Raw genomic sequence first — 55,749 nt, forward strand, 5'->3', positions numbered from 1 at the left:
GGAGTTCCGCGACACGGGTCCCGGCATCCCGCCGGACGTCCGGGGCCGCATCTTCGACCCCTTCTTCACCACCAAGCCAGTGGGCGAGGGCACCGGGCTCGGCCTGGACATCTCCTGGCGGATCGTCGTCAACAAGCACCACGGCAACCTCCATGTGGAGTCCGTGCCGGGCGACACCCGCTTCCAGGTGCTGCTGCCGCTGACCGCCCCCGACCCCGAGAGCGCGCCGGACCCCGAGGGCGCGCCGGACCCCGAGACCGCCGAGGAGCCCGCATGACCGACGTGGACGCGATCGACCCGACTGTTCCGCCCAGCGGCCCCGGCTGCGTGGACTGCGACGCGGCGGGCGGCTGGTGGTTCCACCTGCGGCGCTGCGCGACCTGCGGCCATGTCGGCTGCTGCGACTCCTCCCCCGCCCAGCACGCCACCGCGCACTACAAGGCGACCGGGCATCCCCTGGTGCGCAGTTTCGAGCCGGGCGAGGAGTGGTTCTGGGACTACTCCACCGACGAGCTGTACGAGTCCGGGCCCGAACTCGCCCCTCCGGCCGGTCATCCCGCGGACCAGCCCGTGCCGGGCCCGGCCGGGCGGGTGCCGCAGGACTGGGCGCGGTCACTGCACCGTTGAGAGCGGGCCGTCGGGAGCGGCCGTCGCAATCGTCCCGGCCGGGCTCCCGAGAGCGGCCCGGCAGGGCTCCGTTCCTGGTCGCGGGCCGCGTTGTCGGTGGCGCGTGCCAGGATGGGGCCGTGTCGCAGACCGTGTTCGCCACCCCGTTCATCGGCCGGGAAGAGGAGCTCGCCCGGCTCTCCGGCGTGCTCGAACGCGCCCGGGGCGGTGAGTCGCGAGCGGTACTGATCGCCGGGGACGCCGGCGTGGGCAAGACCCGGGTCCTGGACGAGGCCGCCGTCCGGGCGGCCCGCTCGGGCATGACCGTGCTCACCGGACACTGTGTCGACCTCGGTGACGTGGGGCTGCCGTATCTGCCGTTCACCGAGATCCTCGGCCTGCTCGCCGCCGACGAACGGTTCGCCGCCGTCCTCGCCGCGCACCCCCTGGTCGACCGGCTGCTCGGCGCCGGCACCGACGTCGACGCAACGGGTTCCGAGCCGCGGTCCGGCGGTGGAGAGGGGCGGCTGAGGCTGTTCGAGGGGATGGCGGCGCTGCTCGCCGACCTGTCGGACGTCACCCCGCTGCTCCTCGTCCTGGAGGATCTGCACTGGGCCGACCAGTCCTCGCGCGACCTGTTGCGCTTCCTGCTCAGCCGGGGCTTCCTCCAGCGCTCCGCCGGCAACGGCTCCGGTCACCGGCTGGCGGTCCTGGCCTCCTACCGTGCGGACGATCTGCATCGCCGGCACCCGCTGCGCCCCCTGCTGGCGGAGCTGGTGCGGCTGCCCGCCGTGGACCGGCTGGAGCTGCGGCCGCTGGCGGACGCCGAGGTGACCCGGCTGCTGCGTGCCCTGGAGGGCCGGCCGCTGCCGGACGCCACGGTGCGCCGGATCGTGGAGCGCGCGGAGGGAAACGCCTTCTACGCCGAGGAGTTGCTCGCGGCCACCGACACGGAGGCGGGCGGCATGCCCAGCGGGCTGGCCGATCTCCTGCTCATCCGCGTCGAGCAGCTCCCCGACACCGCCCAGCAGGTACTGCGGACCGCCGCCGTCGCCGGCCGGCGGGTGGAACACGACCTGCTGCGGGACGCGGTCGGCCTGCCCGAGGACGAACTGGAGTCGGCGCTGCGGGAGGCCGTCGGCAACCAGCTCCTGGTCGCGGGCGACGACGGCGCCTACGCCTTCCGGCACGCCCTCGCCCGCGAGGCGGTGTACGCCGATCTGCTGCCGGGTGAACGCTCTCGGCTGCACGGCGCGTTCGCCGCGCTGCTGGCCGGCCGGGGCCACCGGCCCGAGACCGCGGCGGAGCGCGCCCACCACTATCGCGAGAGCCATGACCTGGGCGAGGCACTCGCCGCCTCGCTGGAGGCCGCCGACCACGCCCGGCGGGTCGGCGCGCCCGCCGAGGAGCTGCGTCATCTGGAAGCCCTGCTCGACCTCTGGGAGTCGGTACCCGCGACGGCCCTTCCGTCGGGCGAGGCGGCCGACCGGGTCACGCTGACACTGCGCGCCTCGGCCGCGGCCGCGCACGCCGGGGAGGCGCACCGCGCGGTCTCCCTGACCCGGGCCGCGCTCGCGGGCGTCGGCCAGGACGCCGACTCCGAACTCGCCGCACGGGTGCGGTACGCGCTGGCCGGCACGCTCATGAACGTCGACAGTCTGACGGCCGCGTTCTCCTACAGCAGCGAGGCGTTGGCGATGATCCCCGCCGAGCCGCCGACGCCGACCTGGGTGTGGGCCGCCGCCACCCATGTCCTGGCGGCCCGTCAGGTGGGTGACTCCGAGACCGCCCTGCGGGTCGCGCGCCAGGCGCTGCGCGCGGCCGAGCACCTCGATCTCACGGATGCGCGTGCGGACCTGCTGGTCTCGCTGGCCAACCTCGAGGGCGACGGCCGCCGCTCCGCCGAGGGCCGCGCCCGGCTGGCGGAGGCGCGTGAACTGGCCCGGCGCGGCGGCAACGCGCCGGTGGAGATGCGGGCCCTGTTCACCCTGGCCATCGGTGCCTTCGAGGCCGGGGAGCTGGCGGAGTGCCTGCCCTGGCTGGCCGAGGGCCTGGACCGCGCCCGCCGGGCGGGTCTGCTGTCCTCGCCGTACCCGCTGGAGATGCGGTACCTCCAGCTGCTGGTGCTCTACACGCTGGGCCGCTGGGACGAGTGTCTGCGCACGGCGAAGACCGACCTGGCGGTGCTGCCGGCATCGGGTGGCTACGCGGTGGGGCCCGCCCTGTACGTGGGTCTGGCACGCGGCGACAAGGGCGTCGCCGACCGGGCCCGGGCCTTGATCGAGGGGCGCTTCGACTGGATGGCGGCGCTCGTCGCGGGCATCGTGCTGACCGACGCGGCGGCGCAGAGCGGTGACGCCGAGGCGGCGGTGGCCCGGCTGCAGTCCTCGCTCGAAGCCCTCACGGACGACGCGGGCACGCTCCCGGACGTCACGGTCCGGCTCACCGCGCTCGCCCTCACGGCCGTCGCCGATGCGGCGGCCACGGCGCGACGCGACGGGGACGGGGCGGCGGCCGACCGCTGGTCGGCGATCGCGACGGAACTCCTGGAACCGGCCAGGTCGGTGGCCCTGCGGGGCGCGACCGGCGTGCCGCAGGGCCCGGAGGGGCGCGCCTGGCTGGCCCGTGCGGAGGCCGAGTGGGCATGGGCCGCCACCGGGCCCGATCCGGCGGCCTGGGAGAGGACGGTGGCGGCGTTCGGCTACGGCGACGCCTACGAATTGGCCCGCTGCCGACTGCGGCACGCGCAGGCCCTGCTGGCCGCCGGCCGGCGCGAGGACGCGGCCACCGAGGCCCGCGCCGTCCGGGCGACGGCCGGACGGCTGGGCGCCACACCCCTGTCGGAGCGGGCGGACGACCTGATCCGGCGTGGGCGCCTCACCGACGGCCGGTCCGCCGCCCCCGGCGGCCCGGTCGCTCTGACGGCCCGGGAGCGGGACGTGCTGCGGCTGCTCGCGCTCGGCCGGAGCAACCGGCAGATCGGCGAGGAGCTGTTCATCAGCGGCAAGACGGCGAGCGTGCATGTCTCCAACATCCTCGCCAAGCTGAGCGCGGCGAGCCGCACGGAGGCCGTGGCGATCGCCTACCGCGAGCGGCTGCTCGAAGCGGAGCCCGGCACCTCGGGCTGATCCCGGCGCCCTCGGCCCGGCCACGACCGGCGGGCGGGCGTCCGGACGCGGGCGAGGACCCCGGGAGCCTGCGGCCCGTCGTCCGGACAGACCTGCGGCGGGGGCCGTACGACGACACCGTGGCGGCAGGACGCACGTGCCGGTTCCGGGAGGCACCCTGCGGACCGTCGGGGAGGACACCGCCTGTGGTCGGCGCGTGCCCGCCGAAGTGACGGACGCCTGGCTGAACAGTCCTGGTCATCGGGCCGACATCGCCAACCCGCAGTCGCCCACAACGGCGTCGGCTTCCCGGGCGGCGCGCCCTCGGGCACGTACCGGCCACAGCTCATCGGCACCTGACACCCCACCAGCCCCCGAGAGTGATCTACGCCTCACAGGCAACCCCCCTCACCGTGCCCGCGTCTTGACCGGCAGTACACGCACTATACCCACCGTGTATACACAGAGTGCATATGTGCACACCCGGTGGTCTGCCGAAGGGAACCGATGTACGGCAAGGCATTCGCCCCGGAGTACCAGGGCGCTCTCACCACCCTGTCCGTGAACTCCTCGCTGGACGACGTACTGGCCGTCGGCACCGAGCGGTTGCGGGCGGCGGAGGAGGCCGGGGAACACGGCGAGGCGGCCCGCTCGGGGCTCGCGGTCGCCGAGGCGCACCGGCGTCTGGGACAGGTGCGGGAGGCCGACCGGGCGTGGAAGGCGAGTTACCGGGCGGCCCGGGACGCCGGTGACATCGCCGCGATGGCGTGGGCCCTGTGGAGCGGCGGCACCCTGGCCCGGCAGCGGGGCGCGTTCCCGCTGGCCCGGCGGCTGCTGGGGCTCGCCGCCGATCTGGGCGAGCGGGGCGGCGACATCGTGGTCCGCGGCTACTCGCTGGCCGGGCTGGCGGAGACCGGGCGCATCCAGGGCGACTACGAGGCCGTGGGCAGGCTGCACGAGCAGCTGCTGGCCGAGGCGCGCAGGCGCGGCGAGGCGCGGCACACGGTGTGGGCCCTGGAGGGCATCGCGCAGATGCACCGCAACTCCGGCGACCACGACACCGCGTACGCCCTCTTCGAGGAGGCGGCGCGGATCGCCGAGGGCGCCGAGGACCGCCGCGGTCACGCCTGGGCGCTGCGCGGGCTGGCCGACATCGTCTCCGCGCGGGACGGGGACACCGAACGCGCGCTCGGCCTGCTGGCGGAGGCCGAGGAGTCCTGCCGCGCGATGAACCTGACCGGCGCGCTGGCCTACAACCACAAGATGCGCGGCAACGTCCTGTACCGGGCGGGGCGTTACCCCGAGGCCCGGCGGCTGTACACGCAGGCGCTCGACGAGTTCCGCGCCATGGGCGAGCCGCGCGGCGAGGCCCTCTCCCGGCTCGGCCTGACGAAGGCGCTGGCCCGGCTGGGCCGCGACCGCGGGGAGACGGCGGCCGAACTGGCCGAGCTGGCACGGGAGCTGGAGCGCATCGGGCTGCGGCACGCACGGGAGATGGTCGCCCGGGCGCAGACCGAGCTGGGGGTCGAGACGTCCGTACCGGCGACAGCGGCACAGGCACCTGCTCCGACTCCCGCACCGGCACCGGCACCGGCACCCGAGCCGACTCCGACTCCCGCATGCACCCCCGCACCCGCAGCCACGCACACGGCCATACCCACACCCACACCCACACCCTCGACCAGCACCGGGGTTTCCGACGAGCACGCGGCGGTCGGCCGGTGACCGCGCTGGACACGACGGTGCGGGAAGCCACCGCGACCCGGTCCCGCGCTCCGCGGATCCTCGCCCGCTGCCGGGCGTTGGTGCGACCCGCGCTCGTGGAGGCCGTGGGGCGGTCGCACCCGTGGGTGGGCGAGATGGCCGGCTACTCCTTCGGCTGGTGCGGGGTCGGCGGCGTGCCCGCGACCGGCTCCGGAGGCAAGGGGATACGGCAGGCCCTCGCGGTGCTCGGCGCCGAGGCGGCCGGTGCGCCCGCCCGGACCGGGGTGCCCGCAGCGGTGGCGGTGGAGCTGGTGCACGCCTTCTCCCTGCTGCACGACGACATCATGGACGGCGATCCGACCCGGCGTGGACGTGCCACGGTGTGGAAGGCGTACGGCACGGGACCGGCGGTCCTGGCGGGTGACGCCCTGTTCGCCCTGGCGGTGGAGACCCTCGCGCTCCAGCCGCCCCCGGCCGGCGCCGACGCCGTACGGCTGCTGTCCGGCGCCCTCGGGGACCTCGTCCGCGGACAGGCCGACGACCTGCTGTTCGCCGCGCGGCCCTGGTCGGGGCCGGAGCGGGTGCGCCCTGACGCCTACCGGAAGATGGCCGAGGGCAAGACCGGTGCGCTGCTCGGCTGTGCGGCCGCGTTGGGGGCGGTGCTGGGTAACGCGTCCCCGGCCGTGGCGGACGCGCTGGACCGGGCGGGAAGGCATCTGGGGATCGCGTTCCAGGTGGTCGACGATCTGCTGGGCATCTGGGGCGACCCGTCGGTGACCGGCAAGCCCGTCCACGGCGATCTGCGTGAGCGGAAGAAGACGTTCCCGGTGCTGGCCGCGCTGGACTCACCCGCTCCCGCCGCGCGTCGGCTGGCCGCGCTTCTGGAGCGGGGCGGCGACCCGGGTGAGGCGGCAGCGCTGGCCGAGGCGGCGGGTGGCCGTGCCGCGGCCCTGGCCGAGGCGGCCCGGCAGGTCGCCGCCGCCGAGTCGGCACTTGCGGCCGTCCCGCTGGCCGCCGACGCCGTGGGCGATCTGCGCTGCCTCATCGGCTTCGCGGTGCGCCGGGACCTCTGACGGGCCCGGCCGTGCTCGCGGAACACGCTTCCGCGGTCCCCGACCGGACCGCTGTACCGAGGCGACTCCGCCCGATTGGGAAAAACGCCGGGAGGGCCGCCGAGCAGGAATGCATCACGGTCCAGAAGGTCGTTCCCGGGAACCTCATCCACCCCCGCCCGGCTTGTTTACCGCTGGTTACACCGCAGGACGGACGTAGGACGACCCTCGGCAATTCCCTTTTCTCGTACATGCACTCGACCCAAAGCGGCGCCCTTTTTGAATAAAAGACAGGAATCACACCGGAGTTGCGGTCAATTTGAACGGACCCCCTCGCGCCGGTCGTACCACTGGGAAAGGTGAGTACCGGCGGTTCAGCGAGGGATGGCCATGGTCAAGACGCACGTCTCCACGCACGAGTGGGTCGCCGGGAGGTACCGGCTGCTCGACGTCGTCCACCGGGAGACGAACCGCGTCGGCTGGTACGGCGAGTACGTCGAGGACACCGGGACGGCCCGGCCCTGCCTGGTCACCAGGATCGGGCTGCCCGCCGGCCAGGGCGAGGAGAAGGCCCGCCAGGCCGCCGACCGGGTGATGCGCATGTCGGAGACGATGGCGCGGCTGTGTCCCGGCCGGATCGCCGCGGTCGTCGACGCCGTGGAGGAGGCGGGGTCCCTGTGGACCGTCACCGAGTGGATCGACGGCCTGCCACTGAGTCAACTCCTGCATCAGAAGGGGGCGTTCAGTCCGGCGAAGGCGGCGGCGATCGGGCTGCAGCTGCTGGACGTGCTCGAGGTCGCGCACGGTGAGGGCATCACCCACGGCGAGCTGAGCCCCGGGCAGATCTTCGTGCGGGCCCGGGGCCCCCTCGTGCTCACCGGGTTCGGGCTGGCGGGCGCGACCCTCGCCCCCCGGGTGGCGGCCCCGGCGTACGCCTCGCCCGAGCAGGCCCGGGACGACCGGATCGGTCCGGCTGCCGACCTGTGGGCGCTGGGCGCGATCCTGTACACGATGGTCGAGGGGCGGCCACCGTACCGGGACCGGGACCGGCCCGAGAGCACGCTGAAGGGGGTGGACCGGCTGCCGCTGCGCACCCCGCTGCGGGCCGGCTCGCTCACCCCGACCGTGCAGGGGCTGCTTCGCAAGGACTCCCGGGAGCGGCTGACCAGAACGGTCGTGCGCCAGTCCCTCACCCGGGTGCTGGACGAGGACCCGCACGCCGTCATGCAGGCCCCCCGGCTGAAGCGGGCCTGCGCCGCCGCCCGGTACGTCGGTCCGCGGTGGGGCGGCCGGGCCATGGCGGCCGGGACGGCGCTGGCCGTCGTCACCGTGGCGGCCGCCGCCCTCGCCGTGACCCACCAGCTGCCCGACAGCGACGACACCGCGGGCGGCGGCGCGCCGGCCCGGCCGTCCGCCTCCGCCGCGGCGCCCGGCGAGGACGCCGGGGAAAGAGACTCCGCGACGCCGACGCCGACCGCGTCGGGCACCCCGTCGCCCAGCGAGTCCCCGGAATCCTCCCCCTCGGCGCCGGCCACCGCCGACGCCCTCCCCCAGGGCTACCGCGTGTACCGCGCCCCCGAGGGCTTCTCGGTGGCGCTCCCCGAGGGCTGGAAGCCGCTGGAGACGACGCGCGGCACCGATGAGGCGTACCGGGTCACCTTCGGGGCGAGCGGCGATCCGCGCACCCTCGCGGTGACCTACAGCGAGAGCGCCGGACCGGACCCGGTGGCCGTCTGGCGCGAGGACGTCGAGCCCAATCTCGAGAAGGACGACGGTTTCCGTCGGCTCGGCGACATCGAGGCGACGACGTACCAGGGGTACAAGGCCGCCGACATGGAATGGCTCATGGACGCCGACGGCGCCCAGGTGCGCACGTTCGGCCGGGGCTTCCTCCTCGGCGGGAACCGCAGTTTCTCGCTGCGCTGGACGACACCCGCGGCGGACTGGCGCAAGAGCGCCAACCGCGAGGCGCTGAACACGTTCCTGCGGACCTTCCGGCCGGGTTCGGCCGCCTGACCGGGGACCGGCGCGATGCGTGCGGCGAACGCAGCCGACGCGGTGCACGCGTGCCGTCGGGTGGCGGGCCGGGAACGTGGTGCTCGGCCTCTGGACCGCAAGGTGGCCTACCGGGACCGCCCCCGCGCGCTCCTGCTGGCGGTCGCCGGTATCGCCGCGGCCCCGTGATTGACGCACGCCGCCCCGAAGACAGTGCCGTTGAAACGTGACGGACGCCGGCAACGGTTACTACGCCGTCACGAACGTCGGCGACCCGGGTCTCGCACTCACGACGACGTCCGACGCCTGTCCGTCGGGAAGCGGCAACTACAAGACACGGAACAGTGCGGCAGACCTACGCCACTCGGCGTTCCTCGGCCGCACTGCCGGTCCGGACCGCCCCTCGGGGTGTGACGGGCTAGCGGACGGTGATGGTCCCGGCGTACTCGGCCTCGGTGACCGAACGGCCCACGTAGACGGGAACCCGGCCGGCCGGGGTCACCCACCGGCTCTCGGACTCGTCCCAGTAGGACAACGCGCGCCGGGTGACCGTGACGGCCACCGTGCGGCGCTGCCCCGGATCGAGGGCCGGTCGGGAACTGCTGCCGGAGGGCGGCGCGGGGACGGGGTCAGGCACGTCCCCGCGCCGCCCTCTCTTCCCTCCTCCGCCGACGGGTGCCATCAGGCATGCGTGACGGAGGAAAGCTCGAGGGGCGTGAAGACCGGCCGGGCTCGCCTGCCCGGCCTCGGGGCGCGGCTACGCGGCGGTGCGGTCGAGATCGCCCGTGTCGAGGTGATGCGCACCGGGTCCGACGGTGAGGGGGGCGCGGCCGGGCAGTTCGAGGACGCCCTGGCAGCCGCTGGGGACGGTGACGTGCACGCTCAGGCCGGTCGCCGTCTGTTCCCAGGACACTGCGGCGGTGCCGTAGGGGGTCTCGTGGGTGGCCTTGGCCCAGGTGATGCCGCCGCCGGGGCGCGGGCTGAAGCGGATGGTGCGGTATCCGGGCTCGGCCGGTTCCAGGCCGGCGACGACCCGGTGCATCCAGTCGGCGACGGCGCCCAGGGCGTAGTGGTTGAAGGAGGTCATGCCGCCGGGATTGAGGGTGCCGTCGGGGCGCAGGCTGTCCCAGCGTTCCCAGATGGTGGTCGCGCCCATGGTGACCGGGTAGAGCCAGGACGGGCATTCCGTCTGGGTCAGCAGCCGGTAGGCGACGTCGACGTGGCCGGTGGCGGTGAGCGCGTCGCAGATCAGCGGGGTGCCGACGAAGCCCGTGGCGATCCGCGCGTCGTCCGCCAGGACCAGCTCGGCGAGCCGGTCGCCGGCGATCTGGCGCTGCCGGTCGTCGGCGAGGAGGCCGAAGGCCAGGGCGAGGGAGTACGCGGTCGGCGCGTCGCTGGTCATACGGCCGTCGGCCCGTACGTAGCGGGCCCGGAAGGCCTCGGCGACCTCGTCCGCCAGGCGTCCGTACTCGGCGGCGGTCTCCGCGTCGCCCAGTTCGCGGGCGGCCCACTGCACATGGCGGGCGGACCAGGCGAAGTAGGCGGTGGCGACGAGATACCGGTCGGTGCGGGCGGCGGCGGGGTCCTCGGGGGGCGCGATGGGGTCGAGCCAGTCCCCGAGTTGGTCACCGCTGTCCCACAGGCGGCTCTCTCCGGCCAGCCTGGCCATCAGGTCCACCCAGGCGCGGCCCATGGGGAAGTGACGACGCAGCAGTCCGAGGTCGCCGAAGCGCTGGTAGAGCACCCACGGGGTGAGGGTGGCTACGTCGCCCCAGGCGGCGCCGGGCTTGATCGGCGTCCAGGCCGGTCCTCCGGGGATGACGGGCACGTACCAGGGGATGGTGCCGTCGGGGAGTTGTTCGACGGCGACATCGCCGAGCCAGGAGTCGAGCATGCCCGCGCAGTCGTAGAGGAAGCTCGCGGTGGGGGCGAAGACCTGGATGTCGCCGGTCCAGCCGAGGCGTTCGTCGCGCTGCGGGCAGTCGGTGGGGATGTCGACGAAGTTGCCGCGCATGCTCCACACGACGTTGTCGTGCAGCCGGTTGATCATCGGGTCGCTGCACTCGAACCAGCCGGTGCGGCGCATGTCGGTGTGGTGGACGCGGGCCACGACCGCGCCTTCGGCGAGTTCGCCGGGCCAGCCGGTGATCTCGGCGTGCCGGAAGCCGTGCAGGGTGAAGCGGGGTTCCCAGATCTGCCGTCCGCTGCCGTCGAGGACGTAGGTGTCGACGGAGACGGCCTCGCGCAGGGGCCGGGTGGCGAGTTCGCCGTCCTGGAGGATCTCGGCGTGGCGCAGGGTGACGGTGGTGCCGGCGGGTCCGTCGACGGTGATGCGCAGCCGCCCGACGAGGTTCTGGCCGAAGTCGAGGAGATGGCGGCCGTCGGCCGTGGTGGAGTGCGAGACCGGGAGGATCTCCTCGGTGCAGCGGACGGGCGCGCTGCCGGGTGCGAACAGGGTCCGCGGGTCTCTGACGGCGGTGGCCACCGGTCCCCAGGCAGCGTCCGGTCCGGTGGGCTGCGGGGTGGACCAGGAGGAGTGGTGGAGCCGGGCGTCGAAGGTCTCTCCCTCGTACAGTCCGACGAACAGGATCGGGCTCTGGGCGGCCTGCCAGGTGGGGTCGGTGGCGATGACCGTCGTGGTGCCGTCGGTGTGGTGGACCTCGAGTTGGGCGATGAGCGACTGATCGGAGCCGTAGAGGTTCCGGTAGCCGCCGTCGAAGCCGATGCGGCCGCGGTACCAACCGTCGGCGAGCCAGGCGCCGATGGCGTTGGGACCTTCGGCGAGGTGGCCGGTGACGTCGTAGGTGTGGTAGCGCAGGCGCTCGCCGTACACCGTCCAGCCGGGAGAGAGGGTGTCGTCGCCGACGCGGCGGCCGTTGATCTCGGCCTCGTACAGGCCGTGCGCCGTGACGTAGAGCCGGGCATGGGACACGGGAGCGGCGAGGGTGAACTCCCTGCGGACCCGGGCGGGCCGACGATCGGATTCCGGGTCCTGTTCCCAGGCGGGGCCTACGGGGACGGCCGTCCAGTCCTCCGCGTGCAACAGCCCGGCTTCGACGGTGCTCGGCTCGCTCCACGAGGACGGTTCCGTGGCGCCGTCGGTCCACACCCGCACGCGCACCGACACCCGTTCGCGGGAGTTCAACGGCCGGTCGGGCCACGGAAGGAGGACCTGGCCGCCACCCGGTGTCCGTCCGGTGCGGTGCAGGACACCGGCGCGGTCGAGCTCCAGTTCGTAGGCCTTCTGGGAGGCGGGGGAAGCGGGGACGCGCCAGGACAGGCGGGGCTCGGCGACGCCGATACCGAGCCCGTCGCGCAGGTGCTCGAACGTGACCGGGGCAGGCTGAAGGGGCACGGCTGGGGGAACCTTCCTTGTGGTGCGGGGCGGACTGCGGCCGGCCGGATCGCGGCCTGGCAGGGGGTGTCAGCCCTTGACGGCGCCGGAGGTCAGACCCTTCATCACCTTCTGGTTGAGGAAGAGGTAGATCACGAGGGTGCCGAAGACGTTGATGCAGATGGCGGCGAACAGCGGTCCGTACTGGGTGGCCCCGAAGTCGCCGGTGAAGTTGAGCAGGCCGACCTGGATGGTGCGCAGGTCCTGGTTGTTGGTGAAGGTCAGCGCGATGAGCAGGTCGTTCCAGATGAAGAAGAACTGCACCAGGCCGACGGTGAGCAGGGCGTTGCGGACCATGGGGACGCTGATGGTCCAGAAGGCGCGCAGGATGCCGGCGCCGTCGATGGTGGCCGCCTCGAACAGCTCGCGGGGCACGGTCTTGTAGTAGGTGGCCATCATGAACACCGTCAGCGGCAGGCCGGTGCCGGTGTAGGTGAGGATGAGCGGCCACAGGGTGCCGGACAGGCCGGTCTGGAAGTACACCGTGAACAGTGGCAGGAGAATCATCTGCGGCGGGACCATCATGCCCGCGAGGAAGATCAGCAGGGTGAGGCTGCGTCCCTTCCACACCATGACCTGGAGGGCGAAGCCGGCGGCGGTGCCCAGCAGCAGGATCAGCGCGAGCGCGGGCAGCACGGCGAGGACGCTGTTCTGGATGTACAGACCGATGTTGCCGGTGGTCCAGGCCTCGGTGTAGTTGCCCCATTCCCACGTGGTGGGCAGGCTCCAGGTGGAGTTGTTCAGGTAGTCGCTGTTGGACTTCAGCGAGGTCAGGAACATCCACACCAGCGGATAGACCTCGACGACGAGCAGCAGGGCGACGACGATCTTCACCCAGGCGCGGCCGGGACGGCGGCGTCGCGGCCGTCGGCCGGTGCCCGCGGAGGACGCCTGTCCGCCGCCGCTGGGTGAACCGGAGGTCTTCATGGTTGTGTCGATGGCCATGGGTTCAGCCCTCCGTGAGGTCGCGCCGCGAGACGCGGAAGACGACCAGGGTCACCATCAGGCACACGACGGTCAGAAGCAGCGCGATCGTGCTTCCGTAGCCGTAGTCGCTGTAGGTGAACGACGTCTGGAACATGTACAGGGTCAGCGGGGTGGTGGCGTTGCCGGGCCCGCCGTTGGTGAGGGCGACGATGGAGTCGAAGACCTTGAGCGTGCCGTTGATGCTGAAGATGAGGGACGACATCAGCACCGGGAACGACATCGGCAGGACGATGTGGCGGATGAGCCGCAGGCCGGAGGCGCCGTCGAGCCGTGCGGACTCCAGCACTTCCTCGGGGATGTCGACCAGACCGGCGAAGAGCAGGACGGCGTAGAAGCCCATGGAGCGCCAGATGTCCATGATGATCAGGACCCAGAAGGCGTGACCGGCGCTGCCGAACCAGTCGACCGAGTCCAGGCCGACGGCGTTCAGCAGGGAGTTGACCGGTCCGGTCTGCGGGGCGACCTGGAAGAACTTCTGGAAGAGCAGGCCGACCGCCACGGTCGGCAGGACGACCGGGAAGAACACCAGCGTCCGCACGAGCGCCGAGGCCTTCTTGAGGAAGAAGACGTAGAGCAGGGCCAGCAGGTAGCCAGCGACGACCTGGCCGATCGTCACGACGACCGCGTACTTGGCGGTGAACCACAGGGCGTCCCGGACCGCCGGATCGGTGAACAGGTGCTGGAAGTTCTCCAGTCCGTTGCCGGTGAAGCCCTCGATGGTGTTGCCCTTGGTGAACGAGTACCCCAGCGACCACAGCATCGGGACGAGCATGATCAGGGAGTAGACCAGCAGGGCGGGGCCCAGCAGGATCAGGACCGCTTTGCGGTCACCAAGTACGCGATGCATGGATGAAGTCCGGTTTCTCGAAGATGCCGACTGGGATGCGGTGGCTGCTCAGGCGTCCGCCTGAGCAGCGGGCCGCGTCAGTTGCCGGACAGTGCGTCCTGGACGGTCTGCATGAACTTTTCCGGGCTGATGCTGCCGCTGACGAGGCCGGCCGCGTTGGTCTGGCTCACCGTGGTGGCCTTCGTGCTGAAGAGGGCTTCGAACCAGAGCACGTTCTGCTTCGAGGAGCTGATGGTGTCGCGCACCTGGGTGGTGACCTCGTTGGCGTCCTCGACCTCGGTGTTGACCTTGAATCCGGAGATGGAGCCCTGGTCCTTCAGCGCGGTGCTGCCGTAGTTCTTCGCGATGCAGGAGACCCAGTCGCCGGTCTTCTTGTCGAAGGTGCCGGCGCCGAGGGTGATGCCGAGGCCGACGTTCGAGGGGTACTGGTCGATCGAACCCTTGCCGCCGGAGACCGCGGGGAAGGGCATGAAGCCGACGTCGCCGGCACCGATCGTGTTCTGCTTCTCGTCGGCGATGTTCGCCAGCGCCCAGCTGCCCATGTACAGCATGGCGGCCTTGCCGGACAGGAACCGGTTCATCGAGGTGTCGTAGTCGATGGAGCCGACGCCCTTGCCGAAGTAGCCCTTCTTCCCGAGATCCGCGACCGCCTGGGCGGCCTTCACGTACGCGGGATCGGTGAGCTTCGCCGTGCCGTCGGCGACGGCCTGCAGCGCGTCCGGGCCGAGGCTGCGGTAGAGGTACCCGCTGATCAGCCGGGTCAGCGGCCAGCCCTGCTGGCCGGAGGCGGAGAACGGCTGGACGCCCCTGGCCTCCAGCTTGGCCGCGGCGGCCACGAGTTCGGTCCAGGTACCGGGGACGGCGATGCCGTTGTCGGCGAAGACCTTCTTGTTGTAGAAGATGCCCTCGATGTTGTACTCGTAGGGCAGCACCTCGACCTTGCCGCCGTACAGCGCCTTGATCGTGGACACGGCGGCGGGCTCCAGCTGGTCGAAGACGCCGAGATCGGTCAGCTTCTTCTCCAGGTCGGCGACCTTGCCCGACTTGTAGAGCTGCTGCGTGAGCGCCGGGGCGTTGCCCGCGGCGAACTGCACGGGCAGGGCGTCCTGGCCGGCCAGCAGTTGCAGCTTCTGGTCCAGGCTCGCCTGCGGAACGGTCTCCACCTTGAGCGGCTGGGCGTCGTTCGCGGTCTTGCACGCGCCCTTGGACAGGGTGGTCAGGGCGGCCTTGACGGTGGTGTTCTCGGTGACACTGAGGTAGCCGAAGTCCTTGCCCGAGGCGGTCGAGCCGCCTCCCGTCCCTCCGCAGGCGGAGACGAGGACGACCATCGCGGCGGCGCTCGCGGTCAGGCCGGCGAGGCGGGCCCTTCTGGCGGTGGACGAGTCGGTGATCACAGCATGGCTCCCTGTCATCGTTGAACAAAGGCGCACGGCGAAGGCCTGCGGAGAGGATCGGATGCGGCGAGAGGTTCGTATAACGTTCTCTAAGCCGAAGTGCGCACCACAGTGCATGCAGCTTCGACCGGCGTCAAGACATGAGGCCGTAACGCTGCAGAAAAGGCGACAACACCTAGCGAGGCGGGGCACTCATCGTGTAGACCGTTGTATTCAACAGAGAGGTTCAGGGGGCACGACGCATGCAGCAGGGCTCACAGCGCAGGAAACGTGTGACGATCACGGACGTCGCGCGGCACGCGGGAGTGTCGACGGCCGCGGTCTCCAAGGTGATGCGCAACGCCTACGGCGTCAGCACCGCCATGCAGGAGAAGGTCCGCGACGCCATGGCCGAACTCGGCTACCGGCCGCATGCGGCCGCGCGTGGCATGCGCGGCCGGACGTACACGATAGGCGTCCTGCTCGACAACATCCGCAACACGTTCTTCGCCGACATCCTCGACGGTGTCCGTGACGAGCTGCACGACAGCGAGTACACCGTGCTGGTCGGCGCCGCCGGCTTCGGGGCGGACGCCCAGAGCAAGACCGTCCAGGCCATGGTCGACCGCCAGATGGACGGGTTGATCCTCATCGCCCCCGGTACGTCACGCGCCGAGATCCTCGCCATGGCCGAGACCACGCCCACCGTCGTGATCGGCCACCACGACCGCTCCGACCTGCACGACTCGGTCGTCGACGCGGACGGCACGGGAGCCGGGCTGGTCGTGGACCACCTGGTCTCCCTGGGCCACCGCGACATCACCCTCGTCTCGGCTCCCGGCACCCGCTCCAGCAAATGGACGCGCACTCCGGAGATCGTCCTGACCAACGGCTACACGGAGGCCATGGGCCGCCACGGCCTCGGCGACGAGACCCAGGTCTGCCGTGCCGCCTACTCGGACGAGGGCGGCTACAAGGCCGGCATCAGCCTGCTGACCAGGGAGGACCGGCCCACCGCGGTCATGGCGGGTGCGGACGTCGCCGCACTCGGCGTCTGGCGGGCTGCTCACGAACTGGGTCTGCGGGTTCCCGAGGACGTCTCCATCGTCGGCTACAACAACACCGCTCTCGCCGACCTCGCCACCGTGCAGCTCACGAGCGTCGACCAGGCCGGGCACGACATGGGCAGCACCGCCGCCCGCCTGCTGATCGAGCGCGTCGAGGGCCGCCGGGAACACGCGGTGCAGACCACGATGACCCCGCGTCTGGTCGTACGCCGAAGCACGTCGGCTCCCGGGGCCTAGCTCCCTCCGTCCCGCCCGCCACCGGCCCGCGGTGCGCAGGAGCGGGCCCGCGGCGCGGGCCTGGGCGTCCTCGTGTGCAACAGTGCACGCGATGCCCTGGGAGAGGCGCGTCCGGACGGAGTCGGGAGCCGGTCCGGCAGCCTCTCACCGTGCGCGCCGTGCGCGCCGTGCGCGCCGTGCCCGCGGAGCCCTGGTCGAGCGCGTGAGCGCGACGGCGCCGCCTCTCGTCGTTCCGCACGCGTCATCGACGGAACCGGGCCGGGCCGCCGTCCCGCCCGACGATCGATGATCGACCGTTCGCTTCCCGTCACGGGGCCCGTTTCCTCTCCAGGCGGCCGGGGACTCGGGCCCCATGGTGCAAATCGGATACACGATGATGACCGAACAGGCCGGCCCGCGTGACCTGGTCGACCACGTGGTGCGTGCCGAGGAGGCGGGCTTCGACTTCTCGGTGACGTCCGACCACTACTTTCCGTGGCTGCGCTCGCAGGGCCACGCGCCGTACGCGTGGAGCGTGCTCGGCGCCGCCGCTCAGGCCACGTCACGCATTCCGCTGATGACGTACGTGACGTGTCCGACCTTCCGTTACCACCCGGCTGTGGTGGCACAGAAGGCCGCCACGATGCAGCTGCTGTCCGAGGGGCGCTTCCGGCTGGGCCTGGGCTCCGGGGAGAACCTCAACGAACATGTGGTGGGCGGCGGCTGGCCCTCCGTGGACGTGCGGCACGAGATGCTCGAGGAGGCCGTGGAGATCATCCGCGCGCTGTTCGAGGGTGGGCATGTGACCCGGCACGGCACCCACTACGACGTGGACTCGGCCCGGCTGTGGGACCTGCCCGACGAGCCGCCGCCGATCGGCATCGCCGTCTCCGGCGAGCGCTCGTGCGCACTCGCGGGCCGGCTGGCCGACCTCGTGATCGCCACCGAGCCCGAGGCGGACCTGCTGTCCTCGTTCGACCGCCACGGCGGCGCGGGCAAGCCACGGGTGGGCCAGCTTCCGGTCTGCCACGACGCCGACCGGGACGCGGCCGTGCGGCGCGCGCACGAGCAGTTCCGCTGGTTCGGCAGCGGCTGGAAGGTGAACTCCGAACTGCCGCATCCGGACTCCTTCGACGCGGCGACCCGGTTCGTGACGCCCGACGACGTGGCCGCCTCGATCCCCTGCGGCGACGACCCGGACGACTTCGTCGAGGCCGTACGTCCGTATGCCGAGGCCGGGTTCACGGAGATCGCGCTGGTGCAGATCGGCGGGGACACCCAGCCCGCGTACCTGGACTGGTCGGAGAAGACCCTGTTGCCCGCGCTGCGCGGCGCCTTCGGCTGAAGGGCCGCCCGGCCCGCACGCGGGTCCGGCAAAGCATCGCCAAGAGGTGCATATAGGCTGCCGGTCTGCACTTTCGCAGTGCCGATCCTACGTCCAGCAGCCCGCAGAGGAGAGTCATCCGTGACCCTGGCGATCGACCTGCCCGAGACGGCCCCCGAGACGGCCCCCGCGCCCCTGTCCGACCTCGTGGCGCGGGACGCCCGTGAGTTCGGCGTCTACGCGCGGACCGGCGGGTGGGCCTTCGGCCTGATGGTGGCGCGCAGCGTCCGGCCGGGCGGACAGAGCGCGGACGAGACGCCGAAGGTGTCGGCGAAGGAGTTCGCCGGACTGGCCGGCTGCTCCCCCGACCGCGTCATGCGGTACTACAAGGCCTGGGACCGGGCGGCGGACGACGGTCTCGTCCCGCACTTCGAGGAGCTGGCGCCGGGCCAGGAGGTCGAGCTGCCGGACGCCGAGGTGTGGCTGACCTACTACGTCTCCCGCTCCAGCGCCGGCTCGGAGCGCGGCACCGCCATCGCGGAGGCCGCCGAGGCCGAGGGCATCCGCCCGACGAAGGCGCTGGAGGTCGCGGAGAACCCCACCGCGCTGCGCGCCGCGATCCTCGCCGACCCGTCGACCGCCCGAGCGGCCCGCGCCGCCCTCCTGGACCGCATCAAGGAGGACCCCGATCTCCAGATCGAGCTGGCCCGGGACGTCGTACGCACCGACGACCTCAAGAAGGCCGTCGCCACCGAGAGCCGCTCGGCCGACCGCATCGGGTACGTGCGTCAGATCGCCGAGTCCGGCCGGATCAAGACGCCCGCCGGGCAGACGCTGGACGCGCCGGCCGAGCTGCGCCAGGAGGCCGAGCGGCACCTCTCGCTGCTCGACGAGCTGAACGACGACGAGGACGCGGGCGAGTGGGCGAGCGATGCCTACGACACCATGAAGAGCCTGGTCGTGGAGACCGTCGAGGCCGACCCCGGACTGCGCGTCCAGGAGCGGCGCACGAAGTTCTACAGCAGCCTCCAGCGGGCGACGAAGGTGTTCGAGGAACTGACCTTCGACGACGTCGACGCGCAGGAGTTCTACGAGGACGACATGGTCCAGCAGCTGGAGGAGCTTCAGCAGGCGATCGGCAGCTGTATCACCGCGCTGCGCGGCGCCCGGGGCACCGCGCCCGAAACCGGTGGTCCGGCTCAGTCCGTCGGATAGCCGCTGGAACCGTCGGGTGGCTGCGCAGTCCGTCGAGTGGCTGCGCAGTCCGTCGGATGGCTGCTCAGTCCGTCGTGTAGCGGTGGCGGGTCCACAGCGGCAGCACGAACCAGCACAGCGTGTACCACGTGAACACACCCGCGACGAGATAGGGCACGAACTCGTCGTGGGTGGCCACGCGCAGGATCAGCAGCAGCGAGGCGGTCATGGTGGCGAGCAGCAGGAGCAGGCCGACGAAGGTGAGCCGGGACGCCCACCGCACCGCCTGCGGCTTCACCCGCCGCCCGGAGACCAGGCGGTGCAGGGAGACGGGACCTATGAGGGCGCCCGTCGCGCAGGCGCCCAGGACCACGGTCACGATGTAGATGACCTGGTCGACGTGTTGGAGGTCCGCGTAGCGCGGGGTGAACACGACGGTCAGCAGGAAACCGAAGAGGATCTGCACGCCCGTCTGGGCGACCCTGATCTCCTGGATCAGCTCCCCCCACATGCGGTCGGCTCTCTCCTCCTCGGTCTCGTCCCGCCCCCTGCGCTGCTCGGTCTTGGCCGCCGTATCCGTCACGTGTGCTGTCCTCCCGGTTCGAGTGGTCGGTCCCCTCTCTCCCGGCGGGTACCCCGTGATCGGCGGTTCTCTCGGTCCGCCGCCTCGCTTCCGGCTACCAGCGTCCCTCGACCTGCTCCTTCACGCGCCGCTCGTAGAGGTCGCGGACCGCCGCGAGGGTCTCCCCGGTCAGCTCCGGGAGCTTGGCGGCGGCGGCGTTGGCGCGGGCCTGCTCGGGTGAGCGGGCGCCCGGGATCACGGTCGTCACGCCGGGCTGCTGGATGATCCAGCGCAGCGCCAGCTGGGCCGGCGTGTACCCCTCGGGCGCGAGGGCCGCGAACTCGACGGCGGCCTCGACGCCGGTGGTGTAGTCGACGCCGGAGAACGTCTCGCCCTGGTCGAAGGCCTCGCCGTGCCGGTTGTAGGCGCGGTGGTCGTTCTCCGGGAAGACGGTGTCCTTGGTGTACTTGCCGGAGAGCAGGCCGGAGGCGAGCGGGACGCGGGCGATGATGCCGACGCCGGCTTCGCGGGCCGCCGGGAGCACCTCGTACAGGGGCTTCAGCCGGAAGGGGTTGAGGATGATCTGGACGCTCGCCACCCCCGGCCGGGCGATCGCGGTGAGGGCCTCGGCGCAGGTCTCCACGCTGACGCCGTAGTGCGCGATGCGCTCCTCCTCGACGAGGGTGTCGAGGGCGTCGAAGACCTCGTCGCTGGAGTAGACGGGGGTGGGCGGGCAGTGCAGTTGCACCAGGTCGATACGGTCGACGCCGAGGTTGCGGCGGGAGCGGTCGTTCCAGGCGCGGAAGTTGTCCAGGACGTAGTTCTCGGGGATCTGGTCGACGCGGCGGCCCATCTTGGTGGCGACCAGCACGTGCAGGTCGGGCCGGCCGCTCAGGAACGCGGCGATGGTCTGCTCGCTGCGTCCGTCGCCGTAGACGTCCGCGGTGTCGAAGAAGGTCACCCCCGACTCGGCCGCCGCCTCCAGAACGGTCAGCGCCTCCTTGTCGTCGACGTCTCCCCAGTCGGCGCCCAGTTGCCAGGTGCCGAGACCGACGACGGATGCGTGCTGACCAGACCTACCGAATTCGCGCTCGTCCATGACGTCAGTCTGTCATCCGCCGTGATCTGGTGCGGAACAGGCCGCTCCGGGTCCCCGTGCGCACCGGCGGGGCCTCTCCCGTGGGCGCGGGACCGATCGGCCGGGGCGGAGGAGGCACTCGCCGGGTCCCCCGCGTACGCCCGCCGCCCGCCCGTCATCACCCGGATGTGCTGGGTTCGGTCCGCGACGGTCGTGAGGCGTCGGTGAGGTCGGCGCCGGTGTCGGCGTCACGCCGGGAGTGACCGGTGCCGTGCCAGTCCAGGCACATGACGGTCGCGTCGTCCTGCAGGTGGCCCTGGTTGGCGTCGACGATCGCCGCGATGAGGGTGCGGGCGGCCTCGCGGGGATGCAGATCGCGGGTGCGCACGATCAGGTCGGACAGATCGAGGCGGTTGGCGTTGCGCTCCAGCATGCCGTCGGTCAGCATCACCAGCCGGTCGCCCGGCCGCAGGTCCAGCGACTGGACCCGGTAGGTGTGAGGGGCGTGGAAGCCGAACGGCATGTCGATCTTCGGGGTGATCTCGCTCACCCGTCCGTTCCGCATCCGCAGGGGCCAGGGGTGCCCGGCGTTGATGAACTCCGTCGTGCCGTCGATCAGGCTGATGCGCAGGAGCTGACCGGTGACATAGCCCTGGCGGCCGTGCTCGCGCATCGCCCGGTCGGCCTGGCGGGCCTGTTCGGCGAGGTCGCCACCGGCCCGCCGGGCGCGGCGCAGGGCGCCCACCAGGAGGGTGGCCAGCAGCGCGGCGTCGACATCGTGACCCATGGCGTCGGTGACGGAGAGCTGGACGGTGTCCCGGTCGATCACGTAGTCGAAGGTGTCGCCCCCGACGTGGTCGGCCGGTTCCAGCGCCCCGGCCACCGCGAACTGGGCCGCCTCGCACGCCAGTGAGGCCGGGAGCAACCGGTGCTGGATCTCCGCGGCCAGGCTCAGCGGGACGGTACGGCGGCCCCACTGGTAGACGTCGGTGTAGGACCGGTTCGCGATGACGATGTACGCCAGGGCGTGCGCGGTCTCGCCGATCTCCCGCATCACCTCCGCGTCCGGCACCGCGGGCAGGAACAGTTCGAGGAGCCCGATGGCGTCCCCGCGGTTGGTCACCGGGGCGACGATCCGCACCAGCGCGCCCTCCCCCTTGTCCTCCACGCTCGGCCGCTGGCTGCGGATCACATCGTCGTACAGCGTGCCCCGCAGCGGGATGCGCCGGGCGGGTTCCTCGGTGTCGACGCTGCCCGCCGCCCCCAGCCGTACGACCGAGCCGCCGGTGAAGTCGGTGATCAGGAACGACACCGCCGCGGCCCCGAGATGCTCCTTGAGCATGCGCGCGACCACGTCGAGCGACTCCACGGGCGCCGCGGACTCCGCCGCGGCCAGTGTCCCCGCCAGAGTCATCGCCCGGCCCCGGCCACCCGTGCCGCCGGGAGGGCGGGCGGCCTGCCCGGCGTCCGGCCCTCTTGCGGTCACAGCGGCTCCTTCACGGCTCGATGACACCCTGTCTTCAGCGATCATGCGCTCTTGTTGCGGGATCGGCGGACGAGTGCGGCTCGGCGCGTCGCCGAGGTCCGCGGGTCGGCTCCCGGCCGTCTGCCGGGACGCGGCAGGGCGATGTCCGCACCCGGGGCACGGCGGGGTGGTGAGGCGGGGAGGTCTCGTCTTCGGGACGGCCGCGGGAGTCGCCCGCGGTCACGTGCGGCTGCCCGCGGAACACATGGAACGTAGAGGGGCCCTGGCGCCGTACCGCGCCAGGGCCCGGAGGAACTGCCACACCATCCGCCGGCCCTGCTACCGTGCCGGCCTTCTGCTCCCGCATGCCCGACCGGGACGCGGTCGGGTGTGCCGGGATCGCGGTTGCGCGACCGGAGACCACCTCGCTGCCGATGCCGCGGATCCGGGCTCGTGATCTCCGCCCGGCTGATCCTGATGGCGTTCGGCTCCTCCGTCCTCCCGTCGGCGATCGACTGACCGCACAGTGCAACTGCCGTACTGCGCAAGGCGGTTCGGGTCGGCCGGACCCTGCGTTCTGCCTGATCTACGAGAGAAACCATAACCACGCCATCGACCAATGTCTACTCTCGCCGAGGTAGATTTTCATGCTCCGGATCGTGAGGTATGGTCTCCGGCGACAGAGTGGGGGCAGCACAGGAGAGCGCCCTCGGGAGAACGAGGAAAGCTGAGGGCCGATGGAGACCGGTTGGCGCACACGTGACGCGGACGCCGGTGCCTTGTCGAACCAGAGCCGGCCCCGAGGGACCACGCCTGCCGGGGCCTTGGCGCCCGCGGCGTCCTCGGCCGGACGGCGGGAAGAGGCGGCGGGGCCGACGGCATCCTGTTCGGCCCGGCCGCCCGGGTGTCCGCGGTCCGAACGGTGGAGCGGGATCATCCACGCGCACCCCGCCCCCGGGCGGGCCCGAGACCGGTCGGGCATACGGTGAGCGACATCGGGCAGACGGTCCGGCCGGACCGGTTCTCCGTCGTACACCGCATGGTCGGCGACGTGCGCGTGATCGTCGTGCGGGGCGAGATCGACCACGACGTCAGAGACGCCCTCGGCAACGCCCTGCTCCCACAGGACGGTGGGGCGTCGCCGTCACGGACCGTGGTGGATCTCGGCGGCGTGAGCTTCATGGACTCCAGCGGCATCAACGTCTTCGTCGCCGCACACCAGGCCGTCAGCGGCACCGAGGGCTGGCTGCGTATCGCCGCCGCGCGGAAACCCGTGCTGCACGTACTGCGACTGGTCGGCGTCGACGACCTCATCCCCTGCCATCCCACCCTCGATCAGGCCCTCGAACCCTGACGCCCCGCTGCGGTCAGGGACCGTCCAGATGGGCCTGCACCGTCGGCCCGTACCGCTCGACGATGTCCTCGATCGGCGTCGCCCTGAGCTCGCTCCCGCGGGCGATGCCGAACATCACGCCCAGGCCGAGCACGGTGGCGACGGCGAGTTCGGCGCGGATCGCCGCGTCGGGTCCGGCGAGGCGGGCGGCCAGGCGATCGGTCACCTGGGTGCGGAAGTTGGCGCGCAGGACGTCGCCGTGGTCGCCGTGCAGGGGCGCGAACGCGATGCGCAGCAAGGGGTCGGCGCCGCGCTCGCGCTGGCTCGCCACCACATGCCGGACCATGTGCGGGCCCAGCCGCCCCGGCGGGGCGTCGAGCAGGGCGTCGGCGTCCTCCTCGAAGGACATCACCCGGGCGAACAGGGCGTCCTTGTTGCCGAAGTACTTCAGGACCAGCGGCGCGCTCACCCCGGCGCGTTCCGCGACGGCCTTGAGGGTGATGTCGGCGTGCGACTGGCGGGCGAGGAGGTACCGGGCGGCGCGCAGGATCGCGGCCTTGGTCGCCTCGGCATCGCGCCGGGCGGGGGCCGGCGGCGGGGGCGCGGCGGAGGCGTCGGATGGAGTGCTCACGGCACTCATGCTCCCTCCAGCGCCCCGTCGCCGACGGAGCGGGTACGGCCACGGACCCGCCGGGTGTCCTCCGGTCCGGCGTCGCCGGGGATGGTGAGCGCCACCGCGCACGCGGCCAGGGCCACCGCGCCCGCGACACCGAACGCCAGCAGATAGCCGTGCAGGGTCGGCACCGGTACTCCGCCGACGAGACCGGTGTGGTGCACGAGGACGGCGGCGACGGCGGCGCTGGAGGTGGCCTGGCCGATGGTGCGCATCAGCACGTTGAAGCCGTTCGCCGAGGCGGTCTGTCCGGGCGGGACGGCCCGCAGGATCAGTGACGGCAGCGCCGAGTACGCGAGGGTGGTGCCGGTCGCCACGACCGTCGCCCCCACCATGATCATCCACAGGTCGCGGCTGTCGGCGATGCGCAGGGCGTACCCGGAGGCGATGACGGCGGCACCGAGGGCGAGCGTGATCCGCGGCCCGCGCCTTTCGGAGATACGGGCGGAGAGCGGCGAGAACAGCAGCATGGTGATGCCACCGGGCAGCAGGCACAGGCCCGTCTGGACGATGGACAGCCCGAGCCCGTACCCGCTGGCCTCGGGCGCCTGCACCAACTGGGCGGTCACCAGGGAGTTGGCATAGAAGGCGAAGCCGGTCAGGAGCGCCGCCACATGGGACAGGCCCACCCTCGGCCGGGACACCAACCGCAGGTCCACCAAAGGCTGTTCGGCACGCAGCTGGTGCCACCACCACAGGCCGAGGACGATCGCCGCGGCCAGGAACAGACCCACGACCCGGGCGCTCCCCCAGCCCCACTGGCCGCCCTGGGACACGGCGAGCAGCAGGCTGATCAGCCCGGCGGCCAGCCCGAGCGCCCCCGTCACGTCGAACCGGCCGGGCTCGCGCACGGGCGACTCCGGCACCGCCCACCGGATCAGCGCGACACCGGTCGCGCCCAGGGCGGCGGTCACCCAGAACATCACGTGCCAGTTGGCGTACTGCACGACCACGGCCGCCGCCGGCAGCCCGAGCGCGGCACCGATACCCACGGTGGAGCTCATCAGCGCCACGGCGGATCCCCGGCGTTCCGGCGGCAGTTCGTCGCGCAGGATGCTGATGGACAGCGGGACGACGGAGGACGCGGCACCCTGCAGGGTCCGGGCCGCGATCAGCACCCCGATGTCGGAGGTCAGGGCGCAGATCACCGAGCCGGCGGCCATCAGGGCGAACGAGACGAGCAGCACCCGCCGCTTGCCGTACATGTCCCCGGCGCGGCCGAGGACGGGGGTGAGGACCGCGCCGGACAGCAGCGAGGCGGTCACCATCCAGGAGACCGCGCCCGGCGAGGCGCCGGTCAGCCGGGGCAGGTCGGGCAGCAGCGGGACGACGACGGTCTGCATGACCGCCATGAGGATGCCGCAGTACGCCAGGACCGGGATGGTGAGCCGGGCCCGCAGACCGGCCGCTCCCTCGGTCCGGGCGGGTATCGGAGCGGGCGACGCCATGGACACTCCAGCAGCCTGACGGAATCGAACAAGGGTGAATGGCAATTCACCGTATCAGTGAATTGCCATTCACCCCCGGCCGGTCCATGTGGCCGCGACCGCCTCCTGGCTACTTTCGCGAGGTCAGCGTCCTGGCATGGGCACCGCGCGCCAGCTTCGGCCCCAGCCAGCGCTTGAACCGGCGCAGGGCACCCAGCTGTCCGGCGGCCCGGTCGAGCCGGTAGTACAGCTGGGGCGGGACATAGGGCAGCAGGGGCGAGTGGCGCTGGCCGAGCAGGGCGAACATCTGCTCCGGCGGGAGGTGGATGTAGCGGGTGAGGTTCTCGTACCACTGGGCGCTGTAGCGGGCGGCGCTCTGCAGCGACAGCAGGGCGGACTTGCGTTCCCGCTCGTAGCGGGCGAGGGCCGCCGGAAGGTCGGTGCTCTCCCGCAGGGCCTCGGCGAGGGCGATGGCGTCCTCCAGGGCGAGGGTGGTGCCGGCGCCGATCGAGTAGTGGGTGGTGTGGGCGGCGTCGCCGAGCAGGACGAGGTTGCCGCGGTACCAGCTGCGGTTGGTGAGGGTGCGGAAGGTCAGCCACTGGGTGCTGCCGTCGGCGGCGGCGCGCCCGATCAGGGGCCGGCCGTCGAGGATGTGCGCGAAGAGCTTCCCGAGCCGGGCCAGTCCGTCGCTCTCACTCGCCCGGTCGAGGCCGAGTCCGGCCAGGGTCTCGGGGGCGCACTCGATGACACAGGTGCTCTGTTCGGAGCTGAAGGGGTAGCCGTAGCACCAGATCCAGCCGTGCTCGGTCTCCACGAACGCGAAGGTGAAGGAGTCGAACACCTTGGTGGTGCCGAGCCAGATGTAGGAGTTGCGCCCCGGCGTGAGTTCGGCGCCGAAGTCGTCGGCGTGGTGCGTGCGCAGGACGCTGTGGACGCCGTCGCCGGCCACGACGAGATCGGCGTCCGGCAGGTTCTCGGCGGTGATCCCGCTCTCGTACTCCAGCCGCACGCCGAGCGCCCGGGCGCGGGCGGCGAGGATCTCCAGCAGCTTGTGGCGGCCGATGCCGTGCCCCTCGTCGCCCGGCTGACGGGTCGCCAGGTCCCGTACATGGGCGACGCCCTCGTTCCAGCGGACGGACTCCGCCTCGATCGCGCTCGCCGACTCGGGGTCGCAGACGCGGAGTCGGTCGAGGAGTCCCTGCCAGTACGTGACACCCCAGCCGTAGGTCGAGCCCTCCGGGTTGCGCTCGTGGACGGTGATGTCGTGGGACGGATCCTGCCGCTTGAGCAGGATCGAGAGATACAGGCCGGCGGGCCCGCCGCCGACACAGGCGACCTTCACGCACACTCCCGGGAGTCACCAGACGTGGTTGATTGACGACGCAGGGTAGCAGGGCTTGATGCGGGCGCCGGGACACCCCACCTGCCCGATCGCGCCACTTTCCCCACGTGGGCCACACCACCACCGCGGAGCCGGCGCGCGAAAGATCACCGGAACCGGTGCGTTCACGGAAAGGAATTGCCCCTTCCGCCCGGCCCGGTCCCCTGCGCGCAACAAGATCATCTTCGTTCAAGATTGCACGACATGTAATTGATTGTCCTGATCACAGCCAACCCCTCTCGGGCGATTTCTCCCTTTCTCCCCCAGGTCGATAGGCATACGGGGTCGTCAACCGAACGCATCCCAGGAGGTCCCGCATGCCGGAACTCAGCCGTCGTCGCGCACTCACCGCGGCGGCCGCCGTCACCGGTGCCGCGCTGGTCGCCGTCCCCGCCGCCCGGGCGGACGACCATCACCACGACGCACACGGCTCCCCCGATTCCTTCGACGAGGTCTACAAGGGCCGCCGAATACAGGGCCGGCCCACCGAAGGCGGCGGCCATCACCACGGCGGCGGCTACGGCGTGTACGTCGACGGGGTCGAGCTGCACGTGATGCGCAACGCCGACGGGACCTGGATCAGCGTGGTCAGCCACTACGACCCGGTCCCCACCCCGCGGGCCGCCGCCCGCGCCGCGGTCGACGAGCTCCAGGGCGCGCGACTCGTACCGTTCCCCGCCGGCTGACCGGCCGACCGCCCCCCTTCCGCGCACACTTGGAGCACCGCACATGACCGTCCGCAAGAACCAGGCGTCCCTGACCGCCGACGAGAAGCGGCGCTTCGTCGCCGCCGTCCTCCAGCTCAAGCGCAGCGGCCGCTACGACGCCTTCGTCACCACCCACAACGGGTTCATCCTCGGTGACACCGACAACGGCGAGCGCACCGGCCACCGTTCCCCCTCCTTCCTGCCGTGGCACCGCAGATTCCTGCTGGAGTTCGAGCGGGCGCTCCAGTCGGTGGACGCCTCGGTGGCGCTGCCGTACTGGGACTGGTCCACCGACCGTTCGCCGCGTTCCTCGCTGTGGGCACCGGACTTCCTCGGCGGCAGCGGGCGCAGCCGCGACGGCCAGGTGATGGACGGTCCGTTCGCCGCCTCGGCCGGCAACTGGGCCGTCAACGTCCGGGTGGACGGCCGCACCTACCTCCGGCGCGCGCTCGGAACGGGCGTACGTGAGCTGCCGACCCGCGCCGAGGTCGAGTCGGTGCTGTCGATGGCGACGTACGACATGGCCCCCTGGAACAGCGGCTCCGACGGATTCCGCAACCACCTGGAGGGCTGGCGCGGGGTCAATCTGCACAACCGGGTCCATGTCTGGGTCGGCGGGCAGATGGCGACCGGCGTCTCCCCCAACGACCCGGTGTTCTGGCTGCACCACGCGTACATAGACAAGCTGTGGGCCCAGTGGCAGCGCCGGCACCCCGGCTCCGGGTACCTTCCGGGCGGCGGGACGCCCAACGTCGTCGACCTGAACGAGACGATGAAGCCGTGGAACGACACCACCCCGGCGGACCTTCTCGACCACACCGCCCACTACACCTTCGACACCGACTGATCGGCACCCGCCGGTTTGCCCGGCGGGCCTCGGGTACCCGCGACGGACACGCAGCGACGAGACGAACCACCAGGAACCAAGGAGGAGACGATCGTGTCGCAGGTCGAGGAATCCATCGAGGTCGGCGTGCCCGTGCACACGGCGTACGACCAGTGGACGCAGTTCGAGACGTTCCCGGCGTTCATGAGCGGGGTCGACCGCATCGAGCAGCGCACGGACACGCTCACCCACTGGGTGACCAGCGTCAACGGCGTGCGCCGGGAGTTCGACGCGGAGATCACCGAGCAGATCCCGGACGAGCGGGTCGCCTGGACCACGGTCTCCGGCGAGGCCCGGCAGGCCGGAGTGGTGACCTTCCACCGGCTCGACGACAGTCACACCAAGGTCATGCTCCAGATGGAGTTCCAGCCGGAGGGCGTCACCGAGACCGTCGGCGACAAGCTGGGCTTCGTGAAGCGCCAGACCAAGGGTGACCTGGAGCGCTTCAAGGAGTTCATCGAGGAGCGCGGTCTGGAGACCGGAGGCTGGCGCGGCGTCGTGGTGTGACCCGCGCGCCGCTCAGCCCGCGTCGGTGTCCGCCGTACGGCACTCCGGGTGCCCCCAGCCCTGCGCGTTCTTGGCGATCTGCTCGCCGGCCGCGTACGGGCGGCCGCACACACAGCGGCCGGGGAACTTGGCCTTGAGCGTGCGGGACGCCGAACCACCGCTCCGCCGGGGGGACTTGCCCCCGGCGGAGCGGCCCGTTTTCGCGGACTTGCCCTTCGGGGTGTCCGGCGAGGCCGGCGGTTCCGGGGAGCCCTGCTCGCTGCCGGCCGGCTGCTGGACGATCGCCGCCTGGCTGGCGGCGCGGTCGGCGAAGTCGTTGAGCGGGTCGCCGTCGATCTGGTGGGCGGGCACATAGCGGAAGTCGACCGAGCGGCCGTCGAGCAGTTCGTCGATGCGGACGACGAGCTCCTGGTTGGCCACCGGCTTCCCGGCGGACGTCTTCCAGCCGTTGCGCTTCCAGCCCGGCAGCCAGGTGGTGACGGCCTTCATGGCGTACTGCGAGTCCATCCGGACCTCGAGCGGCACCGTCGGGTCGGTCGAGGCCAGCAGGCGTTCCAGCGCGGTGAGTTCGGCGATGTTGTTGGTCGCCCTGCCGAGCGGTCCCGCCTCCCAGCGGGCCGGGGTCTCCGCTTCGTCCGCGACGACCCACGCCCAGCCCGCCGGTCCCGGATTCCCCTTCGAAGCCCCGTCGCACGCGGCCACCACTCGTTCACGCATGTGCCCGATCATGCCACGGTCGGGCGGGCGCCCCGCCGGGCGGCTAGGACACCTCCACGGTCTGCGGCATGTCGCCCGCGGTGGTGGTGACGTCGATCACGGAGAAGCTCGCGCCCTGCGGGTCGCTGATCGCCGCGAACCGTCCGAACGGGGTGTCCATCGGGCCGAAGCGCAGGACGCCACCGAGCTTGGTGGCCCTGGCCACGGCGTCGTCGCAGTTGTCGACCGTGAAGTACACGTTGATGTACGACGGCACCTCGGGCGGGAACTCGTCGGTCATCTTCATGCGGCCGAGAACCATGTCGCCGTCGACCTCGAACATCCGGAAGTCCACCGCGTCGTCCTGGAGCTGCTTCGCCGTGTACGGGAACACGGCCGGGAGGAAGGCGTCCGTCTTCCCGGGTTCGCGGGTGAAGACCTCGGCCCAGCAGTACGCGCCGGGCTGCTCGGGCGGCGCCTCGAAGCCCTCGTGGACGCCCGCCTGCCAGACGCCGAACACGGCGCCGCCGGGCTCGCGGCCCAGGCACATCGTGCCGAATTCACCGACCTGCATCGGCTCCATCAGCACCTCGCCGCCGTGCTCACGGATCCTGCCCGCGGTCACCGCGGCATCCGGGGAGGCGAGGTAGAGGCACCACTGCGCCGGGCCCTCCTGGCCGGGCATCGGCGGGACGACGGCGGCGACCGCCTTGCCGTTCGCATAGGCCTGCGTGTAGTTGCCGTACTCCGACGACGCATCGCCGAAGGTCCAGCCGAGGACCTCGCCGTAGAAGGTCTTGGCGCCCTCCACGTCGCTGAACATCGCGTCGGCCCAACAAGGGATTCCCTCTGGACGTACGACCATGACCGCAGCCTTCCGGTGAGACGGGTTGTCCGGTTCCTCACGCTAGCCATCCGGCCGTCCGCTCGCCTGCCGAACACACGGGTAACCCAAAGTGACCCCTGAGCGCTCCGGCGTGCGGGGGCACACGCGGGAAGCCTTTGCACACGCGGGGCGCCTTCCGCCCCATCAGGCAGGTTTGCACCCTCCGGACCATGCAACCGCCCCCTTCACGCCGTACCCGTCCGTCACTCAGGGTGTTTGGCTGGTGCACGCGGATCTTCCGAACCGGGCCTCCCGAACGGGTCCGCCCGTCTCCGCGCACCTTCCTGGAGGGAATGTGTCCACACCGGACAGCGCCACCGGTCCAGCCCTGGACGAACCCGCCCCCGAACCCACCACCGACGCGCAGCTCACCAGTCTCAGCACCCAGGCGGCCCGCCAGCTCGCCACCACGCACAAGTCCGAACCGCAGATGCAGGCCATCAGCTCGCGCTGGCTGCTGCGGATGCTGCCCTGGGTGGACGTCAAGGGCGGCACCTACCGAGTCAACCGGCGTCTCCAGCTGCGGGTCGGCCGGGGCCGGGTGCAGTTCGAACAGAACGGCGGGAACGACGTACGGGTCATCCCGCAGACCCTCACCGAGCTGCCCGTGCTGCGCGGCTACTCCGACAACGGAACCCTCGCGGAGCTCTCCTCCCACTTCCAGACGCGGGAGGTCCGGGCCGGTCAGGTCGTCTTCGAGGCCGGCCAGCCGGTCACCGAGACCTACCTCGTGGTGCACGGCAGGTTCACCCGCTTCACCGCAGGCAAGTACGGCGAGGAGGAGATCGTCGGGGTCGTCTCCGGCGGCGACCAGCTCGGCGACGAGGCCCTCGGGCAGGACGACCCGCTGTGGCTGAGCTCGGTGCGCGCCGAGACCTCGGGCGTGCTGCTGGCCCTGCCCTGGGGTGTCCTGCGCGAGTTCGTCGGGCGGGTGCCGTCCCTCGCCGCCCATCTGGAGGCCTACGCCGCCCGGCAGCAGCTGCCCATGAACCGCAAGGGCGAGGCCGAGGTGCCGGTGCAGGCCGGCCACACCGGGGAGCCGACGTTGTCGGCGGGCTTCGTCGACTACGAACTCTCGCCCCGCGAGTACGAGTTGTCGCTGACCCAGACGGTGCTCAAGGTCCACACCCGGGTCGCCGACCTCTACAACAACCCGATGAACCAGACCGAGCAGCAACTGCGCCTGACCGTGGAGGAGATCCGCGAGCGGCAGGAGTGGGAGATGGTCAACAACCGGGAGTTCGGGCTCCTGCACAACATCGACCACGGCCAGCGCGTCAGCACGTTCACCGGGCCGCCGACCCCGGACGACATGGACGACCTGCTGTCGATGCGGCGCAAGACCAAGCTCTTCCTCGCCCATCCCAAGGCGATCGCGGCCTTCTTCCGGCAGTGCAACCGGCGCGGTCTGGTGCCCGGCACGGCCACCGTCGAGGGGCACGAGATCCCGGCCTGGCGCGGGGTGCCGATCTTCCCCTGCAACAAGATCCCGATCAGCCCGCAGCACACCAGCAGCATCATCGCGCTGCGCACCGGCGAGGCGGACCAGGGAGTCGTCGGCCTCTACCAGACGGGTATCCCGGAGGAGTTCCAACCCGGCCTGAACGTACGGTTCATGGGGATCGACGCCAACTCGATCATCCGCTACCTGGTGACCGCCTACTACTCGATGGCCGTCCTGGTGCCGGACGCCGCCGGAGTCCTGGAGAACGTCCAGGTCGGCCGGACGGCCGAGTGACGGCGGGGAGTTCGCGATGAGCACGCCCACGAGCACCGGGAGTGCGCTGCCCGGACCGCCGAACCTCGCCCGCAGCCTGCGGGCCCGGCGCGGCGGCGCCGTCCCCGGTCTGCGGCACCGGGAGGTGGAGCCCGCCGACCCGGAGAAGGCCGCGGAGATCGACCGCAGGCTGGAGGAGTGGGCCCGCGGCCTGGACCTGTTCCCGACCGCCTGGAACGGGGACTTCGCGGGCTTCCAGTTCGGCCGCGCCGTGGTGCTCCAGCATCCGCGCGCGCTCGACCTGGAGCGCCTGACGGTGGCCGGCAAACTGCTGCTGGCCGAGAACATCGTCGACAACTGCTACTGCGAGGAGGACGAGGACAAGGGCGGCTCGCGCAGCGGACTGGGCGGCCGGCTGATCATCGCCCAGTCGGCGCTCGACCCCTACCACGGCCCGCCCGACCTCCAGCGGGAGTGGGCGCGCGGGGTGCAGGCCGACGGTCCGCTGCGCTCGTACCACGGGGCGCTGAAGGACTACGCGGCCCTGGCCACCCCCAGCCAGACGAACCGGTTCGTGCACGACATCGCGCGGCTGCACCTGGGCTACCTCGGCGAGGCGGCCTGGGGCGAGACGCGGTACGTGCCGCGGATCTGGGAGTACCTGGTGATGCGGCAGTTCAACAACTTCCGGCCCTGTCTGTCGATCGTCGACGCGGTGGACGGCTACGAACTGCCCGAGCAGCTCTACGCCCGTCCGGAGATCCAGCGGGTCACCGCGCTGGCCTGCAACGCCACCACGATCGTCAATGACCTGTACTCCTTCACCAAGGAACTGGCGGCCGACCCCACCCATCTCAATCTGCCGCAGGTGGTGGCCGCCAACGACCGGCGCGGGCTGAAGGCCGCCTATCTGCGGTCGGTCGAGATCCACAACCAGATCATGGACGCGTTCGAGGAGGAGTCGGCCGTGCTCGCCGCCACCTCGCCGCTCGTCGAGCGCTATCTCCGGGGGCTGTCGGACTGGGTGGCCGGCAACCACGAGTGGCACGCCACCAACACCCATCGCTACCACCTGCCCGACTACTGGTGACCGCAGCCTTTTCGACCCACCGTCACGCACAGCACCATGAGGAGCCACCGTTGACCACAGCCCACGACGCCGGCACCAAGACCGTCCCGGTGCCCATCCAGTCCACGTACCAGAACCGCGTCGCGGACTACTGGAACGCCGAGGAGAACCCGGTCAACCTCGAACTCGGCAGAATCGACGACCTCTACCACCACCACTACGGCGTCGGTGAGGCGGACTGGTCCGTGCTCGACGAACCCGACGCGGAACTGCGCCGGGACCGCGTCACCGCCGAACTGCACCGGCTGGAGCACGCCCAGGCCGAACTGCTGGCCGCAAGCCTCGGCCGGCTCACTCCCGCCGACCGCGTCTTCGACGCCGGCTGCGGCCGCGGCGGCGGCAGTGTCACGGCCAATCTGCGCTACGGCTGCCACGCGGACGGCGTCACCATCTCCGCCAAGCAGGCCGAGTTCGCCAACGAGCAGGCCCGCAAGCGGGGCATCGACGACCAGGTGCGCTACCACCACCGCAACATGCTCGACACCCGTCTGGAGACCGGCGCCTACGCGGCCTCGTGGAACAACGAGTCGACGATGTACGTCGAGCTGGACCTGCTGTTCGCCGAGCACGCCCGGCTGCTGCGCCGCGGCGGACGCTATGTCGTCATCACGGGCTGCTACAACGACGCCTACGGCCAGGCCTCGCGCAAGGTGTCGCTCATCAACGCCCACTACATCTGCGACATCCATCCGCGCTCGGCGTACTTCCGGGCGCTGGCCCGCAACCGGCTGGTGCCGGTCCATGTGGAGGACCTCACCGAGGCGGCCATCCCCTACTGGGAGCTGCGCAGTCAGGCCGACCACCTGGTCACCGGCATCGAGGAGACATTCCTGAGCGCCTACCGCAACGGCAGCTTCCAGTACCTGCTGATCGCGGCCGACCGGGTCTGAATATCCGTTGGACAGCGGCGAGGCCGGTCCTCTGCAATGGGTCGCATGCGCGCGCCGAAGATGCATGCCGACGAGGTCGACCTCGACGCCCCGCTGGTGGGCCGGCTCGTCGCCGGCCAGTTCCCGCGGTGGGCCGGACTCCCGGTGCGGAGGCTGGCCTCCTCCGGGACCGAGAACGCGATGTACCGGCTGGGTGCCGACAAGGTGGTGCGGCTGCCCCGGCATCCCGGCGCCGTCGAGAGCGTGGCGCACGAACAGCGCTGGCTGGCCCGGCTGGGGCCGAAGCTGCCCGTGGCCGCGCCCGTCCCGCTGGAACTGGGCGCGCCCGGTGAGGGGTTCGCCTGGCCCTGGTCGGTCTACCGCTGGCTGGACGGCGCCAATCCGGTCGCCGGCGCCGTCGAGAAGCCCCGGGCGCTGGCGGCGGACCTGGCGGCGTTCGTCACCGCCCTGCGCGGGATCGGGACGCGGGGCGGGCCGCCGAACCCACGGGGTGTCCCGCTCGCCGAACGGGACACCCCCACCCGCGACGCCCTCGCCCGGCTGGCGGGGCGGATCGACACCACCGCGGTCACCGCCCTGTGGGAAGAGGCACTGAGGGCGCCTGAGCACAGCGAACCGCCCGCCTGGGCCCACGCAGACCTGATGCCCGGGAACGTGCTGGTCCGGGACGGACGGCTGACGGCGGTGATCGACTTCGGCTGCGTCGGGGTGGGTGACCCGGCCGTGGACCTGATCGTCGCCTGGAATCTGCTCCCCGCCTCGGCCCGCGCCGTCTTCCGCGAGGGGGTGGGCGCGGACGACGCCGAGTGGGCGCGCGGCCGGGGCTGGGCACTGTCGATCTCACTGATCCAGCTGCCGTACTACCAGGAGACCAATCCGCCCCTGGCAAAGAACTCCCGGCATGTGATCAGGGAGATCCTGGCCGAGGCCCGGACCGGCGGCGCACCCTCGGCGACCGCTCCCTACTCGCCGTCGTAGGCCTTCTTCAGGGCGGCGATGTCGAGCTTGCCCATGGCGTACATGGCCTTGGTGGTGCGGGTGGCCTTCTCGGGGTCGGGGTCGCTGATCATCTCGATCAGTCCGTCGGGGATGACCTGCCAGGACAGGCCGTACCTGTCCTTGAGCCAGCCGCACGGGCCGGGCTCGCCGCCGTTCTCGGTGAGCCTGGTCCAGTAGTGGTCGACCTCCGCCTGGTCCGCACAGTGGATCTGGAAGGAGATCGCCTCGCTGAACGTGAACTGCGGGCCGCCGTTGATGCCGACGAACTTCTGCCCGTTGGCCGTGAACTCCACGGCCAGCACGGAACCGGCCGGGCCGGGACCTGCCTCGTTGTACCGGCCGATGTCACCGATGCTGGAGTTCTTGAAGATCGAGACGTAGTAGTGGGCGGCTTCCTCGGCCTGGCCGTCGAACCAGAGACACGTGGTGAATCCGTCGGTGGTCATGAGTACCTCCTGGGCGGTGGAACGCGGTCATCAGTGTCGACTGCCGTTCGCCCCGGAAGTCATCGCTCGGGGCGTGGGGTAATCCGGATGGCCGGTGCGGCAGGCGCCACTAACATCCGGCGCATGACCTCATCCGGCGCCGACAGCGGCCTGCGGCCGTTCCGTCTCGACATCCCGCAGAGCGACCTCGACGACCTGTACGACCGGCTGGACCGGACCCGCTGGCCGCGGGGGCTGCCCGCGACGGGCTGGTCGTACGGCGTGCCGACGGGCTACCTGCGGGAGCTGGTCCGCTACTGGCGGCACGAGTACGACTGGCGCGCGGCCGAGGCGCTGCTCAACGAGTGGCCGCAGTTCACCACGGTCGTCGACGGGACGGACGTCCACTTCGCGCACGTCCGCTCCCCCGAGCCGGACGCCACCCCGCTGATCCTCACCCATGGCTGGCCGGGCTCGATCGTCGAGTTTCTGGACGTGGTCGGCCCGTTGACGGATCCGGCGGCCCATGGCGGGGACCCGGCCGACGCGTTCCACGCCGTCGTACCGAGCGTCCCCGGTTTCGGCCTGTCCGGGCCCGTCGCGGAGAGCGGCTGGGAGGCGGGGCGGGTCGCCGACGCGTGGGCCGAGCTGATGGGCCGGCTCGGCTACGAGCGGTTCGGGGCACAGGGCGGCGACTGGGGCTCGGTCATCTCCCGCGAGCTGGGCCGCGCCCACCCCGACCGGCTGATCGGCGTCCATCTCAACCTGCTGCCGGGCGCGCAGGCCACCCGCGAGCCCACGCCCGAGGAGCTCCGGGCCATGAGCCCCGAGGAGCGGGAGCACACCCTGCGGTCGTGGCGCCGGTGGGTCGCGTTCGCGGCGGAGGAGACCGGCTACTACCTCCAGCAGGCCACCCGCCCGCAGACGCTCGCGTACGGGCTCACCGACTCGCCGGTCGGCCAACTCGCCTGGATCATCGAGAAGTTCCGGGAGTGGACGGACTGTGAGGAGCTGCCGGAGGAAGCCGTCGACCGCGACCGGCTCCTCACGAACGTCATGCTCTACTGGCTGACCGGGACGGCCGGTTCGTCCGCCCGGATCTACTACGAGCGTCAGCACGCCACCGGCCGGACGGCCGCGCCCCGGGAACCGTCGACCGTGCCGACCGCGCTCGCCCTGTTCCCCGCCGAGCCGCAGATCCCCCTGCGGCACAAGGCCGAACGCACCGAGAACCTGGTGCGCTGGACGGAGTTCGACCGGGGCGGCCACTTCGCGGCGCTGGAGGAGCCCGACCTGCTGGTGGGCGACGTACGGGCGTTCTTCAGGCAGTTGCGCGACGGGGGCTGAGTCCGCGAGCCGGGCGAGGGGTGCTCTGCCCGTGGCGAATCTGCCGCGGGCAGAGAAACCGCGTACCGGCATCTCCCCGGGTCAACAGTGGAGTCGACGGCAGTCACGCCACGACGAGGAGAACCGATGACTCCACGCACCACGCTCGCTCCCCGTGCCGGGGAGGGCGACACCGCACCCTCCCGCTTCGACGACCAGCTCGCCGCCCAACTGCTCAACCAGCGCATCGTGTTGCTCGGCACCCAGGTCGACGAGGTCTCCGCGAACCGGGTCTGCGCGCAGCTGCTGATCCTGTCGGCGGAGGACCCGCGCACCGACATCGCCCTCTACATCAACAGCCCCGGCGGGTCGGTGCACGCGGGGCTCGCCATCTACGACACCATGCGGCTGATCCCCAACGACGTCTCGACGCTCGCCATGGGCTTCGCGGCCAGCATGGGCCAGTTCCTGCTCAGCGTCGGCGCCTCCGGCAAGCGGTTCGCGCTGCCGAACGCGCGGGTCATGATGCACCAGCCGTCGGCCGGGATCGGCGGGACCACGGCGGACATCGAGATCCAGGCGGAGAACCTGGAGCACACCAAGCGGACCATCGAGCGGATCACCGCCGAGCACACCGGCCGGTCGCCGGAGACCATCTCGCGCGACGGTGACCGCGACCGCTGGTTCACCGCCGAGGAGGCCCGGGAGTACGGCATCGTGGACCGGGTCGTGGAGTCCCTCGCGGACGTCCGCCCGGCCGCGCAGAAGCGACGGGTGGGGATGTGACATGGGGACCTACACGATTCCGAACGTGGTCGAGCGGACCCCGCAGGGCGAGCGGTCGTACGACGTGTTCAGCCGCCTGCTGTCCGAGCGGATCATCTTCATCGGCACCGAGATCGACGACGGCGTCGCCAACGTGGTCATCGCTCAACTCCTCCATCTGGAGGCGGCGTCACCGGAGAGCGAGATCTCGATCTACCTCAACTCCCCCGGCGGCTCGTTCACCTCGCTGATGGCGATCTACGACACGATGACGTTCGTCCGGGCACCGATCTCGACGCTCTGCGTCGGGCAGGCGGCGTCCACCGCGGCCGTACTGCTGGCGGGCGGGGATCCGGGCCGACGGCTCGTCCTGGAGCACGCGCGCGTGCTGCTCGGGCAGCCGGCCAGCGGCGGCCGCCAGGGCACGGTCTCGGACCTGACGCTCCAGGCCAAGGAGATGGTCCGCATCCGCGCCCAGGTGGAGGAGGTGCTGGCCCGGCACACCCGCCACGACATCGCCACCCTGCGCGCGGACATGGACCGCGACAAGGTGTTCACGGCGCAGGAGGCGGTGACCTATGGACTGGCCGACGAGGTGCTGAGCCGGCGTCCCGTGACGGTGTGAGACGCCGGCCCGCGCGGCTCGTCAGGCGGCCAGGCAGAGGCCGTCGTACGACGACGTGACCGTGCGGCCGCGGGCGGAATGCCGGGTGGAGGGCCGGCTGCCGAGCCGGATCAGCTCGCCCTGGGCCCGCGCCAGCAGGTCGCCCAGGCTCAGGCCGAGGGCGTGGGCGGCGGCCGCGAGGACCTCCGAGGAGGCTTCCTTGCGGCCCCGCTCCACCTCCGAGAGATAGGGCATGGAGATACGGGCCGAGTCGGCGACGTCCTTGAGCGTGCGTTCCTGGGCCTGGCGCTCACGGCGCAGGACGTCCCCGACCAGATCGCGCCACAACGGCTCGCGCGGGGCGGGCCGCGGAGGCGCGGGCGCGGCGGGAGAGACGGTGGCGGCGCTGCCCGGGCGCTCGGCAGGCGGGCGCAGCGGGATCACGCGGGCTCGGTTCAACGCTTGGTTGCTCACCTCCCCAGCCTAGGAAAGCGGGCCGCCTCCGGAAGGGCCGGGCGTTGCGCCCTCGGTGGAATCGGACGAAACGCCCCGGCGTCGCGAGAGTGCGCATCCCGGGTGCATGGGTCGCCGCGGACGGGGTAGTCGCCACCCGAGTGGGTCTGCCTGCCGGTGCCCGCTCACGGACCGAGTACAGCAGACGCCGAACCGTGACCTTACTGGGAGAGGCAAGGGAGACCGCCGTGATCCGGTCAGAGGCCAAGGCCGTCGAGGACACCGCCGTAGCCATCAGCACCGCCGGCGCGCCGCTCCCGGGCATCGAGGCACCCCGCAGCGTGGCTCCGCGGGACGCGCGGGAGCTGTCCCGTCAGTTCTTCCAGCGGCTGGCTGTCCTCGAGGAGGGGACCCACGAGTACCAGTACGCGCGCAACACCCTCATCGAGATGAACATGTCCCTGGTGCGGTTCGCGGCCGGCCGGTTCCGCGGCCGCGGGGACGACATGGAGGACATCGTCCAGACCGGGATGATCGGCCTGATCAAGGCCATCGACCGGTTCGAGGTCTCGCGTGAGGTGGAGTTCACCTCGTTCGCGCTGCCGTACATCGTCGGTGAGATCAAGCGCTTCTTCCGGGACACGACGTGGGCGGTGCACGTGCCGCGGCGGCTCCAGGAACTGCGCGTCGAGCTGGCCAAGGCACGCGACGAGCTCTCCAGCCGCCTGGACCGGGACCCGACCGTGCCGGAGCTGGCCACCCTGATGAACCTGGCGGAGAGCCAGGTCGTCGAGGCGCAGATCGCGGCCAACGGCTACAACTCCTCCTCCCTCGACGCGGCGCTCACCGGGGACGGCCCGGAGCACGGCGAGTCGGTCCTCGCTGACTTCATCGGCGTGGAGGAGGAGAGGCTGCGGCTCGTCGAGGACTTCCACTCGCTCGCCCCGCTGATGGCCGAGCTCAGCGAGCGCGACCGGCAGATCCTCCACCTGCGGTTCGTGGAGGAGGCCACCCAGGCGGAGATCGGCGAGCGGCTCGGCTGCTCGCAGATGCATGTGTCCCGCCTGATCAAGCGGATCATCGCGCGCCTGCGCCACGGGATGCTGGACGAGCTGGACCACGCCTGAGAGCCCCGGCCCGCGGGGGCGCGCCCCCGCGGGCCTACGACGCGAAGGTCAGCACGGCCCGGACCCGCTTGCCGACCGGCACGCGCTCGGCCGTGACCTCCGCCGCCACCGCGTGGACGATCTCCAGACCGTGCCGGCCGATGCGCTCGGGGTCCTTGGGGAACCGCAGGGGAAGTGCGTCGCTGCTGTCGTAGACGCAGACCGTGACCGAGGACTCCGTACCCTCCAGTTCCAGGATGTACGGGCCGTTGCTGTGCCGGTCGGCGTTGGTGATCAGTTCACTGACCACCAGCAGCACCTCACCGCTCACCCGGTCGCCGATCGTGGCGCACCACTCGGTCCTGAGCTGGTCGACGAAGTGTGCGGCGAAGGCTCGGGCCTCGGCTATGCAGCCGGGCTCACCGGTGTAGTGCGCCGCCCGCCGCAGCGGTTCCACGGGTACGTCGAAACCAGTAGGTATCACTGCCCCGTCCAGGTACTCGATCATGCGTTTCTCTCTCGAAGGCCGGAATGGCCGGACGCCGCTGGGTGTGCATCTGTGCTCGTACCCCGTGATGCGCCGCGCAGTCCAGGTCAGTTTTCCTCTTGTACGCAGCACGGTCACGGATGCCTCACACGGCTGTCGAGCCGGCCGGTGCGCCGGGGGCCGCGGAGCTGACGCCGGAGGAAACCGCCGAGGTCGGAGGCGACTGGCTCGTGCTGCCGCCCGTCGGCGGAAGCCGCGAGGCCGAGGAGGAGCTTTCGGGCTCGCTCGTGGGTTCGGACGGTGAGCTCGACCGGGACCCGGAACCCGGCGAGTCGGGCACCAGGTGCTGGCCGGAGCGGGACTCGGAGGACGGGGGCTCGGAGGACGGGGACTCCGAGGAGGGGGGTGCGAGCCTCCGCGACTCGGAGCTCGAGGACGGCGAGGACGGCGCTTCCTTCGACGGCGGTTCCTTCGACGGGGGTTCCGAGGACGGCGGCTCCGAGGACGGGGGCGCCGTGGCCGACCCGGAGGAGGAGGGGGGCAGCGGGCAGCCCGGCGGCCGGTCGGCGGGCGGCGAGACGCACGGCGGGGACGTGCGCGGGCCGTCGCCCGTCGGCGGGCTCGGCGTGCTGACCGTGATGGACGGCGTGAGCCTCGCCGGCGGCCGGGTCGGCCGGTCCTGGTGCGGCTTGTCGCCCGGCCGGCGGGCGAACCAGTGGTGTTCGTGCCGGGGGTCGTAGAGCACGAACACGTCGATCACGGTCACGGAGGGCTTGACCACGACGGTGGTCGCCGGGCTGTACGCGGGCCACGGGTCGCCGGTCCGCTTGAACCCCGCCCGCTGGGCGAGCGGCGGGGTCAAGGGGTTGCCGCAGGCGCAGCGCACCCGCGGCACGCCGTGCCGGTCGACCAGGACGGCCGTACCGGCCTGCAGGACGGCCTGGTAGGTGGTGGCGGCGCCGTCGCGGTATCCGTGGTTGGTGACGCGGGTGTCCAGGCGGAGCTGCACCGGGGTGAGGGAGCGCAGGTGGGCCGGGACCCCGGAGGGGGCGACGCCCGCCACGGAGGCGAAGGCCCGGTTCTTGGCGGGATCCGCCCGGAGGGCCTTGATCTGCCGCTCCACGTCACAGCTGGAGACGTTGCGGGTGCCGCCGTACAGTCCGTCGTCCCCGCCGTCGACACCGGAGACGGTGTCCGCGGGCGGCGAGGAGCCCGACGGGGCGACGGAGGCGGGCGGGAAGGAACTGTCGTCGACGACGGGCTTGATGTAGGGCTCCGGGCCCGTCTTGCCGGCGGGCTGCATGAAGACCTCGCCGACCTGGCCGGACGCCCCTCCGCCGGATCCCGAGCCCCCGCCGTTCACCAGGGCGAGCACCACGGCCAGCGCCGTCACGGCCACCACCGCCGTGGTGATCAACGCGATCCGGGGCCCGGACTTCCACCGGCTCCGGCGCGGTTCCCCGTCGCCGTCCCCCGGAAAGCCCGCGCCGGACGGCCGGGAGGGCGGTCCCGAGGGAGGCTGGGAGGGCGGACCCGAGGGCGGGCCCGACGGGGGCTGGGAGGGCGGACCCGCCAACGGGCCGGAGGGCGGCCCCGTGGGTCGGCCGGAAGAGGGCGGTTCTGCGCTCACGAGCACTCCCCACGTGGGTTTCCCGCAGCGCTTCGACAGCCGACCCCGAGAAGGCCCGGGAGACCCGTGAGACCCGGGAGACCCGACAGGAATCGGCGGGACCCGGCGGGACCCGACGGGGCCCGCAGGGGCGGACTGTCGGACATGCGCCGCTTTCTTCCGCAACGAACCATTGTGTGCGCCGGTCGGGCGCGGCTCGCAAGCGGGGCGCGGACGGCCCTCCCGACAGGCGCGCTCCCCCGGCGCTGCTTAGCGTGGCAGGGTGAGCGCGTACACCCCGCACGACCAGGCAGTATCCCGCCACGGCTGGGTGCGGGCGATCGTCGTGGCACTGGCCGGGCTGATCGCCATGGGGCTGGTGGCGGCGCTGGGACTGTGGGCGGCCGGGGCCACGGATCTGCCACAGGGCGCCTTTCCGCGGGTGGTCGCGGCGACCGTCGTGACGAGCGTCGGCGGCACGGTCGAGCTCTCCGGGAACGCCGGTGGGCTCGCCGACACCCAGGCCGGTCTGACGGTGATCCCGCTGTCCGTCACCCTCGTCGGGGCGCTCGTGGTGGGCGCCGGGTTCCTGCGGCCGCTGCGGCACCGGGCGGTGGCGGGCGCCGCGGAACTGGCCGGGTGGGCGGCCCGGATCGCCGTGCTGTGGCTGCTCGGCCTCCTCGCGCTGGCCCTGGCCGCCCGGCAGACCTTCGCGATCCCCCTGGGCGACGACACGCTGAGCGACCTCGGCGAACTGTTCGACATCAGCCCCGAGGTCGGCTTCACGACGGACGTTCCCCTCACCCTTGTCGTCGGGCTGGTGTGGCTGGCCGGTGTGCTGGTGCTGGCGCTGCTGGTGTCGCCCGGCGCCCCGTTGCCGCCGGGGCTGCTGCGCCTGCACCGGTCGGTGCGGCCCGCCGCGTACGCCATGGTCCTGCTGCTGCTCTGCTGCGTCGTCCTGGGCCTCGTGGTCGCGCTCGTCGTCGCGGCGACCCGCGGACACGCCTCCGAGACCTTCGCCGTGATCCTGCTCGGCCTGCCCAATCTGGTGTGGCTCGCGTTCACGATCGGGCTGGGCGCCACCTGGAACGGCCGGGTCGAGGGTCCGTTCGCGCTGCCGATGCCGCGGGTGCTGGACGAGGTGCTGCGCAGCCCGGACGACGCGCGGCTGAACCTAGCCACCCTCGCCGAGCACGACGGCCGCGTGTGGTGGCTCGTCGCCGTGGACGCGGCCTTGCTGCTGCTGGCCGCGTTCGTGATGGCGGCCCACTCCCCCGCCGGGACGCGTGCCTGGCGGCACGCGGTGCGCATGGCGGTGGCGCTGGTGCTCACGGTGCTGATGATCTGTCTGGTGGGCCGGATCTCGGCGCACTACGGCCTGTCCGTGCTCGGCATCGGCGATCTGGGCGGCGATCTGTCCGGGGAGCTGTTCCTGCGTCCCGAGGTGTGGTCGGCGCTGGGTCTCGCCGCAGTGTGGGGGCTGGTCACCGGCTTCCTGGGCGGCCTGCTGGCGGGAGCGGTGCGCCGCCGGGGCGGGACGAGACCCCCGTGACAGCGGCGAAGGCGGTGACAGGCCTCTCGGCCCGCTCGCACCCCTGCGGTCACCGGGACAGGGCCCGCGCGGTCACCGACGCGCCCCCCACCGATCCGCCGGTCACTCGCCGCCCCGCCGGTCAACCGCGACCGAGCGGGTCGCAGACCGGGCTTGCCCAGGGCGGGGGTTGCGGCGCCGAAGCCGGGGCCTCGGCCAGTTCCGTCGGCGGGTGGGTGGGCGTGAGCCCGGCGCCCGGCGTCGGTCTCAGCTCGGCGACGAAGGCCCCGCAGGTGGGATGGCGGTCCTCGGGGCTCTTGGCGAGGGCCCGGGCGAACACCGCGTCCAGGTACGAGGGGAGGCCGGGACGGGCCGGCGTCAGCGGGGGCGGATCGGCATTCTGGTGTGCCCAGAGCAGGGCCATGTCGTCGTCGCGGAGGAAGGGCGGGCGTCCCACGAGGCACTCGTAGACCACGCAGGCGAGGCCGTAGACGTCGCAGCGGCCGTCGACCGGCTGCCCGGAGATCTGCTCGGGGGCGACGTAGTCGAGCGTGCCGACGAACTGGCCGACCGAGGTGAAGCCGGTCAGGGAGAGCGACTTCTTCGTCAGACCGAAGTCGGTGAGGTAGACGTGCTCGGGGTGGTCGCTGTCGGTGCCGCGGGCGACGAGGACGTTGCCGGGTTTGACGTCCCGGTGGACCAGCCCGTGCTCATGGGCGGCGTCCAGCGCCGAGGCGACCTGCGCGGCGATACGAACGGCTGTGGCCGGGGGCAACGGACCCTCGCGGTCGAGGAGGTGGCGCAGATCGCTCCCGTCGACGTACCGCATGGCGATGTACAGCACCCCGTCGGTCTCGTCCGCCTCGAAGACGGGCACGATGTGCGGGTGGTCGATGGCCGCGGCCACCCGCGACTCGTGGGTGAAGCGTTTGCGGAACACGTCGTTGCGGGCCAGTTCCGGGGCGAGCAGTTTGAGCGCGACGGTCCGGTCCAGCCGCAGGTCGTGGGCGCGGTACACGACGGCCATGCCGCCGCGTCCGATCTCGCTCTCGATGCGGTAGCCGGCGATTCTCCGGCCCACCAGCTCGGAGGGCCGGCCGGAGAAGGGGGTCGTCCCGTAGGTCATCGGGATCGCCGGTCGGGATGCACGATCCGGGTGGCGGTGTGGTCCTGGTCCTGGGCCTCGGCCTGCGACCGGTCCCGGGCCTCGGCCGCTTCCGGCGCCCGGTCGGCCGCGTAGGTGCTGAGGCGGGTGCCGTCGCCGTACAGCCAGCGCTCGCGCGCCGGGTCGTACAGCCACACGTCCTCGCCGTCGACGACCACGCCGATCCGCAGTCCGTGGGTGCGGCGCCGGAAGGACTCGCCGTCGAGGCCCGCGTCGGCCAGTTCCTCCACCGCCGCCCGGTACCGGGCCAGCGCCTGTTCGGCGCGGCCGAGCAGCGGGCGCGGGTCGGCGGCCGTCGCGAGGGGGGCGTCCGAGCGGGGCGGGTCCTGGGGGACGGCGACCAGATAGCGGCCGTCGACCCAGGCCGACCAGCCGTTGGAGCACAGCACGCGCCCCCAGTCACCGCGCCGCTCCATGAGCCGGACCGGCAGCAGCGGGTCGAGGGGCACGGTGGGGCGGGCCGGGTCGGGGGCCTCCCAGGCGGGCATGCCGTGCTGGGGGACCACGTGGGTGGGCCGGAATCCGGGAGTCGTCATGGGCCCGCCCCTACTTCCGCATCACGGCCGGCTCGTGCCGCCGCAGCAGCCGGGAGACGAGGAATCCGCAGACCGCCGAGAGCACCACGAGCATGCCCACATCGAGCAGCCACACCCCCACCGAGTGCTCGAAGAGCGGATCCGCGGTGATGTCCCCGGGCACGATCCTGGACAGACCGATGGTGCCGGCCATCGCGCCGAGCGCCCACCGTGCGGGCACCAGCCACGACAGCTGCTCCAGGCCGGGCACGCCGTCCAGGGTCAGCAGCGCCCCGCAGAACACCACTTGGACGATGGCGAGCAGCACCAGCAGCGGCATCGTCACCTCCTCCTTGTGGACCAGCGCGGAGATCAGCAGGCCGAGCATCATGGCCGTGAAGGCCAGCAGGGCCACGGCGACGGTGATCTCGGCCAGGGGCGGCATCAGCACGCCTTCGCCGCCGGGAGCGTTGAGGTCGACGCCGAGCAGGGCGACGAGGGTCAGCACCACCGCCTGGACGACGGTCACCGCGCCGAGGACGACGACCTTGGACATCAGGTACGCCGATCTGGACAGGCCGACGGCGCGTTCCCGCCGGTAGATCACCCGTTCCTTGACGAGTTCGCGCACCGCGTTGGCCGCGCCGGTGAGCACGCCGCCGACGCACAGGATGAGCAGCACGTTCATCGCGTGCTCCCGGTCGAGCTCGCCGCCGGACAGGGCGCGGGCCATCGCGCCCATGACGAACGGCAGGGCGATCATGATCGCGAGGAAGGTGCGGTCGGCCGCGAGCGCGGTCGCGTAGCGGCGGACCAGGGTGCCGAGCTGGGCGGCCCTGCTGCGCGGCCGGGGCGGCGGCAGCATGACCACCGGGCCGGAGCGGGGCAGCCGGGGCTGCTCGCTGTCGTTGACGACGTACTGCCGCCGGAACGGCGAGTCCCGGTACTCCCCGGCCCAGTCCCGCTCCTGGTCGCGTTCGAAGGCCTCGAAGGCCTCCGGCCACTGTTCGAAGCCGAAGAAGGCGAGCGCGTCCTCGGGCGGTCCGTAGTAGGCGACCCTGCCGCCCGGCGCGAGCACCAGCAGCCGGTCGCAGACGTCGAGACTGAGGACGCTGTGCGTGACGACGATGACGGTACGGCCGTCGTCGGCGAGGCCGCGCAGCATGTGCATCACCGAGCGGTCCATGCCGGGGTCGAGGCCCGAGGTCGGCTCGTCCAGGAAGAGCAGCGAGGGCTTCGTCAGGAGTTCCAGGGCCACGCTGACGCGCTTGCGCTGACCGCCGGAGAGCGTGTGCACGGGCTGGCCCGCGCGCTGCTCCAGCCCCAGTTCGCGGATGACCTCCTCTACCCGCTCGCGGCGCTCGGCCTTGGCGGTGTCCTGCGGGAAGCGCAGCTCGGCGGCGTAGACGAGGGCGCTGCGCACGGTCAGCTGGGCGTGCAGGATGTCGTCCTGCGGGACCAGTCCGATGCGCTGGCGCAGCTCGGCGTAGTCGCGGTAGAGGTCGCGGCCGTCGTAGACGACCGTGCCGTGGTCCGCAGGGCGCTGGCCGGTGAGCGCGCCGAGCAGCGTGGACTTGCCGGCGCCGCTGGGGCCGACGACCGCGAGCAGGCACTTCTCCCCCACCGGGAAGGAGACGTGGTCGAGCAGGACCTTGCGGCCGCGGTCGACGGCGACGGTCAGGTCCTGTACGTCGAGGGAGACCTCACCGGTGTCGACGTACTCCTGGAGCTGGTCGCCGACGAGACAGAAGTCCGAGTGTCCGATGCCGACGATGTCGCCGGGGTCGAGCGGGGCCCTGGTGACGGGCAGCCCGTTGAGGTAGGTGCCGTTGTGGCTGCCGAGGTCGACGATCTCGTGACCGCCGTCGGGCAGCGCGCGCAGCTCCGCGTGCCGGCGCGAGACGACCAGGTCGTCCACGACGAGGTCGTTGTCGGCGGCGCGGCCGATGCGGATCGTACGCGAGGGCATCGGCCGGACGGTGGTGGGCTCACGGAAGGTGCCCGTCACGCCGGGCATGGACACCGCCGAGGGGCGCTCCGCCGGGGGCGGGGGCCGGCCCGACAGGACCAGGTACGGACCGTCGTCCGGGCTGCCGATGCGTATCACGCTGCCGGGGCCGACTCCCCACTCCTGGACGCGCCGGCCGTCGGTGTAGGTCCCGTTGGTGCTGTGTTCGTCGGCGAGGGTCCAGTGGTCGCCGTCGGGCCGCAGCACCGCGTGGTGCCAGGAGACGCGGGTGTCGTCGATGACGATGTCGCTGAGCGGGTCCCGTCCGATGCGGTAGTCGTGGCCCGGGATCAGCACGCTGGAACCCGTCTCGGTCTCCAGCACGAGTTCGGGCGCGGTCGAGGAGACCGGTCGCTCCACCATGTCCGAATTCTATCGATTCGCACCCTTACGCGCCCAACGGGCCGCGGGAATCTCAGCCGACGGGGAGGACGAGCGCCGGGACGGTCCGCTGCATCCGCAGGGCGTCGACGGATTCGGCGAGCAGCTCGTACTCGGTGGTCTCGTCGCTGATCGCGATCCGCACCAGCCGTCCGCCCGCCAACTCGTCGGCCACCAGCTCCTGCCGGCCCATGTCGGCACACCAGGCCCGCAACAGCTCCGGCACGTCCGGCACGTTGTCGGCGACCGGGACCAGGGCGCCCGGCGGGATGTGCTCGCTCTCGGGTCGCGGATCCAGCCGTTCGGCCATCCAGGAGGCCCGGTCCCGCAGCCACCACAGGGCGAGTGCCAGGGTCGGGGCACGATAGGTGCCGAGCGGTACGCCGATCCGCCGGCCGTCGCAGACGCCGTATGCGGTGACATGGCACAGGAATTCGTCGTGCACGTCTCTCTCCCCCGGTGCTCGCCGGCCGGTCGTTCCTCGCTTTCCGTGCGGCTCCTGTGGGGTGAACTGCCCCTGACCTTCGAGTATGTTCACTCTTGAAACACTGTCACCATGACTTTCCGGCCAGTCTCTTGGCATATTCCCTGCCGTTCATGGCCGAAATGCGGCGAGCCCCCGATCCCGTCGTCATTACCCGACAGGTAATCGACCCGGGCGGCGGACGCGGGCAAGGTGGTCACACCGGATCGGCGAATACCGGGATCCGGGTCCTGACCAGTATCGATGACCTCATTGGGGGCCGATTCACGATGTCCGCGAACACCGACCGTTACGAGAACTCCGTCGCTCGCTACTTCGAGGCCTGGAACGCGCGTGACCCCGAGGCTTTGGCCAAGGCTGTTACCGCCGCGTGGGCCGTGGACGGAGGCTATACCGACCCACTGACGGATGTCCGGGGCCATGAGCGGATCACCGCGGTGATCGCCGGGGCGCAGGCGCAGTTCCCGGGCTTCGTCTTCCGGCTCACCGGCGCTGTGGACGGCCACCACGACACGGCCCGCTTCTCCTGGGAGCTGGTGAGCGAGGCCGGGGGCGCCGGGGAAGGTTCGGCGCCGGTGGCCGGATCCGACGTCATCACCCTGGACGCGCAGGACCGGATCACCGCCGTCCTCGGATTCCTCGACCGGGTGCCCGACGGAGCCTGAGGCCGACGGCGATGAATTCCTCCGCCCGCGGCGGTCCACCCCATGGGAGATCACCGCGAGCGGAGGACGCCATGAGCGCAAACGGAATCATGAACGCCGAATTCACGGCCGTGCTGCGCAAGAGCCCGGCGAAAGGCGGCTGGACCTATGTCGTCTGGCCGGAGTCCGTCGAATTCTTCGGAACTCGCGGACTGGTCAAGATCCGCGGAACGGTCGACGGACATCCGTTCCGGAGTTCGTTCATGGCCCTCGGGGACGGCACCCACAAACTCCCCGTCAATGCCGAAGTGCGCAAGGCGATCGGAAAACAGGAGGGCGACTCGGTGACCGTACGCCTGACGGAACGGCTCAGCCGTTGATCACCGCGCCGGTCCGGGTCAGCCGTTGATCACCGCGTCGATCCGGGTCAGATCCTCGGCGTCGAAGTCCAGGTTGGCGAGGGCGCCGACGCTGTCCTCGATCTGCCGGGCGCTGCTCGCGCCCACCAGCGCGGAGGTCACCCGGCCGCCGCGCAGCACCCAGGCCAGCGCGAGCTGGGCGAGGGACTGACCGCGGGACTTGGCGATGTCGTCGAGGGCGCGCAGCTTGCCGGTGAGCTCCTCGGTGAGCGCCTCGGAGTTCAGGAACGGGCTGTCGCTCGCCGCCCGGGAGTCCTCCGGGATGCCGTTCAGGTAGCGGCCGGTCAGCAGGCCCTGCTCCAGCGGCGAGAACACGATCGACCCGACCTGGAGCTCGTCCAGGGCGTCGAGCAGGCCCTCGCTCTCGGGGCGGCGGTCGAGCATCGAGTAGCGCGGCTGGTGGATGAGCAGCGGGGTGCCCAGCTCACCGAGGATGCGGGCGGCCTCGCGGGTCTGCTCCGCCGAGTAGTTGGAGACGCCGACGTAGAGCGCCTTGCCCTGCTGGACCGCGGTGTGCAGGGCGCCCATCGTCTCCTCGAGGGGAGTCTCCGGGTCGGGGCGGTGCGAGTAGAAGATGTCGACGTAGTCCAGGCCCATCCGGGTCAGGCTCTGGTCGAGCGAGGACAGCAGGTACTTGCGCGAACCCCACTCGCCGTACGGGCCCGGCCACATCAGGTAGCCCGCCTTGGTGGAGACGACCAGCTCGTCGCGGTAGGGCGCGAAGTCCGCCTTCAGCGCCTCGCCCAGCGCGGACTCGGCGGCGCCGGGCGGCGGCCCGTAGTTGTTCGCCAGGTCGAAGTGGGTGATGCCGAGGTCGAAGGCGCGGCGCAGGATGGCCCGCTGCGTCTCGACCGGGCGGTCCGGGCCGAAGTTGTGCCACAGTCCGAGCGACAGCGCGGGGAGCTTCAGGCCGCTGCGTCCGGTGCGCCGGTAGGGCATGTCGGCGTAGCGGTCGGGGTGTGCGGTGTACAACGCGACTCCAAGAAGATCGGTCGGTTTCAGGAACCGCTACCCACTCTGGCCCGACCTGCGGGTAGTGGTCCAACAGAAGAATCCGATGGAATTGTGCGGCTACGCTTCTCAATCATGGAACTGCGCCACCTCCAGCACTTCGTCGCGGTCGCCGAGGACCAGCACTTCACCCGCGCCGCCGAACGCCTCATGGTCTCCCAGTCGGGCCTGTCGGCCTCGATCCGGGCCCTGGAGCGGGAGCTGCGCGCCCCGCTGTTCGTCCGGACCACCCGGCGGGTGACGCTGACGGAGGCGGGCCGGGCGCTGCTGGCCGAGGCCGAGCGGATCCTGGCGCAGGTGCGGGCGGCCCACGAGGCGGTGGCGGCCGTGCAGGGCGTCGTGCGCGGCACCCTCTCCGTCGGCACCGAGCAGTGCATCGCCGGGGTGCATGTGGCGGGGCTGCTCGCGGCGTTCCGGCGGCGCCATCCGGATGTCGAGATCCGGCTGCGGCAGACCGGTTCGGGTGCGCTCGGCGAGGAGGTGGCGGCCGGCCGGCTCGACCTGGCCTTCGCCTACCGGACCCAGACGGACACCGACCAGCTCCGCTGCGCGCGGCTGGCCACCGAGCCGATGTACGTGCTGTGCCATCCCGACCACCGTCTGGCCGGGGTGTCGGCGGCTCTGACCCCGGAGGACGTCGCGGGCGAGGTGTTCGTCGACTTCCACCCGGACTGGGGACCGCGCCGCGCCACCGACGTCGCGTTCGCCGAGGCGGGGGTGCGGCGCACGGTCGCCCTGGAGGTCAACGACGTGCACAGCCTTCTGGACCTGGTGGACGAGAACCTCGGGGTCGCCGTCGTGCCGCGCCACTTCCGGCACAAGCGGGAGGCGCTCACCGCGCTGCCCCTCAAGGGCACGGGCGAGGCGGTGTACGAGACGGTCGCCCTGCTGCCGCCCGCGCGGTCGACCAGCCCGGCGGCCCGGGCGCTGATGGCGCTGCTGGAAACGGGGAGCGGGTGAGCGCGGGGTGCGCGATGGTGGACGTATGCATGCCAAGGACATCCTCATCGACGCCTACGAACGCATCCGGGAAGAGGTCCATGCCGCCGTCGAGGGCCTGGACCCCGACGGCCTGAACGCCCGGCCCGCCGCCGGGACCAACTCGATCGCCTGGCTCGTCTGGCATCTCACCCGCGTCCAGGACGACCATCTCGCCGACGCCTTCGGACTCGACCAGGTGTGGCTGGCCCAGGACTGGGAGAAACGCTTCGGCCTCGACCTGCCGCGCCAGGACACCGGGTACGGGCACAGTGACGCGAAGGTCGCGAAGGTGCGGGTCTCCGACGGCGGTCTGCTGACCGGATACCACGACGCGGTGCACGCGCAGAGCCTGGAGGCGCTGCGCGCGCTGAGGGCGGCGGACCTGGAGCGCGTCGTGGACGAACGCTGGGACCCGCCCGTCACCCTGGGCGTACGGCTGGTCAGCGTCCTGTCCGACGATCTCCAGCACGTCGGACAGGCCGCCTATGTCCGCGGACTGCTTCAGAGCGCGGCGGCGTAACCGGGAAGGACGACGTCCTCGATGAGGGCCTTGCGCTCGTCGAACGGCAGGAACGCGCTCTTGAGGGCGTTCACCGTGACGGTGCGCAGGTCCTCGACGGTCCAGCCCGCCTCCTGGACGAGCAGCGACATCTCGCGGGTCATCGTCGTGCCGGAGACCAGCCGGTTGTCGGTGTTGAGGGTGACGCGGAAGCCGAGGTCCTTCAGCGCGGTGATCGGGTGCTCGGCGATCGAGGTCGCCGCACCGGTCTGGAGGTTGGAGGTGGGGCACATCTCCAGGGCCACCCGGCGGTCGCGCACCCAGCCCGCGAGCCGGCCGAGCTTGCCGTCCACGATGTCGTCGGTGATGCGCACACCGTGGCCGATGCGCTGGGCACCGCAGACCTGGAGGGCCTGGTGGATGCTGGGCAGGCCGTGGGCCTCGCCGGCGTGGATGGTGAAGGGGACGTTCTCGCGGCGCAGGTGCTCGAAGGCGGCGAGGTGGTCGGCGGGCGGGAAGCCGTCCTCGGCCCCTGCGATGTCGAAGCCGACGACACCGGCGTCCCGGAAGGCGACCGCGAGGTCGGCGGTCTCCCGGGTGCGGTCGAACATGCGCATGCCGCAGAGCAGGGTGCCGACGCGGACCGGGGTGCCCGCGGCCGCCGCCTTCGCCATGCCGGCCGCGAGACCCTCCTGGACCGTCTCGACGACCTCGGGAAGGGTCAGCCCGCCGTTGACGTTCAGCTCGGGGGCGTAGCGGACCTCGCCGTAGACGACTCCGTCGGCCGCCAGGTCGAGGACGTACTCCTCCGCGGTGCGCAGCAGGCCCTCGCGGGTCTGCATCACGGCGAGGGTGTGCTCGAAGGTGGCTATGTACCGCACCAGGTCACCCGAGTTGGCGGCCTCGAAGTACCAGGCTGCGAGCTCGTCCGGGTCGGTGGTGGGCAGCGGGTGGCCGACCGCGTCCGCCAGCTCGACGACGGTGGCGGGGCGCAGGCCGCCGTCGAGGTGGTCGTGCAGGACGGCCTTGGGGAGGCGGCGGAGGGTGTCGGTGTCGATGTGGGACGCGGTCATGGGTGTGTTCCTCGGCAGGTGGTTCTCAGGTGGTGGCGGGCTGGAGCAGGTCCCAGCGGTTTCCGTACAGGTCCTGGAAGACGGCGACGGAGCCGTAGGCCTCGTGGCGGGGCTCCTCCAGGAAGGTCACACCGGCGGCGAGCATGCGGGCGTGGTCGCCGGTGAAGTCCTCGGTGTGCAGGAAGAACCCCACGCGGCCGCCGGTCTGGTCGCCGATCCGGGCGCGCTGGGCCTCGCCCTTGGCCCGGGCGAGCAGCAGCCCGACGCCGTCCTGGCGGTCACCCGGCCGCACGACGACCCAGCGGGCGCCGTCGGGGCGGGGTTCGTCCTCGACGAGCCGGAATCCGAGCGCCTCGGTGTAGAAGCGGATCGCCTCGTCGTAGTCGTCGACGACAAGCGTGACCAGGGCGATGCGACTCATCGTGGCCTTTCGGGGAGCGTGCGGGAGGCTGTACGGAGGTGCGATTGACGGGAGAGGTTATACGTAAAACGTTCCTTGCGCCAGTCGCCTCCGCGGCGGCGTCTGCCGGGCCTGTCCGGCGGACCGGGACACGAGCGGGACAGCCGCGCGCCCGCGCGGGACAACCCCTCGCGCCGACGCCYTTCCCCGGCCTCCACCCGGCCGTCCGAACACCCTGSCGCWCGCMGGTSGCCTCCGCGGCGGGAGTGGCCTAGGCCGCAGGCCCGAGGGGTGGTCGGGACCATCGTCCGAGGCGTCGGCCCCTCGCCGTCGCTAGCGTCCCGGCCATGAAGATCACGGAGCCGCCCCGCACCCCGGGGCAGCGCAAGCAGGAACTGCTGGACCGGCTGGAACGCGAGCTCGACGTCTGGGTGGCCACGGCGGACCGGGAGGGGCTGCCCTGTCTCGTCGCGCTGTGGTTCGTCTGGGACGGCGAGCACCTGTGGCTGTCCACCCGCCTCACCAACCCCACCGGCCGCAACCTCCGGGAGGGCGGGCGGGCCCGCCTGGCCCTCGGGGACACGCGGGACGTGGTGCTCGTCGACGGCGAGGTCGAGACCTACACGCGGGAGGAGGTACCGGAGGCGGCCGCCCGGGCGTTCCTGGAGAAGACCGGCTGGGATCCCGGCCGGGACAGCGCGTCGTACGCCTACTTCCGGGTGCGGCCGGTGGCGGTGCAGACATGGCGCGAGGTGCACGAGCTGCACCGGCGGCATCTGATGCGGGACGGGGTGTGGGTCGTCTAGCCCGCGCCTCCGGTCCCGGCCCCGGACCGGCGCGCACCACCGCCCGGACCGGCGCGCACCACCGCCCGGACCCGGCCCGCACCACCACCCGGACCGGGCGCGCCCCACCGCCCGGACGCGGCCCGCGTTGCGGGCGGCGTTCGGCGGAATCGGCCAGGCGCCGTTCCAGGTCTCGCCGGGCGACGGATTCCTGGGATGGTCTCGGCGTTCGGCGGGTCCGGAGGTGGTCCCGGTGTCCGGCGGCAGGCAAGCTGCGTCCGGCATCGGTCGGCGGCAGGCGGCGGACGGCGTCCGGCAGGCCGCAGGCGGTGGGTCCGGCAGGCAGGCGGGGGATCCGGCGTGCGGCGGGCAGGCGGCGGACCCTGCATGCCGTCCGTCGGGGGATCAGTTCGCCGGTGTCCCGTCGGCGCCGCGGTGGGCGGTGTTCAGGCGGTGCAGCTCCTCGGTCGTGAGGCGCAGCGCGCCCGCCGCGACGTTCTCCGCCAGGTGGCCGGGGTCTCCGGTGCCCGGGATGGCCAGCACGTGCGGCCCCTGGGCGAGGGTCCAGGCCAGGCGGACAGCGGCGGGGGACGTCCCGTGGGCCCGGGCGACGGCGAGCACCGCCTCGTCGTGGGCGGTGGTGGCGCCCTGGGCTCCGCCGTCGCCCGCGATGGCGAAGAACGGCACGAAGGCGACGCCCTGTTCGCCGCAGACGCGGAGGAGTTCCTCGGTCCCGGGGTCGTGGTGACCGAGGCCGTAGCGGTTCTGCACGCTGACGACGGGGGCGATGGCCTGCGCCTCGGCGAGATGGCGGGGTTCGACGTCGGAGATGCCGAGGTGGCGGATCAGTCCGGCGGCGCGCAGTTCGGCGAGCGCGCCGAAGTGCTCGGCGATCGACTCCTGGCGCATCCGGCGCAGGTACACCAGGTCGAGGTGGTCGCGGCCGAGCTGGCGCAGGTTCTCCTCCACATGGCCGCGCAGGTCCTCGGGGCGGGCCGAGGTGCCCCACTCCCCCGACCAGTCGCGGAAGGGGCCGACCTTGGTGGCGATCAGCAGGTCGTCGGGGTACGGGGCGAGCGCGCTGTTGATCAGTTCGTTGGCGGAGCGGAGGGCGGAGAAGTAGAAGGCGGCGGTGTCGATGTGGTTGACGCCGAGTTCGATCGCCCTGCGCAGGACGGCGATCGAACGGCCGCGGTCGCTCGGCGTGCCGAGGTGGAAGGCCGCGCTGCCGGTCAGCCGCATCGCGCCGAAGCCGACGCGGCCGACCGTCAGGCCGCCGATGTCCCAGGTGCCCGCGGCGTCCGCGGTGATCGTTGCGGAGGTCATCCGGGCAGTCTCGCACGCGACCGCGGACCGGCACGAGCCGGCGGCACGGGCCCTCAACAGGCCACGGTCTCCTCGCACTTGCGCAGGGCTTCCTGGACGTCGCGGCTCCAGTGCCGAGCCGTGCGGGGGGTGGCCGAGGACACGGTGTGCACGGCCGGCTCCCGGCGTTCGGGCAGTGCGCCGGACCGGGCGCGCCGACGCTCCTTGGCGGGGGTCGCGCCGTGGGCGACGACCTCCTCCACGATCTCGGCCAGATCGCCGTCGGGGAGGGGGAGTTCGAGGTCGTCGTCGACGAAGCCGACCACGGCCGGCACGTACTCGACCAGCGCCCGCAACGCCCTCGGCAGTCCTCTGCCGCCGCGGCGCAGACCGCTGAGCACATGCAGCGCCGTGGCGATCTCCAGTTCGGTGGCCTCCCTGCTCAGCGTGGCGGGGGTGATCTCCGTATGGCGCAGCCACCAGTCGGCCTCGTCGTCCTCCCCCATCGAGCGGTGGTGGAGGTACAGGCAGTACCCGGAGACGGTGTCCGAGGCCCCGGCGCCGTACTGCC

Annotated in this window: 54 protein-coding genes (2 of these 54 running past the window's edge); 28 read left to right on the forward strand and 26 right to left on the reverse strand. The window is 72.0% G+C overall.

Annotated features, from left to right (window positions below):
* From ASD48_RS30955 to ASD48_RS44520, 7 genes are all read left to right on the forward strand, one after another.
* A protein-coding gene (locus ASD48_RS30955; RefSeq protein WP_057605114.1) for an ATP-binding protein crosses the window boundary here: on the forward strand, positions 1–277 show its 3' portion. It extends 1,217 nt beyond the left edge of the window; 277 of the gene's 1,494 nt are visible here — the last part of the coding sequence; its start codon lies beyond the left edge, outside the window; it ends in the stop codon at positions 275–277.
* Complete coding sequence (locus tag ASD48_RS30960; protein WP_057605115.1) at positions 274–627, forward strand: UBP-type zinc finger domain-containing protein; 354 nt, start codon at positions 274–276, stop codon at positions 625–627. Before ASD48_RS30955 ends, ASD48_RS30960 begins: the two co-directional genes overlap by 4 nt.
* A 119-nt stretch (positions 628–746) precedes the next feature.
* A complete protein-coding gene (locus tag ASD48_RS30965) occupies positions 747–3,734 on the forward strand; it encodes a helix-turn-helix transcriptional regulator (protein WP_057605116.1) in 2,988 nt (995 codons plus the stop codon).
* Between the two features lie 486 nt (positions 3,735–4,220).
* A complete protein-coding gene (locus tag ASD48_RS30970; protein ID WP_057605117.1) occupies positions 4,221–5,438 on the forward strand; it encodes a tetratricopeptide repeat protein in 1,218 nt (405 codons plus the stop codon).
* Positions 5,435–6,490 carry a polyprenyl synthetase family protein gene (locus tag ASD48_RS30975; protein ID WP_057605118.1) on the forward strand — a complete coding sequence of 352 codons (1,056 nt, stop codon included), beginning with the start codon at positions 5,435–5,437 and terminating at the stop codon, positions 6,488–6,490. Before ASD48_RS30970 ends, ASD48_RS30975 begins: the two co-directional genes overlap by 4 nt.
* Positions 6,491–6,853: 363 nt before the next feature.
* Positions 6,854–8,485, forward strand: a complete 1,632-nt coding sequence (locus tag ASD48_RS30980) for a serine/threonine-protein kinase (protein WP_057605119.1) — start codon at positions 6,854–6,856, stop codon at positions 8,483–8,485.
* A 15-nt stretch (positions 8,486–8,500) separates the two neighbouring features.
* Positions 8,501–8,653, forward strand: coding sequence for a hypothetical protein (locus ASD48_RS44520; protein WP_157880748.1), 153 nt, complete (start codon positions 8,501–8,503; stop codon positions 8,651–8,653).
* Between the two features lie 229 nt (positions 8,654–8,882).
* Here the strand turns inward: ASD48_RS44520 and ASD48_RS30985 are convergent, their stop codons facing one another.
* The 5 genes from ASD48_RS30985 to ASD48_RS31005 form a co-directional block, all read right to left on the reverse strand.
* A complete protein-coding gene (locus ASD48_RS30985) occupies positions 8,883–9,101 on the reverse strand; it encodes a fibronectin type III-like domain-contianing protein (protein WP_057605120.1) in 219 nt (72 codons plus the stop codon).
* A 120-nt stretch (positions 9,102–9,221) separates the two neighbouring features.
* Complete coding sequence (locus ASD48_RS30990) at positions 9,222–11,819, reverse strand: alpha-L-rhamnosidase (protein ID WP_057605121.1); 2,598 nt, start codon at positions 11,817–11,819, stop codon at positions 9,222–9,224.
* A 69-nt stretch (positions 11,820–11,888) separates the two neighbouring features.
* Positions 11,889–12,803, reverse strand: coding sequence for a carbohydrate ABC transporter permease (locus tag ASD48_RS30995; RefSeq protein ID WP_057605122.1), 915 nt, complete (start codon positions 12,801–12,803; stop codon positions 11,889–11,891).
* A gap of 4 nt (positions 12,804–12,807) precedes the next feature.
* Positions 12,808–13,692 carry a sugar ABC transporter permease gene (locus ASD48_RS31000; RefSeq protein ID WP_057605123.1) on the reverse strand — a complete coding sequence of 295 codons (885 nt, stop codon included), beginning with the start codon at positions 13,690–13,692 and terminating at the stop codon, positions 12,808–12,810.
* Positions 13,693–13,769: 77 nt separating this feature from the next.
* Positions 13,770–15,086: an extracellular solute-binding protein gene (locus ASD48_RS31005; RefSeq protein WP_107104451.1), complete on the reverse strand. Its 1,317-nt coding sequence runs from the start codon at positions 15,084–15,086 to the stop codon at positions 13,770–13,772.
* Between the two features lie 272 nt (positions 15,087–15,358).
* On the opposite strand from ASD48_RS31005, the gene ASD48_RS31010 reads away from it, so the two are divergent.
* The 3 genes from ASD48_RS31010 to ASD48_RS31020 all read left to right on the forward strand — a co-directional run bounded on the left by ASD48_RS31010 (position 15,359) and on the right by ASD48_RS31020 (position 18,887).
* Positions 15,359–16,369 carry a LacI family DNA-binding transcriptional regulator gene (locus ASD48_RS31010; RefSeq protein ID WP_057605125.1) on the forward strand — a complete coding sequence of 337 codons (1,011 nt, stop codon included), beginning with the start codon at positions 15,359–15,361 and terminating at the stop codon, positions 16,367–16,369.
* 352 nt (positions 16,370–16,721) lie between these two features.
* Positions 16,722–17,693, forward strand: coding sequence for an LLM class F420-dependent oxidoreductase (locus tag ASD48_RS31015; RefSeq protein ID WP_057605126.1), 972 nt, complete (start codon positions 16,722–16,724; stop codon positions 17,691–17,693).
* Between the two features lie 120 nt (positions 17,694–17,813).
* Positions 17,814–18,887: a hypothetical protein gene (locus ASD48_RS31020; protein ID WP_057605127.1), complete on the forward strand. Its 1,074-nt coding sequence runs from the start codon at positions 17,814–17,816 to the stop codon at positions 18,885–18,887.
* A 64-nt stretch (positions 18,888–18,951) separates the two neighbouring features.
* On the opposite strand, the gene ASD48_RS31025 is transcribed toward ASD48_RS31020, so the two are convergent.
* The 3 genes from ASD48_RS31025 to ASD48_RS31035 all read right to left on the reverse strand — a co-directional run bounded on the left by ASD48_RS31025 (position 18,952) and on the right by ASD48_RS31035 (position 21,920).
* The gene (locus ASD48_RS31025; RefSeq protein ID WP_057605547.1) at positions 18,952–19,377 is read right to left on the reverse strand and encodes a DUF6328 family protein; all 426 of its coding nucleotides are present in this window, start codon (positions 19,375–19,377) and stop codon (positions 18,952–18,954) included.
* 166 nt (positions 19,378–19,543) lie between these two features.
* Complete coding sequence (locus ASD48_RS31030; protein WP_057605128.1) at positions 19,544–20,527, reverse strand: aldo/keto reductase; 984 nt, start codon at positions 20,525–20,527, stop codon at positions 19,544–19,546.
* Between the two features lie 157 nt (positions 20,528–20,684).
* On the reverse strand, positions 20,685–21,920 hold the full coding sequence (locus ASD48_RS31035; protein ID WP_057605548.1) for a PP2C family protein-serine/threonine phosphatase: 1,236 nt from the start codon (positions 21,918–21,920) through the stop codon (positions 20,685–20,687).
* Positions 21,921–22,956: 1,036 nt separating this feature from the next.
* Here ASD48_RS31035 and ASD48_RS31040 point away from each other — a divergent pair.
* Positions 22,957–23,325 (forward strand): STAS domain-containing protein, encoded by a 369-nt coding sequence (locus ASD48_RS31040; RefSeq protein WP_057605129.1) that lies wholly within the window; start codon positions 22,957–22,959, stop codon positions 23,323–23,325.
* Between the two features lie 13 nt (positions 23,326–23,338).
* Here the strand turns inward: ASD48_RS31040 and ASD48_RS31045 are convergent, their stop codons facing one another.
* The 3 genes from ASD48_RS31045 to ASD48_RS31055 form a co-directional block, all read right to left on the reverse strand.
* Complete coding sequence (locus tag ASD48_RS31045; RefSeq protein WP_057605130.1) at positions 23,339–23,944, reverse strand: TetR family transcriptional regulator; 606 nt, start codon at positions 23,942–23,944, stop codon at positions 23,339–23,341.
* Positions 23,941–25,425, reverse strand: a complete 1,485-nt coding sequence (locus ASD48_RS31050; RefSeq protein WP_057605131.1) for an MFS transporter — start codon at positions 25,423–25,425, stop codon at positions 23,941–23,943. Before ASD48_RS31050 ends, ASD48_RS31045 begins: the two co-directional genes overlap by 4 nt.
* Positions 25,426–25,534: 109 nt before the next feature.
* Positions 25,535–26,752 (reverse strand): FAD-dependent monooxygenase, encoded by a 1,218-nt coding sequence (locus tag ASD48_RS31055; protein WP_057605132.1) that lies wholly within the window; start codon positions 26,750–26,752, stop codon positions 25,535–25,537.
* 350 nt (positions 26,753–27,102) lie between these two features.
* Between ASD48_RS31055 and ASD48_RS31060 the strand changes: the two genes are divergently transcribed.
* The 3 genes from ASD48_RS31060 (at position 27,103) to ASD48_RS31070 (ending at position 28,885) form a co-directional block, all read left to right on the forward strand.
* On the forward strand, positions 27,103–27,471 hold the full coding sequence (locus ASD48_RS31060) for a tyrosinase family oxidase copper chaperone (RefSeq protein ID WP_057605133.1): 369 nt from the start codon (positions 27,103–27,105) through the stop codon (positions 27,469–27,471).
* 43 nt (positions 27,472–27,514) lie between these two features.
* On the forward strand, positions 27,515–28,339 hold the full coding sequence (locus tag ASD48_RS31065; protein WP_057605134.1) for a tyrosinase family protein: 825 nt from the start codon (positions 27,515–27,517) through the stop codon (positions 28,337–28,339).
* A gap of 93 nt (positions 28,340–28,432) precedes the next feature.
* Positions 28,433–28,885: an SRPBCC family protein gene (locus ASD48_RS31070; RefSeq protein ID WP_057605135.1), complete on the forward strand. Its 453-nt coding sequence runs from the start codon at positions 28,433–28,435 to the stop codon at positions 28,883–28,885.
* A gap of 12 nt (positions 28,886–28,897) precedes the next feature.
* Here the strand turns inward: ASD48_RS31070 and ASD48_RS31075 are convergent, their stop codons facing one another.
* Both ASD48_RS31075 and ASD48_RS31080 read right to left on the reverse strand, forming a co-directional pair.
* Positions 28,898–29,614 carry a ribonuclease H gene (locus tag ASD48_RS31075; RefSeq protein ID WP_057605136.1) on the reverse strand — a complete coding sequence of 239 codons (717 nt, stop codon included), beginning with the start codon at positions 29,612–29,614 and terminating at the stop codon, positions 28,898–28,900.
* A gap of 31 nt (positions 29,615–29,645) precedes the next feature.
* Entirely contained in the window at positions 29,646–30,404 is a 759-nt protein-coding gene (locus ASD48_RS31080; RefSeq protein ID WP_242432790.1) for a VOC family protein, read from the reverse strand.
* A 358-nt stretch (positions 30,405–30,762) separates the two neighbouring features.
* Here ASD48_RS31080 and ASD48_RS31085 point away from each other — a divergent pair, with 358 nt between their 5' ends.
* The 4 genes from ASD48_RS31085 to ASD48_RS31100 are packed head-to-tail and all read left to right on the forward strand — an operon-like array spanning position 30,763 to position 35,181.
* Positions 30,763–32,205 (forward strand): family 2B encapsulin nanocompartment shell protein, encoded by a 1,443-nt coding sequence (locus ASD48_RS31085; protein ID WP_057605138.1) that lies wholly within the window; start codon positions 30,763–30,765, stop codon positions 32,203–32,205.
* Between the two features lie 16 nt (positions 32,206–32,221).
* A complete protein-coding gene (locus tag ASD48_RS31090) occupies positions 32,222–33,274 on the forward strand; it encodes a family 2 encapsulin nanocompartment cargo protein terpene cyclase (protein WP_057605139.1) in 1,053 nt (350 codons plus the stop codon).
* A 50-nt stretch (positions 33,275–33,324) separates the two neighbouring features.
* Positions 33,325–34,203 (forward strand): geranyl diphosphate 2-C-methyltransferase, encoded by an 879-nt coding sequence (locus ASD48_RS31095; RefSeq protein ID WP_057605140.1) that lies wholly within the window; start codon positions 33,325–33,327, stop codon positions 34,201–34,203.
* Positions 34,204–34,248: 45 nt separating this feature from the next.
* Positions 34,249–35,181: an aminoglycoside phosphotransferase family protein gene (locus ASD48_RS31100; RefSeq protein WP_057605141.1), complete on the forward strand. Its 933-nt coding sequence runs from the start codon at positions 34,249–34,251 to the stop codon at positions 35,179–35,181.
* Here the strand turns inward: ASD48_RS31100 and ASD48_RS31105 are convergent.
* Positions 35,166–35,648, reverse strand: a complete 483-nt coding sequence (locus ASD48_RS31105) for a VOC family protein (protein WP_057605142.1) — start codon at positions 35,646–35,648, stop codon at positions 35,166–35,168. The two genes, ASD48_RS31100 and ASD48_RS31105, sit on opposite strands and share 16 nt — an antisense overlap.
* 123 nt (positions 35,649–35,771) lie before the next feature.
* Here ASD48_RS31105 and ASD48_RS31110 point away from each other — a divergent pair, with 123 nt between their 5' ends.
* From ASD48_RS31110 to ASD48_RS31120, 3 genes are all read left to right on the forward strand, one after another.
* Positions 35,772–36,974 carry an epoxide hydrolase family protein gene (locus ASD48_RS31110; RefSeq protein ID WP_057605143.1) on the forward strand — a complete coding sequence of 401 codons (1,203 nt, stop codon included), beginning with the start codon at positions 35,772–35,774 and terminating at the stop codon, positions 36,972–36,974.
* A gap of 126 nt (positions 36,975–37,100) precedes the next feature.
* The gene (locus ASD48_RS31115; protein WP_057605144.1) at positions 37,101–37,739 is read left to right on the forward strand and encodes an ATP-dependent Clp protease proteolytic subunit; all 639 of its coding nucleotides are present in this window, start codon (positions 37,101–37,103) and stop codon (positions 37,737–37,739) included.
* Position 37,740: 1 nt separating this feature from the next.
* On the forward strand, positions 37,741–38,343 hold the full coding sequence (locus tag ASD48_RS31120) for an ATP-dependent Clp protease proteolytic subunit (RefSeq protein WP_057605145.1): 603 nt from the start codon (positions 37,741–37,743) through the stop codon (positions 38,341–38,343).
* Positions 38,344–38,364: 21 nt separating this feature from the next.
* On the opposite strand, the gene ASD48_RS31125 is transcribed toward ASD48_RS31120, so the two are convergent.
* Positions 38,365–38,796, reverse strand: coding sequence for a helix-turn-helix transcriptional regulator (locus tag ASD48_RS31125; RefSeq protein WP_057605146.1), 432 nt, complete (start codon positions 38,794–38,796; stop codon positions 38,365–38,367).
* Positions 38,797–39,068: 272 nt separating this feature from the next.
* Here ASD48_RS31125 and ASD48_RS31130 point away from each other — a divergent pair, with 272 nt between their 5' ends.
* Complete coding sequence (locus ASD48_RS31130; protein ID WP_242432808.1) at positions 39,069–39,902, forward strand: SigB/SigF/SigG family RNA polymerase sigma factor; 834 nt, start codon at positions 39,069–39,071, stop codon at positions 39,900–39,902.
* A 34-nt stretch (positions 39,903–39,936) separates the two neighbouring features.
* Here ASD48_RS31130 and ASD48_RS31135 read toward each other — a convergent pair whose 3' ends face one another.
* Together ASD48_RS31135 and ASD48_RS31140 are read right to left on the reverse strand one after the other, a co-directional pair.
* Positions 39,937–40,389 (reverse strand): ATP-binding protein, encoded by a 453-nt coding sequence (locus ASD48_RS31135; protein WP_057605147.1) that lies wholly within the window; start codon positions 40,387–40,389, stop codon positions 39,937–39,939.
* 124 nt (positions 40,390–40,513) lie between these two features.
* Entirely contained in the window at positions 40,514–41,785 is a 1,272-nt protein-coding gene (locus tag ASD48_RS31140; protein WP_242432791.1) for a DUF6777 domain-containing protein, read from the reverse strand.
* A 475-nt stretch (positions 41,786–42,260) separates the two neighbouring features.
* Here ASD48_RS31140 and ASD48_RS31145 point away from each other — a divergent pair, with 475 nt between their 5' ends.
* Entirely contained in the window at positions 42,261–43,529 is a 1,269-nt protein-coding gene (locus ASD48_RS31145) for a streptophobe family protein (protein WP_057605148.1), read from the forward strand.
* A gap of 121 nt (positions 43,530–43,650) precedes the next feature.
* On the opposite strand, the gene ASD48_RS31150 is transcribed toward ASD48_RS31145, so the two are convergent.
* The 4 genes from ASD48_RS31150 to ASD48_RS31165 are packed head-to-tail and all read right to left on the reverse strand — an operon-like array spanning position 43,651 to position 48,022.
* Positions 43,651–44,634 carry a serine/threonine-protein kinase gene (locus tag ASD48_RS31150; RefSeq protein ID WP_057605149.1) on the reverse strand — a complete coding sequence of 328 codons (984 nt, stop codon included), beginning with the start codon at positions 44,632–44,634 and terminating at the stop codon, positions 43,651–43,653.
* Positions 44,631–45,209, reverse strand: coding sequence for a hypothetical protein (locus tag ASD48_RS31155; protein ID WP_057605150.1), 579 nt, complete (start codon positions 45,207–45,209; stop codon positions 44,631–44,633). The genes ASD48_RS31150 and ASD48_RS31155 overlap by 4 nt, the downstream gene beginning before the upstream one ends.
* 10 nt (positions 45,210–45,219) lie before the next feature.
* Positions 45,220–47,559 carry an FHA domain-containing protein gene (locus ASD48_RS31160; RefSeq protein WP_057605151.1) on the reverse strand — a complete coding sequence of 780 codons (2,340 nt, stop codon included), beginning with the start codon at positions 47,557–47,559 and terminating at the stop codon, positions 45,220–45,222.
* Between the two features lie 52 nt (positions 47,560–47,611).
* Positions 47,612–48,022 carry a hypothetical protein gene (locus tag ASD48_RS31165; protein WP_057605152.1) on the reverse strand — a complete coding sequence of 137 codons (411 nt, stop codon included), beginning with the start codon at positions 48,020–48,022 and terminating at the stop codon, positions 47,612–47,614.
* Between the two features lie 308 nt (positions 48,023–48,330).
* On the opposite strand from ASD48_RS31165, the gene ASD48_RS31170 reads away from it, so the two are divergent.
* Positions 48,331–48,726, forward strand: a complete 396-nt coding sequence (locus tag ASD48_RS31170) for a nuclear transport factor 2 family protein (protein WP_057605153.1) — start codon at positions 48,331–48,333, stop codon at positions 48,724–48,726.
* 71 nt (positions 48,727–48,797) lie between these two features.
* Entirely contained in the window at positions 48,798–49,085 is a 288-nt protein-coding gene (locus tag ASD48_RS31175; RefSeq protein ID WP_242432792.1) for a DUF1905 domain-containing protein, read from the forward strand.
* Between the two features lie 18 nt (positions 49,086–49,103).
* Here the strand turns inward: ASD48_RS31175 and mgrA are convergent, their stop codons facing one another.
* Positions 49,104–50,096, reverse strand: a complete 993-nt coding sequence (gene mgrA / locus ASD48_RS31180; RefSeq protein WP_057605155.1) for an L-glyceraldehyde 3-phosphate reductase — start codon at positions 50,094–50,096, stop codon at positions 49,104–49,106.
* Between the two features lie 114 nt (positions 50,097–50,210).
* On the opposite strand from mgrA, the gene ASD48_RS31185 reads away from it, so the two are divergent.
* Together ASD48_RS31185 and ASD48_RS31190 are read left to right on the forward strand one after the other, a co-directional pair.
* Positions 50,211–51,095 carry a LysR substrate-binding domain-containing protein gene (locus ASD48_RS31185; RefSeq protein ID WP_057605156.1) on the forward strand — a complete coding sequence of 295 codons (885 nt, stop codon included), beginning with the start codon at positions 50,211–50,213 and terminating at the stop codon, positions 51,093–51,095.
* 25 nt (positions 51,096–51,120) lie between these two features.
* Positions 51,121–51,636 carry a DUF664 domain-containing protein gene (locus ASD48_RS31190; protein ID WP_057605157.1) on the forward strand — a complete coding sequence of 172 codons (516 nt, stop codon included), beginning with the start codon at positions 51,121–51,123 and terminating at the stop codon, positions 51,634–51,636.
* On the opposite strand, the gene ASD48_RS31195 is transcribed toward ASD48_RS31190, so the two are convergent.
* On the reverse strand, positions 51,618–52,688 hold the full coding sequence (locus tag ASD48_RS31195) for an adenosine deaminase (RefSeq protein WP_057605158.1): 1,071 nt from the start codon (positions 52,686–52,688) through the stop codon (positions 51,618–51,620). The two genes, ASD48_RS31190 and ASD48_RS31195, sit on opposite strands and share 19 nt — an antisense overlap.
* Positions 52,689–52,713: 25 nt before the next feature.
* The gene (locus ASD48_RS31200) at positions 52,714–53,109 is read right to left on the reverse strand and encodes a VOC family protein (protein ID WP_057605159.1); all 396 of its coding nucleotides are present in this window, start codon (positions 53,107–53,109) and stop codon (positions 52,714–52,716) included.
* Between the two features lie 326 nt (positions 53,110–53,435).
* Here ASD48_RS31200 and ASD48_RS31205 point away from each other — a divergent pair, with 326 nt between their 5' ends.
* Positions 53,436–53,894 carry a pyridoxamine 5'-phosphate oxidase family protein gene (locus ASD48_RS31205; RefSeq protein WP_057605160.1) on the forward strand — a complete coding sequence of 153 codons (459 nt, stop codon included), beginning with the start codon at positions 53,436–53,438 and terminating at the stop codon, positions 53,892–53,894.
* A gap of 384 nt (positions 53,895–54,278) precedes the next feature.
* Here the strand turns inward: ASD48_RS31205 and ASD48_RS31210 are convergent, their stop codons facing one another.
* The gene (locus ASD48_RS31210) at positions 54,279–55,199 is read right to left on the reverse strand and encodes an aldo/keto reductase (protein WP_057605161.1); all 921 of its coding nucleotides are present in this window, start codon (positions 55,197–55,199) and stop codon (positions 54,279–54,281) included.
* A 53-nt stretch (positions 55,200–55,252) separates the two neighbouring features.
* Positions 55,253–55,749: the 3' portion of a hypothetical protein gene (locus tag ASD48_RS31215; protein ID WP_057605162.1), read on the reverse strand. 370 nt of this gene lie beyond the right edge of the window; 497 of the gene's 867 nt are visible here — the last part of the coding sequence; its start codon lies off the right edge, out of view — the gene reads right to left on this strand; its stop codon occupies positions 55,253–55,255.

The sequence above is a fragment of the Streptomyces sp. Root1310 genome, assembly GCF_001426425.1.
GTDB lineage: Bacteria > Actinomycetota > Actinomycetes > Streptomycetales > Streptomycetaceae > Streptomyces.

What these genes read in the sequence shown, in the direction of transcription:
- ASD48_RS31120 (WP_057605145.1), top strand. Translation starts at nt 37,741, where the DNA reads ATGGGGACCTACACGATTCCGAACGTGGTCGAGCGGACCCCGCAGGGC.
- ASD48_RS31105 (WP_057605142.1), bottom strand. Translation starts at nt 35,648, where the DNA reads ATGACCACCGACGGATTCACCACGTGTCTCTGGTTCGACGGCCAGGCC.
- ASD48_RS31190 (WP_057605157.1), top strand. Translation starts at nt 51,121, where the DNA reads ATGCATGCCAAGGACATCCTCATCGACGCCTACGAACGCATCCGGGAA.
- ASD48_RS31195 (WP_057605158.1), bottom strand. Translation starts at nt 52,688, where the DNA reads ATGACCGCGTCCCACATCGACACCGACACCCTCCGCCGCCTCCCCAAG.
- ASD48_RS31045 (WP_057605130.1), bottom strand. Translation starts at nt 23,944, where the DNA reads ATGAGTGCCGTGAGCACTCCATCCGACGCCTCCGCCGCGCCCCCGCCG.
- ASD48_RS31210 (WP_057605161.1), bottom strand. Translation starts at nt 55,199, where the DNA reads ATGACCTCCGCAACGATCACCGCGGACGCCGCGGGCACCTGGGACATC.
- ASD48_RS31030 (WP_057605128.1), bottom strand. Translation starts at nt 20,527, where the DNA reads ATGGACGAGCGCGAATTCGGTAGGTCTGGTCAGCACGCATCCGTCGTC.
- ASD48_RS30995 (WP_057605122.1), bottom strand. Translation starts at nt 12,803, where the DNA reads ATGGCCATCGACACAACCATGAAGACCTCCGGTTCACCCAGCGGCGGC.
- ASD48_RS31185 (WP_057605156.1), top strand. Translation starts at nt 50,211, where the DNA reads ATGGAACTGCGCCACCTCCAGCACTTCGTCGCGGTCGCCGAGGACCAG.
- ASD48_RS30960 (WP_057605115.1), top strand. Translation starts at nt 274, where the DNA reads ATGACCGACGTGGACGCGATCGACCCGACTGTTCCGCCCAGCGGCCCC.
- ASD48_RS31100 (WP_057605141.1), top strand. Translation starts at nt 34,249, where the DNA reads ATGCGCGCGCCGAAGATGCATGCCGACGAGGTCGACCTCGACGCCCCG.
- ASD48_RS31050 (WP_057605131.1), bottom strand. Translation starts at nt 25,425, where the DNA reads ATGGCGTCGCCCGCTCCGATACCCGCCCGGACCGAGGGAGCGGCCGGT.
- ASD48_RS31170 (WP_057605153.1), top strand. Translation starts at nt 48,331, where the DNA reads ATGTCCGCGAACACCGACCGTTACGAGAACTCCGTCGCTCGCTACTTC.
- ASD48_RS31015 (WP_057605126.1), top strand. Translation starts at nt 16,722, where the DNA reads ATGGTGCAAATCGGATACACGATGATGACCGAACAGGCCGGCCCGCGT.
- ASD48_RS31150 (WP_057605149.1), bottom strand. Translation starts at nt 44,634, where the DNA reads ATGACCTACGGGACGACCCCCTTCTCCGGCCGGCCCTCCGAGCTGGTG.
- ASD48_RS31200 (WP_057605159.1), bottom strand. Translation starts at nt 53,109, where the DNA reads ATGAGTCGCATCGCCCTGGTCACGCTTGTCGTCGACGACTACGACGAG.
- ASD48_RS30980 (WP_057605119.1), top strand. Translation starts at nt 6,854, where the DNA reads ATGGCCATGGTCAAGACGCACGTCTCCACGCACGAGTGGGTCGCCGGG.
- ASD48_RS30970 (WP_057605117.1), top strand. Translation starts at nt 4,221, where the DNA reads ATGTACGGCAAGGCATTCGCCCCGGAGTACCAGGGCGCTCTCACCACC.
- ASD48_RS31205 (WP_057605160.1), top strand. Translation starts at nt 53,436, where the DNA reads ATGAAGATCACGGAGCCGCCCCGCACCCCGGGGCAGCGCAAGCAGGAA.
- ASD48_RS31175 (WP_242432792.1), top strand. Translation starts at nt 48,798, where the DNA reads ATGAGCGCAAACGGAATCATGAACGCCGAATTCACGGCCGTGCTGCGC.
- ASD48_RS31155 (WP_057605150.1), bottom strand. Translation starts at nt 45,209, where the DNA reads ATGACGACTCCCGGATTCCGGCCCACCCACGTGGTCCCCCAGCACGGC.
- ASD48_RS31160 (WP_057605151.1), bottom strand. Translation starts at nt 47,559, where the DNA reads ATGGTGGAGCGACCGGTCTCCTCGACCGCGCCCGAACTCGTGCTGGAG.
- ASD48_RS31090 (WP_057605139.1), top strand. Translation starts at nt 32,222, where the DNA reads ATGAGCACGCCCACGAGCACCGGGAGTGCGCTGCCCGGACCGCCGAAC.
- ASD48_RS31115 (WP_057605144.1), top strand. Translation starts at nt 37,101, where the DNA reads ATGACTCCACGCACCACGCTCGCTCCCCGTGCCGGGGAGGGCGACACC.
- ASD48_RS31060 (WP_057605133.1), top strand. Translation starts at nt 27,103, where the DNA reads ATGCCGGAACTCAGCCGTCGTCGCGCACTCACCGCGGCGGCCGCCGTC.
- ASD48_RS31035 (WP_057605548.1), bottom strand. Translation starts at nt 21,920, where the DNA reads ATGACTCTGGCGGGGACACTGGCCGCGGCGGAGTCCGCGGCGCCCGTG.
- ASD48_RS31000 (WP_057605123.1), bottom strand. Translation starts at nt 13,692, where the DNA reads ATGCATCGCGTACTTGGTGACCGCAAAGCGGTCCTGATCCTGCTGGGC.
- ASD48_RS31135 (WP_057605147.1), bottom strand. Translation starts at nt 40,389, where the DNA reads ATGATCGAGTACCTGGACGGGGCAGTGATACCTACTGGTTTCGACGTA.
- ASD48_RS31110 (WP_057605143.1), top strand. Translation starts at nt 35,772, where the DNA reads ATGACCTCATCCGGCGCCGACAGCGGCCTGCGGCCGTTCCGTCTCGAC.
- ASD48_RS31025 (WP_057605547.1), bottom strand. Translation starts at nt 19,377, where the DNA reads ATGTGGGGGGAGCTGATCCAGGAGATCAGGGTCGCCCAGACGGGCGTG.
- ASD48_RS31075 (WP_057605136.1), bottom strand. Translation starts at nt 29,614, where the DNA reads ATGATCGGGCACATGCGTGAACGAGTGGTGGCCGCGTGCGACGGGGCT.
- ASD48_RS31065 (WP_057605134.1), top strand. Translation starts at nt 27,515, where the DNA reads ATGACCGTCCGCAAGAACCAGGCGTCCCTGACCGCCGACGAGAAGCGG.
- ASD48_RS44520 (WP_157880748.1), top strand. Translation starts at nt 8,501, where the DNA reads ATGCGTGCGGCGAACGCAGCCGACGCGGTGCACGCGTGCCGTCGGGTG.
- ASD48_RS31080 (WP_242432790.1), bottom strand. Translation starts at nt 30,404, where the DNA reads ATGTTCAGCGACGTGGAGGGCGCCAAGACCTTCTACGGCGAGGTCCTC.